The sequence below is a fragment of the Streptomyces sp. 8K308 genome (genome assembly GCF_004348315.1).
GTDB lineage: Bacteria > Actinomycetota > Actinomycetes > Streptomycetales > Streptomycetaceae > Streptomyces.
Genome location: NZ_SMKC01000007.1, coordinates 1 through 56,413 on the forward strand (window position 1 = coordinate 1; position 56,413 = coordinate 56,413).

A 56,413-nucleotide genomic window follows, 5' to 3' on the forward strand; every position below is an offset into this window, starting at 1 on the left:
GCCGGCCACGGCGTAACCGCCACCGCCACCGCCGGCGACCGCGCCACCACCACCGGCCGAACCACCGCTTGCGGCGCCACCCGCGGCGGCCGCCGAGAAGGTGTCGCCACCCGCGCCGCCCTCGGGCGCCGCCGGCGGCTCCGCACCGATGACGCGGGCGAACTCCTCGCCCAACGCCTCCAGTTCGGCTTCGGCCTGCTGCCGCAACGCCTCCCGCCGGTCCTCAGCGACCTCGTTGGTGCGGATCACGCCCATACCGACGTCGATCTGCTTGATCCGCTCTTCCTCCCAGGCGTTGACCTCGGAGAACTCGACGTCCAACTCGACGGCGCGCTCAGTCGCCTGAGCCGAACGCTCACCGGCCCGCGACAGCTGGTCCGCGATCTGCTGGGCCACGGCCCCCGCGCCCTCGGCCCAGCCGCTGACGGCGGTCATCCGGTCCGCGAGCTCGAGCAGACCGACGCCCTCCTGGGCCTCGGCCTCGCTCGCGGTGCCGGACAACGCGCCGCTCTCCGCCCCGGCCGCCCTGGCCAGAGCCATCCACGCACCCGCCGCCGCCTGCATGTGGAAGTAGCGGGCGCTCATGATGTCCCTGATGGACTTGTAGAAGGCTGCCTCAGCACCTGGCACGTGCGATCACCTGCCCGGAATGGTCAGAGTGGACCGGCGGTACTCACGTGGCCGGGTCTGGTGGCGTTCCTCCATGCGGTCGTCGAAGCTGGTGACGTCCTTGAGCTGGACCTTCCCCAACTCGACCTCGGCCGCCTCGTCGGTGTCCTCACCGATGCCGGCCGCCTGGGCGGCGCTGACGCGGATGTCATCCACGGTGCGCCCGCTCCGCTCCAACTCACGGAGCATGGCGCGGGCCGCGGTCTCGAGCGCCGCGGACGCCTTCGCCGCGTTCGGCACGTCGCCGAACATCGTGACGTCGGAGGCGATCTGCGCGAAACTGGTCCGCATCGCCGCGAGCCCGTCGCGATCCGCGGCACCTCTCTCGGCGCCGTTGAGGGCGCCGATGTTCATGATCGTCATGATGCCCCGTTTCCCCGTGGTGGGTCCGTCAGGCCCCGCCCCTGGCGGCACGCACCATCGCGGCGCCACCCTCGATGCCGATGTTCTGGACGTTGCGCACGGCCGTGTTCTGCGCGATGACACTGTCGTCGAACCCGGTGGCCTCGCGCCGGAATATCTGGTCGCGCTCCTCGAGCACGCCGCCGACCTGGCGGTCGACCTGGCCCGCCTCGATCAGGCCGAGCAGCTGGGCACGGACGTTGTCCCAGATCCCGATGTACCGCTCCTGCTGGCCGGTGGTCTGGGTCTGGATCGCGTCCAGGTTCTCACTGCGGAACTGGATCAGGCCGTCGTTCGGCATGACAACTCCTTGTGTTCTCTTGCTTGGTGGGTTGTGGTCCGGCCGACGGTCAGATCGCCGCGGAGATCCGCGGGTCGTAGACGGTCACCTGGTTCACGGCGCCCTCGGCGTCCGCGTCGGTCTCGCGACCGGTGTTCGAGGTCAGGCCCAGGTCCTGGGCGAGACCGTTCAGCGCCTCCGCGAGCGCCTGGCCGGCCCGGCCGAGCCCCTCGTAGGTCTCCATGCCGCGCGCGGTGCCGGAACCGTTGTAGGCGGCCCCGAAGTTGGCGGCGTGGCCGCCGATGCCCGCCGACACCTCGGCCATGTCGGAGAACGCATCGTTGATGATGCCCATGACGCGGTCCACCTCTTCAGGGGACAGCTTGACTTCTTCGAACATCGTTCCTCACTCTCGCACTCTGCTGGTCGGGCAGCGCGATGCCATAACGCGTGAGGCACACGCCCCCGCATGCCTCGCCCATGATCCGCCAGCGGCGGTAAGGGCACACCAAAAATCACGTATCAGTTGTGTAGCAAACAGCCGAACGCCGCACGTCGACGCCACAACTCCGGGCACCCTGCGGCGGCTTGGTCGATGTGTTGGCCGTGACACACCACCTGCGCGCATACGGTAGCGCCTACGGCTCGTAGGCTACCTCAGAGGAAGCTCAAGCCTCAGCAAAAGCTCAACTACCCTCTGTCAGTGGGTTGCACACGCACACTGCCGCGAACGGCCCTGCGACTCCCCTCCGTTGCTGGCCGACTCCGCCGCGCAGCCACGCCGTCAGGATTTCCTCCACGCTCTCACCGTTCGGGCGTCGACACGGGCAGAGGTATACCCCCCCGCGGGTCTGGCGTCCCGCCTTCAGACGGCCCCGGGGTTCGGGCCACCAGGTCGAACTACCCCGTGCCAGTCGCGACCAAGGCCAGGCCAACGATCGACTCGCCCCCGTCGGCCAACACCGCCGCCAGATCGGCCGCGACATGGCCTGGATCGCGCTCCGTACCGTGGGCGGCTCACCTCATGGTGCACTGCGGCGCTCGGACTGATACAGGTATACGTCCATCCGTCGCGCGGCGGATCGTTTCGGCGGTAAGCGGAAGCCTCTGCCATACGGGCCGTCGTGATCTCCTCTTGAAAAGGTGTGTGGGTGCGCGTCCTCATATCCCCGTCATATGGAAGTTCCGGAAGCCGGCGTCATTGGGCTGACACGGTCGAGCGCGAAATCGAGTTCGCCAGGCCTCAATATGCCACGCTGCTTACGCCAGACCAGCGGGACCTGCTGTCAATGCTGCACCCAGAGGGCAGCGCCCGCTTCTGGGGCGCCACCGAAAGTCACGACAAGAAGATGGCTGATGTGGCCAGGGGGGACATAGTTCTGTTCACTGGGCAGAACATGGTCCGGGCAGTGGGTGAGGTCGGCGCCATCTTCCGCAACAGCGCCTTTGCCGACGAGCTGTGGCCGCCGCAGCCCGGGGAGACGAGCTGGCGTACCGTGTACAGCCTGCTGGATCTTTCTCCCGTGGAATACCCATATGACCGCCTGAACGCCACACTCGGCTATCGGCCTGCTCATAACTTCCCCGGCCAGATGGTAGTGAGGGGTGACAAGGCTCGGGCGGTGCTCGAGGAGTTCATGATCACGTCGGGCACCGAATTGAGTTCTATCGAGGCATCATCCCCGTCAGACGTCGTAGCCTGGGATGCGGTCAGACTTGCCGCACTAGAGGAAAAACGCACCCATACTGCCACCTTCGAACGCACGCGCCGTCTCGTAATCGTAGAGCGCCGCGAGTCGGAGCTGGTCAGCGAATTCAAGCAGTATCTCTCCGCTCAGGGACGGAAAGCAGAACGCTTTTACTGCCCTGCGGGGATTACGGACATATACCTTGACGATCCGGTCGATGCCGAGCTGATAGAGGCCAAGAGCAAGCCCACCCACTACCACATACGTCAAGCTCTCGGGCAGTTGTTGGACTATGCGCCGCACTGCCCACATCCAGTACGAAGGCTCACCGGGCTGTTCCCGAACGTACCGGCGATCAGCGACATACAGCTACTGCACCGCTACGGAATCGACGTCATACACCGGAAGGTCCCTGGGGTCTTTCAGCGCCTCTCCGCCCCGGACGAACGGCGGAACCTGATGCGACAGGTCTGGTCGAGGTAGGACATACGCTGAGTGCCGCTGACGAGTTCAGATCCGGGACTCCGTCCCGGTCCCCTCGGTCAGCCGGGGCCACCGCGGCAGGCGTGACGCGGCGGCCCGCACAGGCGCGCGGGCCGTTCCGTGAACCATGGACGTCAACCGCCCAGCGCGCCGCCCTTCACAGCTGAGACGAACGACGACCAGCCGCACGCAGCGAACGCGAGCACCGGGCCGTGTGAGTCCTTGCTGTCCCGCACGGGGACGACGGTGGGGATGCCGTCGGCGACTTCAACGCATTGGCCGCCGTCTTGATTGCTGTAACTACTCTTGCGCCATGTCACGGCGGTCAGGTCGAGGGATCGCACGGTACTTCCTCCGGTATGCGCAGAAGGAACTTCTGCGACTCGGCCGGTGACAGCGCCAGGTCGCGCGGGGAATCGTACGTGTGAAGCATGCGTGCCACCGAGGCGGCTTCCTCGATGATGTCGCCCCGATAGCCGTTCTCGACGTAGGCCACCGTACGCCCGTCTGGGAGACGAAGGAACATCAAGTCAGCGTTGGAGAAGCCGTGCAGGCCCGCCTTGAACGGAAGGACGTGTACGGCCACATCCGCCCGCTCCCCCATCCCCACCAGGTGCTGAAGCTGCGCCCGCCACTCCCCCGCGTCCCGCAGCGGTGTCCGCAGCACCGTCTCGGACAGAATGGTTCTGAACGGCGGCGCGTCGTCGCCTTCCAGCAGGTCCCGCCGCCCCATCCGCGCCTCGACTTGCTGATCCAGTTCCTCCCCCTTGAGGCCACCAGAGGCCAGTAGCTCCCGTGCGTATCCCGGCGTTTGGAGGAGTCCGGGGAGCAGGCTCACCGCGTAGTGCCACAGGCTCGTCGCCTGCTCTTCCAACGCCATGTAGTGCCGGTACTGCTCACGAAACTGGGACTTGTCGCTGACGGCCAACTCCCACAGTGCCAGCAACAGCCCCGGCGTCCCGTAGTACACGTCGAGCGCCTGGACGACCTCCGGGCCGCCCAGCGTCTCGCCCTTCTCCATCTTGCCGAACAGCGACCAGTCCCAGCCCAGCCGTTCGCCGAGCCGGCGCAGACTGTCGCCGCGCTCGGCCCGCAGGCGGCGCAACTCTCCCGCGAAGCGTACGCGTGGTTCTCGGCTGCGACCCATGATCACTCGTCTCGTCGGCATGAGCACCTTGCGTGGAACGTGTGGAACGTGTCCTGTCCGCCCGGGAAGCCCAGCCCCGCCCTCCGACGTGCCCACCCCACCGCGGACGCATTCTCGTAATGGCTCCGTCGCGCACGGTACGTGGACCGCACCGCCGGAGCCGGGAAACCGCGTGAGTGCACCCGAAGGAGTGAGCGAATCATGACGGTACGGGATGATCACGACAGTACGTCAGACCGGTCCGTAACGGCCAAGGTCACGGAGGCGATCGAGGCCCGCGACGTTCTCGCGGACGCGCTCCGCCGGGCCGGGATCCAGCTCTCGGCGATGGACATCCGTCGCGCCTGGCCCGGCACCGCCCTCGCCGAGACCGGCGAGAAGGCCACCCGCTACGCCTTCGTCCAGCTCGGCTTCTGCTCCGCCCCGGTCGCTCTCGCCCTCGCCGCCGTGATCACGAAGGGCACGGAGCGGTGACCGACCAGAGCGACGCGCCACCCCAGGAACCGATCATCGGCGCGACCGTCCACCACACGCCGCTCGACCGGGTCGGCGTCGTCATGGGACACGTCGGTCCCTGCTATCAGCTCCGACCGCTGGGAGGCGGACGCGAGTGGGATGCCTCCCCCGACACCATCTGGCCGATAAGCCCGAAGGAAGTGCTGCACGCCCGCCTCGCGGTGGTGAACGCCCGCAGCCGGAAGCCGCTCCGTTGAGTAACGCTGACGCGGTGCGTTTCCGCCAAGAACCCCCAGCGACGGCGCCGGCGCCGGCGCCCAGTAGTCTCTTGCCCATGTCGGCACGCCTGCTCCGCCTCGACGTGGAGAACTTTCGGAGTTTGCGAGACGTCAGCATTCCGCTTGGCGACCTCACTGTGCTCGTCGGCCCGAACGGCGTCGGTAAGACGAACGTCCTGGAGGTCTTCCGCTTTCTCGCGGATATCATCCGCACCGACCTCCAGCCAGCGCTCGAGTCACGTGGAGGGTTCGACGAGGTTGCCTTCTGGGGGGGCGAGAAGCCTCCCAGCTCCCTGAAGATCGGACTGACGGCAACCTGGACCACCAACGCAACGGTCAGCGCCCCCGACAACTACGAGCTCACGATCCGACGGCGAGCACTCGACGGCGAGCGCCGGCACCAGGGCCGGTACATCGTCTTCCGCCAGGAGAAGTTCGTGTTCAAACGCACCCGTGGGCGAGGGCGGCGGATCACCGTCTCCGGTCAGCAGGCGACGGTCACAGACACGCAGGGTGAGAAGAAGACGCGACAGAGCAACATCGGCATCAACAAGCTGAGCAGTGGCCTCTCCACGCTGCCCCGGCTCGCAAGGACCGAAGGGGGCGCGGAGGTCACCAGCGTCGCGCGGCGCCTGTCGTCCCTGCGCGTCTTCGACGTGGACGTCAACGCCGCCCGGCGGCCCTCACGTTACTTCCCTACAAACAACGCTCTCGCACCCGACGCGCGTAATCTGGCTGACTTCCTCTTCGAGCTCAGGCAAGACGACGACGTATGGAGCCGCCTCCTGGCGGACGCCCGCTCCGTGCTTCCGCAACTGGAAGACGTCGAGTTCACGATGGCCGTCGGCTCTACTGACGAGATCACGGTCATGCTCCGTGAGCGCGGGCTGCGCCGCCCCACGCCACTAGCGGATGCCTCCTACGGCACGGTACGTCTGCTCGGTCTGCTCGCGTTGCTCTACGACCCGAACCCAGCCGCGCTGACGTGCGTGGAGGAGATCGACCACGGGCTCCATCCACAGGCCCTGGAACTGCTGGTCGAGCGGTTGCGGGAGGCCAGCGCCCGAAGCCAGTTCCTGGTGGCCACCCACTCGCCGGCTCTTGCGGATCGGCTCCGCCCTGATGAACTGGTCATCTGCGAACGTGACGAGTCGGGCGCGTCCCACATTCCCGCCCTCACGCGGGAACAGATCGAGGAGATCGTGGAGGAGAGCGAGGACCTGCCGCTGGGTGAGCTGTGGTTCTCCGGCGTGCTCGGGGGCGGCATTGAGCGGTAAGGCCAAGGTCGCGAAAGCGCCTGCGGGGAAGTCTGTTATCGTCATCGCCGGGGAGGACAGCAACGACTGCCGAGCTCTGGAAATCCTCATCCGGGAGCTACAGCCCAGCCTCAAGAGCAAACTCGTCCGCATCAGCGATCCTGTCAGGCTGAAGACGGCTACCGAAGGCAATCTCAGTCAGCGCATACGCACGATCGTCAACAAGGCGAAGGCGCGGGCCGCCCGTGACCGTGCCCGACTGTCGGGAATCATCCTCCATGAGGATCTGGACGCTCCCACGGGTCCGCACTACTCGGCCGTCCGCAGCCGTCTGGCCGACGCACTGGCCAAACACAGCCCCTGCGGCACAGCACTCGCCCTCGCCGCTGAGGAGACAGAGGCGTGGCTGCTCCTTTTCCCTGACGCATTTCCGCATGTGCACCCCGGCTGGAGCGTCCCGGCACAGTTACGCGGCAAGGACACCGGAACCATCAAAGGGCCGAAGGAACTACTTAAAAAGAAACTCGGCACTCCCATTTACCGTGAGAGCGAGGGTCCAGACATCATGTTGGCGGCCCAGCAGTCCGGGCTGCTCGTGAGCCCGGTCGGGACGAACCAGTCGTACCTGGACTTCGTAGCAGATCTCAATGATCTCAGGGTTGGCTGACATTCCGTCGGAGGCCCCGAAGCCGTGCATACCGAAAGACCCGTCCGTCGAGGCGAGCGTTCAGGACGTCGTAGCGCCCCTTCCCTCGCCCGTGGATCAGCCACGCCCACGCCGGTTGCCGCCGTGGTCGGTGATCAGTTCAAGTAACTGGTCGGCCGCACTCTGCCCCTTCATCAGGTCGCTGGGCAGGGTGAACGCCTTCGGATAACTGCCGCGGCCGGGTGCGGCGTTGTAGGTGGTCCCGTCGATCTCCAGGCCGACCGCGGTGCTCAGGGCGGCACGGATGGGCCAGGCCGTGATCTGCGGCAGGGGCGCGCTCGCGATGGGCCGCCGATCGTTGTCCAGCAGGGACAGCACGCCCTGGTCGATCGTGACGTAGCCGTGCTGTGCCACCGGGTGGAGTCCTCTGCCGATCTGCACCTCGTCGAAGACGAAGCCGGGTTCGGGAGCCGCCAGCACCGGCCTCGGGCTGTCTTCGGAGCCCCGTGGTGTGAGCCGCAGCGACGCGGCCACGGCGTCGGCCAGCTCAACCATCCGGTGGGCGGAGTCGCGAACCCAGACCATGCTCAGCAGGAGCATGTCTTCGGCGTATTCCTTGGGGATCACGTAGTGAGTCACTGCCTCCATCGCCACCTGGTCGCCGAATCCCGTGTCGGACATCACCACCTTGTGCAACCTACAAGCCGGGCCCGCGGGCAGTTCGACTGCTGTGATGAGGCTCTCCCGGGCATAGGACACGCCAGGAAAGTTCTTGGGCTCCCGCAGTCTGGCCAAGGTCGCTTCAACCGTGCGCTGGTAGTCAGGGGTGTACCGCTTGACGTGCACACTCGCGGGCGATGCGGGTGGGGAACTGCGCCGCACGTGCGGCACGTACACGACCACGGGCTCGATCCGTGCCTCCCGAGCCTGGACCCAGTCATCGCTCAGCTGCCGGTACGTCTCCTTCGCGTACCGCTTGTTCCGCCGGCCGCCGCGCTCCGCCACCTGCCGTGCGACGTGCTCGGCAGGGTCGGTGCGGTTCACATCCAGCCAGAGCCACTCCCCGCCGCCGGGATAGTCGAACCCAGGCACCCACTCGGTCATCTCGGCTCCCTCGCTCCTTCAGCCAACAGGTCCTGTTCCCCCTGCGCCCGGGCTCCGCCGCCCTCCTGTTCTGGAGAGATCCGGAGCGTGGCGGCCATGGCATCCGCTATGTCGACCATCTCTGGGCCGACGGCCGGGCTGGCCCAGTTCACCGAGAGCTTGAACAGGACCTCGGGGAACACGGGCGGCAGGAAGAAGTAGTCGACGTGCTCGATCACGAACCGCCGGCCGTCGTCACCCTTGTCTTCCAGCATCAGCTCGTGAAGTCGGCAGGCCGGGCCGGCGGGCAGCTCCAGGACGGTGATCTCCGGCCGGCCGTGCCGGTAGGGCTGCGGCCGACGCACCTGGTCGAGGACCGCCTCCACGGTGCGCTCCGCCGGGGCGCAGAGCGCCCCCTCGACATATGCGCTGGCCGGTACGAGGGGCGGCGCTCCCTGGGGCACCAGCGGGACGTAGAGCACCACGGGGGCGGCCTCCCGTTTCCGCATGTTCTCCCAGATCACCTTGAGTTCCGGGTAGACAGCCTCCGCGTACTGCCGTGCACGATCGCCGGGCCGCTGAGCGATCTCCCGCGCCGCGAGTTCCGCGCCATCGGGATCATTGACGGAGAGCTGTAGCCATCCGACGTCGGGGAAGTCGAACGAGCGGATCCATCTGGTCACCGTGGGGCCCCCTCACTCCCCTGATGGGTGAACTCGCCAACTTCTGCGGCCTCCTGTGGCCAGGGACTGTCCATGGTCAGCGAGAGGCCAGGGAGGTTGGTGAACGGGATGGCCTGTGGCACGTTCAGGGCTGGCGACCACGTGTCGTCCAGCGTGACCAGGGTCGATCCGGTGCCGGAGAGCACGCCGCCCTGCTCCACGAGAGCTGCCTGACCTGCGGCCACTCCGGCGGCGCCGGCGGCGGCAGACGTGGCAGCCCCCATCTCGGTCAACCCGAAGGCTTGCTGAACGTTCCTGGCCATCGACCAGTTACTCGGATCGAAGGGCGCGCGCAGGCTGGCCATCAGGTCCGGGCCGAGGTTCTGGAAGGTGTGCCGGGCCCATCCCAGAGGGCCGGGGGAAATCGAGCGCCCGAGGATGGTCACCGGCCGACCCGCCACCTCGGCGGCATCTCGGGCCGCGCGCAAGCCCCGCAGTGCCTCTCCCGGCCCAGCGCCACCCGTCAGACGACGAATCTCCGCCAGCCGATCGGCCTGGGGAAGGCCCTCGTCGACACTCCGGACCACGTTCCGAACCGCACCATAGACGCCCCGCCCCCGGGCCGCGCGGGCCGCCGCGCCGGCGGCTCGGCCGAGGCCGAAGGTCAGCAGGCCGATGGAGTCGATCAGGATGCCCCGCAGGTCGCCCTGGAGCAGGTTCACCACGAGGGAGACGGCGGTGGCGATCGTGGCGACGGCGGCCAGGGCCTGGCCAAGGACCGGCACCCAGCACAGGAGCAGCGCGGCAATACCGGCGACCATGGCGATCTGGCCGGCCAGTTCCCCGACGAAGTTCAGGGCCTGGGAGAAGGCCGCTCCCGCGCGGTCCCAGAACCCGTCGGTCAGGCCGTCGCCGCCGATGAACTCCCCGATGGCGTCGGCCGCGCGCTGCGCCGCGATGTCGCGGTCCTCGATCAGCTCGGCCATCCGGCTCCGGAGCCGGGTCAACTCCGCCTGGGCGCCGGCCAGCTCGCCGGAGAGAGACGCGAACTGGTCGTGGGTGTCGGAGTCCTCGTCCTCCGCCGCCGCCACCCTCGGGCCCAGCCGCTCGATCTCCCCCTGCGTCTGCCGGGCCTGCCGGCGCAGGTCCAGGCTCTCGTCCTGGACTTCGCGCAGTTGCGGCCAGTACTCGGCCAGCGCGTCGGCCGCGGCCTCGTAACGACCGTGGGCGCGGAACACGTCGTCCGACACCTCGGTGGCGGTCTCCCGGAAGGCGTCGCCCGCGTCCGACTGCCAGCCGTCCCGGCTGTCGGTCACCTCCCGCAGCAGGTCGCGGGCGCGTTGGATGAACTCGGCGGTCTGGCGGTACCGGTCGGCGGCCTCCCGCACCAGCTCCCAGTCGCCGGGCAGCGGGTCCTGGCCGTCCTCGGTCAGCGGAGACCAGTCACGGGGACGCTCGGGCACCGGTCAGCCCTCCCCGTCCAGCGCGTTGACCAGCTCCGTCTCGATTCCCTCGTATCCCTCGGCGGCGGCCCGCGCGTGCTGGGCCAGCTTCTGTAGGCCCTCCATCAACTTGCTGCGGTGAATCCGCCAGTTCTCCGCGAACTGCTCCAGCTCGTGGGCCAGATCGTCATGGCCGACCTGCTCGGCGTAGTCCGAGGCGAGGTCCTCGGCACTCTCGAACTCGGCCGCGACGAAGCGCAGCCGCTCGCCGAGCTCCCGGACGTCGTCCACCGAGACGACGAGATCCGACACGTTTCTCCCCCTCCACGTCAGCTGTCACTACGACAAACGAGGCGTAACCCGACAAGCAACGGCCGCCCAGAAGAGCCCCGAAGGGCTACGACCACCGCAGGGTGGCGGCGATCGCGTCGAACAACTCCACCTGGGCGTCGGCGAGCTCGGGCATCGGCGTACTGAACGTCAACACCATCCAGGCGGCGAAGTCCGGCACCGGCAGGTAGAGGTCGAGGACCGTGTTGGGGCGGTCCGCCGGCTGACCGAGGTCCCTGGTGTCCTCGGTCGTCTCCTGGCGGCGGCAGCGCACGGCCGGTCCGGACGGCAGGGTGAGCGTGGTCACCTGGGCACCGTCGCCGTACTTGTCGCGGAGGCCGTCCGCCACCATGTCCCCGGGCAGCCGCACCGGCTGCCCGGGGTCCTCCGGCTCCACCGTCACCAGCAGACTGCACGGGACGGGAAAGCCCAGCACGGCCTGGGTGGACAGATAGAGCTCGATGCCGTTGCGGTCGGCGGCGGAGTCCACCATGGCGGACAGCATTCCCTGTAGCTCCCGCCGCCGCCCGGCGTGCTCGTCGCGGCTTGGATAGGTGCGGTCCACCAGAGCACGGACGGACCGGGCGCGGTCGTCGTTCGAGCGCAGCGGAATCCGGTACCAGTCCGTCGGCGTGATCAGGTGATACCGCGACGGTAACCGGGGGTTGGCCCCCGGCTCCCTCGCGGTCCGTTGCTGTGCCTGGCGCATGCGGTTACCCCCTCCGGTTCCGCGGATGCCGCGCGACGACAGCGGTCGCCTGGCTCAGATGCGCCTCACGAACGTACCCACCGTAGCCGCGCGACCACACAGCCGGCGCTCAGCCTTCACGGAAGAGACACATGACCGGCATTCGACGCCACAGAGTCGGAGTTCAGGTCGAGGCGCCAAGTGGCCCGGAAACACAAGATGATGACGATCCGTCCGATAATTCTTCTCATACCGGAGAATGCCCCGGTGGCCGGGGGCAGCCCGGCGACGTACCCACGGACGTTCGACGGTGACGGCCCGCGCCTCGCGTGGCACGCCGCGCCGCGCCGGAAGGAGAGCGAGACCCGCGATGGCCCTGGCCCAGCAGCCGCAGCCGCCCCTGCTCCGCGATGTCATCGACATCAAGGAGTCGATATCCACCTCCGACTTCGTGCTCCGACTCTCCGAGGCGACGACCCCGGCCGGGGCGAAGCACGCGTTGCGGGACTACGTGGTCCCAGAGCGGCTGCTGGAGAACTTCGACCAGGCGCTGGGCCTCATCAAGGCCGCCGTCGACGGGCACACGTCCAAGGCGGCGTACTGCACGGTTCGTTCGGTTCCGGCAAGTCGCACTTCATGGCGGTGTTACACGCCCTGCTCAGCGGCAGCCCGGCCGCCCGGGCTCGGGCAGACCTGGACCCGGTGCTGACGAAGCACGAGTGGCTCGGCACGGACGGGAAGAAGTTCCTGCTGGTGCCCTGCCACATGCTCGGAGCCAAGGCCCGCGGGCTACCGGCAGGTCGCGGACGTCCCGGGGGGATCGCCGAGCGAATCGTGGAGTTCGTCCGAACCGACTCCGTGCCCCTGGCGACCCTGGAGGAGTCCGCGAGCGACGAGTTGCTCGACGCGTGGATCGAGTCGATCGCCCGGGCCCACGGCATCGGGGAGCGCTTGCTGCTCAGCACGGGCCTGCGGTTCTTCCCCTGACTGGAGTGCCAGCTGCCGGCGAGCGGCTGGGCCGCCGCCGCGCGCGGGCCCCCCGCCGTCGGCGGTTCAGGCGTAGGGATTGATCGCGAACTCCGGTCGCTCGCTCGGGAAGTCCTCGGGGAAGCAGCGGACGCGCAACGACCCCGTCAGCAGGCCCAGGATGACCCTGGTCGAGCTCTCCGCCACCAGGGCGAAGTCCAGCTGGCCGGCCTCGACGATCAGGGTCGGCCAGGCGTCGGGGGCGCCGACCGGGACCCAGAGGAGCACGTCGCCGTTGTCCGTGCCGCCCCACTGGACGAGGTCGTCGGTGTCGAGACCGTGCGCGGCGAGCGCCGCCCGGATCCGGGGGATCGGCTTCCCGCGCAGGATGGTCCGCGTAACCTCGGTGGCGGCGGCGATATCGAGGTGCGGGTTCTCGGCACCGACGCCGTAGATCCACAGGAACTCGTCGAAGCACCCGACGCCGTAGGCGTCGACGAGGGCCCGGTGGCTGTCCGGGACGGTCCGCTCCACCGCCGCCCCCGCCCGCCGGGGGCGGACAGGGGCGGCCGGTGGCGGGCAGAGCGCGGTGAGTTCGCGCAGGTCGTTGCTCATATGTTGGGGATTCTCTCGCGGAACGACCAGCCGAAGTCGTCGACGGCCTCGATGAGGACATGACTCGGGATGTCCGCGGTGGCGCTCGCGTACTCCGGGGTCACACTGAGGATGACCGTGTTGCCGGTGTTCTCCACGTGGGCGGCGATCATGTCCTCCACGTCCGAGATGCGCCCGTTGTTCTGCGCCTGCCCCTGGGTGACCAGGTTGCGCATGTCCCGGCCGTCGCCGCCGAACTGTCGGCCGATCAGGTGGCCGCGGCTGTGGCCGGCCGCGTCGCCGCCGAAGCCCGGCGGTGCGAAGCGGCGACCGCGCCCCGCGGCGGATCCGATGAGGCCGGCGGCCGCGTCGCGCAGCACCTGCGGCGTCACCTCCGCGTAGGCCGCGCCCCGCTGCCCGTTGGGGCCGATCTCGCTGTAGTACGGCGAGAGGCCGAGTGGGTCCATGCCGGTGTGCGGGTTGTGGACGTAGGTGGCGGGGTTGGGAGCGGGGGCGAGGCCGAGCGGGTCCGGGGAGAGGTAGCGGGCGGTCTCGGGGTCGTAGTGGCGGAAGTAGTTGTAGTGCAGGCCGGTTTCGGGGTCGAAGTACTGGCCGGGGAAGCGCAGCGGGGTGTAGGCGACGGCGTCCGCGTTCCAGGTCACCCGCCCCCACAGGGTGGTGCGGGTCCGCCAGGCGATACCCCCGGACTCGTCCACCAGTTCGGTCGGCGTTCCGACGAGGTCGGTGACGATGGCGAAGAAGCGTGAGTCGACCTCGTCCTGCGGCGCGTCGGGAGCGATGACGCGTTCCGTTTGGGCGATGGGGCGGATCCCGTCGTGCTCCCAGGTCAGCGTCACGGCGTGCGGGTGGGACGGGGTCCACGCTGTCTGTTCGCAGAGTGCGGTGCCGTCCCAGGTGAAGTCGACGCGCTCGACGACGGTGTGGCCGTCGGGGGCCAGCCGCTGCTTGGTGGTGCGGCGGCCCAGGGGGTCGTAGAGGTAGCGCCAGTGGCTGCCGTCCGGGGTGACCACCGCGGTCAGCCGGTCCTCGTCGTCCCAGGTGTAGTGCCAGGCCGCGGGCTTGTGGGAGGGCCTGGCCTGGCGGCGGGTGGTGATCCGGCCCAACTGGTCGTGTTCGTATCGGGTGTTGCCCGCTCGGGTGACGCGCGTGCCCGTGTAGTCGCGGGTGCCGGTCGCCTCCGCGTGGCCCGGGTGACCGGCCGGCCAGGAGGCGTCGGTCTGGTTTCCGGCCGCGTCGTAGGCGTAGCGCTCGGTCCAGTTGCGGCCGTCCACGGCCGTGACGCGGTTCGCCTGGTCAAGCACGTAGCGACGGCTGCCGGCGCGCTGATCGTCGATGCCGACGAGGCTGCCGTCCGTGGCGTACTCGTAGGACCGGTGCTGCACCCGGCGACCGTCGCCGGCGGTCACCGACTGAGCCGTGAGACGGCCGAGTTCGTCCAGGTCCTGGGTGAGCGTGACGCCCGCGCCGAAGCGACGCGCGACCTCCCGCCCCGACCAGTCGTGGGCGAAGTGGACGGTGCGTCCCGCCGTGTCCATCCGGGTGCGGTTGCCGGCCGCGTCGTAGGCCCACTCCGTGGTGACGCCGCCGGGGGTGACGCGGCGCACGGGACGGCCCAGCTCGTCGTGGGTGTAGTGGAGCGTCCGACCGTTGACGGTCTCGCTCAGCAGGAGCCCGTTGGCGTCCCGCCGCAGGGAGAGCGTGCTGCCCGGAGCCTTCGCCTCGGTGAGGCGGCCGTTGGCGTCGTATCCGAACGTGGTGACGTGGCCGGCGCTGTCCTTGCGCGTCATGCGCCCCATGGCGTCGTAGGCGAAGCGGACGGTACGGCCGAGGGCGTTGGTGCGGGCGGTCAGACGGCCGGCGGCGTCGTGCTCGTAGCCGACGCGCCGGTCGTCGAAGTCGGTCTCCGCGACCAGTCGGCCCGCCGCGTCGTAGGCGTAGGTCCAGGTCAGCCCCTGAGGGTTGGTGACCCGGGTGAGGCGCAGGCTGGCGTCGTGCTCGAACTCGTAGCGCGCGCCGTCCGGCCCGATGCGGGCGGCCGGCAGGTCGAAGTGGGTGTACTCGAACCGGGACACGCTGCCGGTCGGCGTCGTGTGGCTCGTGCAGTTGCCCTCGCCGTCGTAGGTCCAGCTCTCCACGGCGCCGTCCGCCGTGACTCGGCGCAGCAGTTGGCCTTCGGTCGTCCAGGTGAGGCGGGTCGTGTGTCCCTGGGGGTCGGTGAAGGCGACGATGCGGCCGAAGGCGTCGTGTTCCCACGCGCTGACCGCGCCCAGCGGATCGGTCGCCGTCACGGGCAGACCAGCGGCGTCGCACCGCACCTCGCGCCGGCCCCCGAGGGCGTCGGTCACCTCCGTGAGCCGCCCCGCACCGTCGTACGCGTACGACGTGGTGGCGCCGGTCGGCTCCGTGACGGCCACGCAGTTCCCGCGCTCGTCGTACGCGCGCCGGGTGGTGGATCCGTCGGGGAGCGTGACGGCGGACAGGCGCCCCATGTCGTCGTAGTCGAAGCGGGTCTCCGTGCCGTCCGCGTACGTGATGCCGGCGGGCAGGCCCGAGGGGCCGGTGGCGAAGCGGGTCGTGTGGCCCAGGGGATCGGTCTCGGCGACCACGTGGTGATCGGCGTCGTACTCGGTGCGGGTGGTGTTGCCTAGGGGGTCGATCTCGGCGATGACGTCGTGGCGGGCGTCGATGACGTAGCGGCTGGTGGCGCCCTGGGCGGTGGTCAGGGTGGTGACGCGGGCGTCCGGCCAGTCGGGGTGGGTGCCGTCGTAGGCGAGGGAGACGGTGACGTGGCCGGCCTCGCCGCCCTCCGCGACGCAGCGGTCGCGGTCGTCGTAGCTGTAGGCGTAGCTGCGGTCGTTCCGGTCGGTCCAGGACGTCACCCGCAGCCGCTCGTCGTAGGTGAAGCGCAGGGGCAGGCCCGAGGAGTTGATGTCCTCGGTCAGGTTGCCGTCGGTGTAGCCGAACCGTTTGACGACCACCGCCGAGCCGTCGTCGGCGGCGTTCTCCAGCGCGAGGGTGGTGACGCGGCCGGCTTCGGTGGTGAGGGTGAGGTGGTATCCGCCGGAGTGCCGGATCGCGGTGGGCGCGCCCTGGGGGTCGTAGTCGATGTCGACGCGGTTGCCGTGGCGGTCGGATATCCCCAGGAGGCGGCAGTCGCCGTCCTCGTCGGGGCGGCGGAAGTGCCGGGTGTGGCCGGTGATGGGGTTGGTGAGCGTGTACCCGCCGTCGTCGTCGGGCTGCTGGGTGAGGGGCCAGCGGGGGCCGGTCTCGGGCAGGACGGCCGCGCCCGGGGTCTTGGGGTGGGGGTAGGCGAGGATCATGCCGTCCTCGGCGAGGAACACCACGCCGTCCTCGTCGACTTCGAGGCGCTGGTCGATCGTGGAGGACCAGGACGGGCCGAACCAGCGGCCGGCGAAGTAGCCGGACTGGACCCGGCGGGTGAACGCGAACGGCAGCCTCCCGGGCAGCGTGACGTCGATCTGGGGCAGGAACATGTGACCGGTGGCCAGGTCCACCGGGTCGGTCCCACCACTCGGAATCATGTTGCGGGCGCGGGCGTAGGCCGACTGCATGCCGTCGGCGATCATCGTCCGGCCCCGGGTCGCCAGGCCACGGAGCCCGGCAGCCATCCCCCGCAGGCCGCCACGCGCCAGGACCGCCACTCCCCCGGCCAGACCGCCGAGCGTCGTCAGCCCCTTCATCCCCGGGATGCAGTCCAACGCGGCGAAGGCCACGTCCCACAGCGAAGCGCGGCCGTTGGCATAGTCGTACAGCGTGTCGGCCAACACCACCAACGCCGCCGCCAGCACCACCCAGGCCAACGGACCACCGATGATCAACACCACGATGCCCAGCACCGCGACGACCACCTTGCAGATCTCCACGATGGTGTCCCAGTTCTCCGACACCCAGTGGATCGCGTCCTCCCACCACCGCCGGTTCTGAATACCGGCATCGGACGCGGCGTCGATCCCGTCCGCACAGACCCGGGCCGCCTCCTCCCGCATCTCCCTCGCGGCCAGAGCCAATTGACGCGCGGCCGACAACGCCTCCTCGGCCGCGTCGACCCGGGACTGGGCCGAGGAGGCCGCCTCGTTGGCGGCGCTCGCGTCCCGGGTCGCCGCCCGCACCTCCGCCTCCGACGGCGGCTCGACACCCTCCCGCTCCAGACGGTCGGCTTCTTCGCCGGCCCGCGAGACCCAGTCCTGCGCGTCGGTGAGCGCGGCCTGGGCTGAGGAGAGATCGGCCTGCGCGGCGATCGCCCGATCCAACGCCCGGTCCGCCATGCCCTGCGCCGTCTCCAACTGCGGCCAGTACGACTGCAACGCCCGCGCCGCCATGTCATACGACGTCTGGAGCTTCTCCAGATTGCCGGGGACGCCGTCGAACTCCGACCGGAACGCCTCCGCCGACAGACCCGCCCAGTCCATGACCGCCCGGTCCTCGGCCATACCACGCACCCGGCCGAGCGCCTCGCCGACATCGTCCGCGAAGGTCCCCAGGTCGTCCGCCAGCGTGCGGACCTCGTCCGGATTCCCCGGCGTCGGGTCCGCATCCATGTCGACCGGAGACCAGTCAGACGGCCGCCCCATCCCCAACACCCCCGCAGGCGATCAGAACTTGCGATCGACCACGCTAAACAGTGGTGCGCGGCCCTTCCATGGCAGGTCTGTCACAAGTCAGTCAGGAGAAGCGCCTCCAGTCGGTGCGCGAAGTCACGCCAGTGGGCCCTCGCGTCCTCCGGCACATCCGGGCCCGGCTGGAGGATGCCAGCCAGGCGGGCCACCCGCCAGGTGCGGAACACAGCCGCCGGGGTGGTGAGGTCGCCGAGCAGCGCGCAGGACACCCGGAGCGCCTCGGCGATCGCCTCGGCGGGGTGGGCGGGGTCCGCGTGGGTCCGGGTGGTCGCGGCGGCTACCAGCGCGTGCAGGAAGGCGACTGTCTGAAGGTCCGCGCCCATCGTCACCATGCGGCGGATGACGGCGGCGTCGTCGGCGTCGAAGGGGTAGGGCTCGATGAAGCCCGACCACATCGCCAGGAACGGGGTGGCGTCGTGGTTCTTGTGCCAGCCGAGCTCGTCGACGATGCCCATCGTGTCGTCGCCGAAGCCGCCGACCTCCTGGATCAGGTTCAGCAACCGGCCGATCTCCGCCTGGCGGCCGGTGGCGAAGTCACCGACCGGCACGCGCGTTTCGCCGACGGCGGCGCCGAGGGCGACGATGCCGCCGAGCGGCGCGAAGATCTCGCGGGCGAGTGAGGACTCCGGTACGGGGGAGTGGAGCTGAGTCACCTGCATACTCTCCGCTGCCTGGCCAGGGCCACTGTTCATCCAGTTCATGAACGTGTCCATGGAGCCCCTGATCCCGACTGTCCCATCGTTGACGCCGGCCGGGTCGTCGGTGTTGTTGATGAACCGGTGACCGCGTCGAGGGGGCCTCCGTTCCCACCCGCGTGCGCGTGCGTGGTGCCAAGCGGCCCGCAGGGCCTCGGCTTCGTCAGCCGAGCGCGTCGGCCACCTCGTCGCGCAGCCGGGGCAGCATGTCGTGGAAGATCCCCGGGCACTGGGTGGAGTTGAAGTCCATGTGGCCGTAGAGCTCCGTCGGCGCGATGCCGTACTGCTGGCAGACGTAGGCGCAGAGCGTCACCAGGACGTCCCACTGGGCCGTGGGCGGCGTGGCGCCGTCGTGGTAGGCGCCCTCGTTGGCGATGCCGATGGCGCCGTAGTTCTGGCCCGACGTGTGGGCGCCGAGTACCAGGCCGTTGCCGGCCGTGAGGGTCCGCAGGCTCTCGTGACGGCCCTCGGTGATCCAGCCGCCGCGGCTGACCAGGAAGTGGTAGCCGGTGTCGATCCAGCGGTTGTCGTCCATGTGGAGGTCCTGGACCCAGTGGGCGTGGGCGTGGGCCTGGGCGCGGGAGAAGTCGTTCGTGTTGTCGCTGACCGTGTGGTGGACGATGATCTTGGTCGGCCGGTTGGTCAGCACGCTGATCGTGCCGCGGGCCGGGCGGGCGCCCCAGGTGGCGCAGCTGTCGATGTCTGGCTGCACGGCCGCCGAGCGGTCGGCGGCCGCGGGCGTGGCGGCGCTGGCCGTGCCGGCCATGGAGGCGGTGGCCGCTCCGGCGACGAGGCCGGCCGTGCCGGCGAGGAGGACGCGACGCCGCATGGGGTGGGTGGCACCGGACACGATGACTCCTTCGGGCGGGACGAGTGGGGGAGGAGCGGGTGTGGCGTGTGTGGTGTGGTGGAAAGGGAAGGGGGGCCGGCGGGTGGCCGGCCCCCCTTCGGTGAGGGTTACGGGGTGTTGTTCGCGAGGGCGAGCAGCCGGTCCCGCGAGCCGTTGAACTGGTTGCGGTCGACGTTGCCCGAGATGCCGCTCACCGAGCCGGTGCTGGTGTACTGCCAGACGGTGTGGACGCTGAAGCCGCCCGGCAGGGTCGGGCTGTTGGCGGTGGTCCAGTGGGCGACCCACAGGGGGCTCTGGCTGGCCATGCCGCTCCAGCTGCCGGTGCAGGTGTTCCACCAGCTGGGAGAGGTGTAGATCACGATGTCGCGGCCGGTGCGCGACTTGTATGTGTTGTAGAAGTCCTGGATCCAGCTCCGCATCTGGGAGGTGGACAGGCCGTAGCACTGGGAGCCGTAGGGGTTGGACTCGATGTCCAGGACGCCCGGCAGGGTCAGGTTGTCGGCGGACCAGGCGCCGCCGTTGGAGGCGAAGAAGTTCGCCTGGGTGGCTCCGCTTGACGAGTTCGGCAGCGCGAAGTGGTAGGCGCCGCGGATCACGCCCGCGTAGTAGGAGTTGGGGTAGTTGGTGTTGAAGTTCGGGTCCCGGTAGGTGGTGCCCTCGGTGGCCTTCATCCAGGCGAACTGGATGCCGGCGTTGCGCACCGAGGTCCAGTTGATGGAGCCCTGCCAGCGCGAGACGTCGATGCCCTGGACGCCGTCGGTGGGGGCGAGCGGGCTGATGATCTCCGAGTCATCGGCGATGGCGCCGCCCTCGTGCGCGAGTTCACCCGCGCCCATGAAGGCCTGTCCGGGCCGGAGTTCGCCGACCTCGAGGGTGGTGGGCTCGCCGGCCACGTCGTCGGCCGCGGCGGCGCTGCCGGTCGGCGCGATCAGCAGGGCGAGGGTGGCGGCGAGCACACCGCCGAGGGTCAGCCGCCCCAGACGGGGTCTGTGGGACCGGGAACTGCGGGACTTCATTACTGCTACCTCCTGGCACGTCATGAGATGTGTGGGGGCATGTGCCACAGCGTGGAGAAACGATCCGCCTGTGAACGGGGCAGGTTGGCGGAGCCGTTGAGCATTCTGTGTGGGGGTTCGTGGGGGTGTGCGCTCCCTGTGTTGGCGTGAGCGCGTCATTAGTGACGCATACAAACCCCGGACAGGTAAAGGGGGTTCGAGATCTCTCTGTGGTCCATACCGGTGGGCACCGCTCTGACCTGGGGCAACGGGCGTAGACTCCGGGAACTTTCGGACGTGGGAAGCGGGACCGTCAGTTCCCGCCGGCCAGTTCGAAGGCGAGATCGGGGGAGAAGGTGCCGGCCGTGGCGGCGCATCCGTCGGCCTCACCTGGGGGCTTGATCCATAGATACGCGTCTATGGCCGGGTCGCCCGTTTCGGTGGTCGGGGTCTGGCCGAGGCGTCGGCCGCCCGGGTCGCACCACTCGTCGCCGAGTGGACCGTTGCCGTTGCGGCTCGTGTCGATGACCGCCCCGAGTCCCGGATCGCCGAGTTCGGCCAGCACCGCCCTGGCGTAGGTCGCCTCGTGGCCGGTGGTGCGGAAGTTGGATATGTTCGTCGCTATGCCGTCGCCGTTCTCCAGGACGCCGGCGGCGGCGAGCCAGGAGGCCATGTCGGCGGGGGAGTGCCAGTTGGAGTGGCCGCCGTCGAAGTAGACCCTGGCCCGTGGGTTGGCCTCGTGGATCGTCGCGGCGGCGCGGCTCAGCGCCGCGAAGCGGGCGTCCCGCTGGGCTTCGGAGAGGCAGTCGGACAGCGCGATGGAGTCCGGTTCGAGGATGACGACCACCGGGCCGCCGCCGAGGCCGGCGGCGAAGTCCGCCATCCACGCGTCGTAGCTGTCGAGGTCGGGAGCGCCGCCAGCGGAGGCGCCGCCACAGTCCCGGTTCGGCAGCAGGTAGCTGACCAGGATGGGCACCTCGCCCGTCGCCTCGGCGGCGGAGGTGGTGTCGCGGACCTTGGCGGTGACGGACTCGGCGTCCGTGACCCAGACGCCCTGCGGCTGGCTCGCGATCCGCTCGGCGATCAGCCGTTGCCTGCCGTCGCCCTCGTTGTCGGCGATCCACTGCCGGACCTGGGCGTTCGGGTCGGCGAAGAAGTCGCCGGAGACAGGGCCCGGCCGCTCGCCGCCGCCCCCATCCGAGCCCCCGTCGGCATCGTCCCCCTGGCCGTCGGCTTCGGCGTCGTCGGCGGCGTCCGAGGAGTCGGGCGAGGGCGGCACCATGTCCTCGTCAGGGGCCGGCGCGCTCATCGACTCGTCGGGGCTCGGGGCCAGTGGGGAGGAGCGGGCCAGCGGCGACGCCCCGGGCGCGTCCGGCTCGCCGGGGCCCACGGCGCCGATGGTCACCACGATCGCCCCCGTGCCAAGAGCCAGCACCCCCGCCAGCGAGGCGCCGAGCAGGATCCGGGAGCGCGGGACGGGCGGGCGGCGGAAGTCCGGTGCCTTGGGAAGACGCACGAGCCGGGATCCTCTCACAGGGCCCACGGGCGACCGGGCCCGAATAGACGATGGTTCCCCGCCCCCGCGTACCGATCGCTGGCGCCGATCATGGCCCGCGCCCTGACCCGGCGTCAATGGGAATCGCCGACGATGGCGGGTACTCGCCCCGCTCGGGCCTGGGGCCCGATCCACGTCGGTCACGTCTGTACGCTGCGCGGCGGTTCGGCGCGCAGCGCCCCGTGCGACGGCCGGTACGAGGGCCCGCCGAGTTCATCCGCGCACCATCGAGTGGAAGGAACACACATGCCCGAACGCGAAGCGGACCTCGTACGGAAGGTCGCCCTGGCCGCCGCCGCGGTCGCCGCGGCCTCGGCCGTCACCGCCGGCACGGCCGGCGCCGCCACGGCCGCCGAGCCGACGTCGGCCGAGGTTGCCGAGGCGGCCACGGTCGCCCAGCAGGACAGCGCGCTCGGCGCCGTCCTCGGCCGGGTGGCGGCGAGGACGACACCGCCGGCACCCTGGGCATCTTCAACCGCTGACGACCACCACGACGACACGAGGGGCAGATGTGGAGGAGACACGAGCGAGGACCCGGCTGCCGGTCGTTCGGGTGAACGAACGGGCCGGCGAGTGGCCCACCCGGGACGTGACGGAGCAGGCGCTCCTCGATCCCACCTGGCGCCCTCTGCCCTTCGTTCGTGGAGTTCGCCCTCAAGTTCCACGGCCGGTGCAACCTGGCCTGCGACTACTGCTACATGTACGAGATGGCCGACCAGAGCTGGCGCGACAAGCCGGTGGCCATGTCCCGACGGACCATCGACCAGGTCGCCCTCCGGCTGGAGGAGCACCTGCGCGCCCACGCCACCGAGGTCGCCGGTGCCTCCGTCCGGATGCACGGCGGCGAGGCCCTGCTCGCCGGCGCCGACCAGTTCGCCCACGCCGCTCGCGCCTTCCGTGCCGCCACGCCGCCCGGCCTCTCGCTGAAGCTGGTCACCACCACCAACGGCATCCTCCTCGACGACGACCGGACGCTCGAGGCGCTGCACGAACACGAGATCGGCGTCACCGTCAGCCTCGACGGCGACCACGAGGCCCAGGACCGGCACCGCAGGTACGCGAACGGGCGCCGCAGCCACGACCTGGTGATGCGCGGCGTCGAGGCCCTTAACCGGCCCGCCTACCGGCACCTCCTCGAGATGGTGCTGTGCACCGTCGACCTGGAGAACGACCCGCTCACCACCTACGAGGCGCTGCGCGCCACCGGCGCGCCGGCCGTCGACTTCCTGCTGCCGCTCGGCAACTGGTCGGCCTCGCCGCCCGGTTGTACGGCCGGGGAGGGTGGCACCGCGTACGCCGACTGGCTGATTCCGATCTTCGACCGCTGGTACGGCACGGTGCCGGTACCGGCCGGCGTCCGGCTCTTCGAGAACATCATGGCCATGAGCCTTGGCGGCCGGAGCCGCAGCGAGGCCGTTGGACTGCTGCCGTTCCAACAGCTGGTGATCGAGAGCGACGGGAGCATCGAGCTCGGCGACGCGCTCAAGTCCGCCTACGAGGGTGCCCCGCACACCGGCCTCGACGTCTTCCGGAACTCGTTCGACGACGCGCGGCTGCTGCCCGGCGTCGTCGCCCGCCAGCGCGGCGTGGCCGGTTTCGCGCCGACCTGCGCCGGCTGTGCCGTCCGGGACATCTGCGGGGCGGGCGAGTACAGCACCCGCTACCGCGCCGGCGCCGGCTTCCTCAACCCCTCCGTCTACTGCGCCGACCTCGCCAAGCTCATCTGCCAGATCCGGGACCGGGTGCTGGCCGACGTCGCCCGGCTGCGGGACCACAGGGTCGTTACCGAGAGCGACCGATCGACACCGTGACATGACAACAAGCTGGCGTGGCACACCCTGAGCTGGGCAGTTGTTCCGAGCGGGCCGGCCGGAACCCCCGCCGCGCCGGCCAAGCCCGGACACGTGGCGTCACCCGGGCGGCGGACGGCAGAGTGGTCCAGGACGGCGATGTCCACCACCAGCTGGCGCCTGAGCCGGCGAGCCCTCGGCAGGCTGGCCGCCGCGGCCGCCGGCGGCCTGACGCTCGGCGCCTGCGCCGGGCGCCCCGACACCGCGTCCCCGGACGCGCCGCTGCGCATCACCGCCAACAACCACGTCTGGGCCGAGGCCATCAGGGAGCACTTCGGCGAGATCGAGGAGTGCATCGGCCGCCGGGTCGTCATGTCGATCCTCACCGTCGACCAGCTCGGCAACAGCTACAACGTCAACCTCAACGCGTCCGCCACCGACATCGACGTGATGATGCTGCGGCCGCTCCAGGACCTGCTGCTCTTCGCGCACAACGAGTGGGTCGCCGACCTCACCGACCTGGTCACCGACGACCCGGCCTACCACTGGGCCGACTTCCAGGCGGCACCACGCCAGCGCTGCACCGTCGACGACCGCGTGGTGAGCGTGCCCGTGGTCACCGAACGCCCCGCGCTCTACTACCGCAGGGACCTGGTCGCCGACCTCGGCGGGCCGCCGGCCACCCTGGACGAGCTGATGGTCATGTCGCTGGAGCTCGCCGACCGGCGCAACGACTTCTACGGCTACGTCGGCCGCGGCCAGCGCAACGGCGCCGTCAGCCAGTGGTCGAGCTTCCTCTGCTCCTTCGGCGGCGACTTCACCCGCGACGGCCGCTCCACCATCGCCGCCTACGAGTTCTACGGCGGGCTGCTGGAGCGCATCGGCCCGCCGGGCGCCACCAACATGACCCTGGAGCAGGCCATGCCCGTCTTCGCCCAGGGCAAGGCCGCCTTCTACGCCGACGCCGACGCGATCTACACCAACTTCCTCGACCCCACGATCTCCACCGTCCAGGACACCATCGGCTTCGCGCCCTTCCCGGCCGGACCCGCCGGCGCCCTCGGCTACAACATCCCCTCCTGGTCCCTGTCCATCAACGCCTTCTCGCTGCTGCGCGACGACGCGTGGGAGTTCGTCCGCTGGGCCACCAGCCCGGAGATGGTCGCCAGGATCCAGGCCGCCGGCATACCCGGCGCCCGCGAGTCCGCCTGGCCCGACGACGCCACCCTCGCCGCCTTCCCACCGGACCTCGCCGAGTCCATGCGGCTGGGCGGGGAGCTCGGCGCGGACCGACGGCCTCGGCGCGTTCGGCGCGTTCTGGCGGATCGCGCTGCCGCTGGCCGCGCCCGGCACCGCCACCGCCTCGCTGCTGGCGTTCGTCTTCAGCTGGAACAACTTCATGTTCGCGCTGATCTTCGCCGACGAGAGCACCCAGACCGTGCCGGTCACGATGTTCACCTTCATCTCCTACGCCGGCACCGACTGGAGCGGGCTGATGGCCGCCGCCACGCTGATGTCGGTGCCGGTCGTGCTGGCCGCCGTGCTCGGCCAGCGCTACCTGGTGGCCGGCCTCACCGCCGGCGCCACCAAGAGCTAGGGAGCGGCCCGGTACACCAGCAGATAGCGCCAGAACAGCAGGCGGCGGACGGTGGCGCCGGGCAGCAGCTCCGCCGTCCGCCGACGGATCTCCGGCAACGAGAGGTCCGCCGCCCGCACCGGCGCCTTCGGCGGGGCCGACCGGCCCCCGAGCCGGTCGGCGGCGCCCACCGCGAGCCGGGCCGCCGCGTTCACCGGCACGGCGGCCAGGGCCCACGCGTAGTCGGCCGGCGTCCGCTCCCGGTAGCAGCCGAGGATCGCCAGCACCCCGCCGGGCGCGAGCGTCTCGCGCAACCGGGCCACCGTCCCGAACGGCACGTGGTGGATGCTGGCCAGGCAGGAGACGAAGTCGTAGCGGCCGACCGGCAGCTCCATGGTGGTCACGTCCGCACGGACGAAACGGGGGCCCGCCGGGCCGGAACGCGCGGTGGCCTCCGCGATGACCTCGGCCGACGGGTCCACGGCGTCCACCGCGAGCCCGCGCTCCGCCAGCCGCCTGGCGAACCGCCCGGTGCCGCAGCCGACATCGAGCGCGTGGCGGGCGCCCGCCGGCACCCGCCGCAACAGCAGCCGGTGGTAGTGGTCGTTGTGATCGAACGGCATTCGCCGAGCCTAGGGCCTGTCTTTTGAATTTTCTGGATCAGCGAGCGGCGGATGGCTCCCCCAGCTGACGCTGGGAGGTGCCCTCATTCGCTGGCAAGGCGCCCCGCGCGGCGGAGGCGCATATCGACAGCAGCGCAGCTCGTACGTGGTCGTACTCGCGCGCGGTGTCCATATGCCGCTCCGCGGCGTGCGGTAACGCGGCCAGCCGGGATGCCTGGGGGTACCTCCCAGCCGCCAGGCTGGGGGCTCGTCGCGAGCCCGCGAAGATCCGGAAGACAGACCCGGGCCCTGCCCGGCCGGCACGGACCGTCATGTGCGGATGAACGCGGCGCCGGGGACGCGCGCCACGGACGAGGCCGCGTCAGGCGGCGCGCGGCGCCGGGGCCACCAGGTAGTGGCGGCCGTCGGGGCTCCGGGTCAGCCAGCCGTCGTCGACCAGGTAACGGCGCAGGGCCGCGCAGTCGTCGTGGACGCCGCGCAGCGCGTCGTTGACCTCGCGCTCGTCGTAGTCGCGGCCCGGCTCGAACAGGGTGTTGGCCAGGTGCTCGAGCAGCTGCCTGCGGCGGGCCGCCCGGCGGGGGATCGCGATCAGCCGCCCGCTCGCGAACAGCGCCTCGACCCCGTGCGATCCCGTCTGCCCGCTGCTCATCGGCTTCCCTTCCCTCGGTGGACGCGGGGGCCAAGCCTGCCAGCGGCGCCGGCCCTCCGCACCTCGTTTTCCGGCTACGCGGCGGTCAGGCCAGCGCCGGGGATCGCGGCCAGCAGCTCGCGGGTGTACGGGCTCTCCGGCGCCGCGAAGAGCCGGTCGGGGGTGCCGCTCTCCACGATCCGCCCCTCCCGCATCACGTGGACCTGGTGCGAGATCATCCGCACCACCGCCAGGTCGTGACTGATGAACAGGTAGCTGAGACCCAGCTCGCGCTGGAGCTCAGCCAGCAGTTCGAGGATCTGCGCCTGCACCAGCACGTCGAGCGCCGAGACGGCCTCGTCGAGCACCACCAGGTCGGGGGAGAGCGCCAGGGCACGGGCGATCGCCACCCGCTGTCGCTGGCCGCCGGAGAGCTCGTGCGGCAGCCGGTCGGCCATGTCGGCGGGCAGCGCCACCTGGTCGAGCAGCTCGACCACCCGCCGCTCCCGCTCCTTCGCGGTGCCGATGCGGTGCACCCGCAGCGGCTCCGCGATGGAACGCGCCACGGTGTAGCGCGGGTCGAGTGAGGCGTACGGGTTCTGGAAGACCGGCTGCACCCGGCGCCGGAAGGCGAACAGCTCCCGGCGGCCAAGCCCCGCCACGTCGGTGCCCTCGAAGAGCACCTGGCCCGAGGTCGGGCGTTCCAGACCAAGCAGCAGGTTGGCCGTGGTCGACTTGCCGGAACCCGACTCGCCGACGATCGACACCGTCTGACCGCGCGGAATGGTGAAGCCGACCCGGTCGACGGCGGTGAACCGATCCGCCGCGCCGCGGCCCGCCCCCCGGCCGCCCCGCACCGGGAACACCTTGGTCAGCTCGCGGATCTCCACCAGGTCGCGGGGCTCGGGCCCGTTGCCGGACGCCTTGACCAGCGAGGTGGAGGAGAGGCTGGGCGCCGCGTCGAGCAGCCGCCGGGTGTACTCGTGGCCCGGGGCGGCCAGGATCCGCGCCGCCTCCCCGGACTCCACGATCTCGCCCCGGTACATCACCGCGACGGTGTCCGCCCGCTCGGCGGCGAGACCGAGGTCATGCGTGATGAGCACCACGCTGGTGCCCATCTCCTCGGTGAGCGCGTCCAGTTGGTCGAGGATCCGGCGCTGCACCGTGACGTCGAGCGCCGAGGTGGGCTCGTCGGCGATCAGCAGCCTCGGCCGGCAGGCCAACCCCATGGCGATCAGGGCGCGTTGCCGCATGCCGCCGGAGAACTCGTGCGGGTACTGGTCGGCCCTGCGGGCCGGCTCCGGGATGCCGACCAGCTCCAGCAGCTCGATCACCCGCGCCCTGGCCGCTTTGCCCGTGGCACGGCCGTGCACCACCAGAGCCTCGGCTATCTGGTCCCCGATCCGCATCAGCGGGTTGAGGTTGGACATCGGGTCCTGCGGCACCAGGCCGATGCCGGCGCCGCGCACCGCGACCATCTGGCGCTCGCCGAGCTCCGCGAGATCCCGCCCCTCGAAGAGGATCCGGCCGCCCGTGACCCGCCCGCCGGGCGGCAGCAGCCGGTTGACGGCCGCCGCGGTCGTCGACTTGCCGGACCCTGACTCGCCGACCACGGCGACGGTCTGCCCGGCCGCGACGTCGAGCGAGACGCCCCTGACCGCCGGCACGTCGACGCCGCCGGTGCGGAACGAGACGGAGAGGTCGCGGATGGACAGAACGGGGGGTGGGGTATGCATGGTCACCTGTTTCGCGTGGCGCGCGTGTCGCGCGGTGGTGCGGGGTGTTTCGAGGCGGACGTCACGGCCTCGCCGGCCGCGGCGCGGGCCGCCGCCCACAGGCCGTCGGTCGGCACGGGCGGTCCGTCCGCCAGCAGACGGCAACTGGCCAGCGCCAGCGCGATGCCGCGGCCGGGCACGAAGCCGACCGCGCAGCCGGTGAATCCCGGATGGCCGAGCAGCACGAGCCGCTTGGCACGTTCGGCGCCGATGGTCAACTCGTAGCGCCTGAAGCCGAGGCTCTGGCCCGGGTCCGGCCCCGGTGTGAAGAACTCCTCGGCCACCTCGGGACGCCACAGCCGGTCGTGTTCGGCGTGGTCGGCCAGCGCGGCCGCGAACCCGACCAGGTCCTCCGGCGGCGCGAACAGGCCGGCGTGGCCCGAGACGCCGCCGAGCGCGTGGTGCGCGTTGCCGTCGTTGGGCTCGCCGACGACGGCCGACCGCCGCCAGCGGCCGAAGTCGGCCGCGCGGAACGGGACGGGGTAGGGCCGGCCGGTGTCCAGCATGGTCATCTCCGCGTCGTCGCCCCGGGCGCTGGTGGCGACCTCGCCCCCGGCGGGGCGGCCGTAACGGGTGGCAGCCAGGCCGAGTGGCTCCGTCACCAGCGCCCGCACGGCGGCGTCGAGCCGCTGCCCGGTCGCCGCCTCGACCACCTGGCCGAGCAGCATGAACCCGAGGTCGGAGTAGTGCCGTTCGCTTCTCGGCGGGTAGCGCAGCGGCAGTTCCGCGGCGTGCCGCAGCGCCGCGTCCCGATCGCCGCGCACGGCCGCGTACAGCGGCCACCACTCCCAGAGCCCGCCGCGGTGCAGCAGCAGGTCCCGGACGGTGACGGCGTCCTTGCCGCCGCCGGCGAAGCCCGGCACGAAGCGGCGCACCGGCTCGTCCAGCCCGACCAGACCGTCCGAGACGAGTCGGATCAGCGCCGTGCTGGTGCCAACGACCTTGGTCACCGACGCCAGGTCGTGATGGGTCGCCGTGGTCATCGGCGCCCCCTCCGGCGACCGTGTGCCGGCCGCGGCGGTGAGCAGGAGGCCGGGGGCGCGCAGCGCGAGCGCGACGCCGGGCGGGGGCGCGGCGCCGTGCGGTGCGGTGGCCGGCACCTCGGCGATGAGCCGCCGCGTGGCGAGCAGCAAAGCGTTCACCGTGAACTCCCTGCCAGGACCGGCCGCGACCACCCACCGCCCCGGCCAGGCAACCGGACCACACACGGCGACAAACCGCCGGGCCCACCGGCGGCGCGGCCCGCCGCCGGGGTGGCGCCTACGGCAGCTTCGGCGCGGAGCGCGGAGGTGGTGGCCGCCGTCATGAGCGTGCTCCCGCGTTCAGCGCGTGCGTCAGGCGGAGCTCCGGTTCGCCGAACTCGCCCTGGACGTGGGTTGTGCCGTCCTCGCGCCAGCCCTGGGAGCGGTAGAAGGCGCGCGCCGGCTCGTTGGCGCGGAACGCCCACAGGTGGGCCTCGGCGGCGCCGGCCGCCCGCAGCGCGGCGGTGGCGGCGTCGAGCAGGCCGGCGCCCACGCCCCGGCCCTGGGCGCGTGGGCCGACGTAGAGCGAGTTGACGAGTCCCGTGCCGCCGTCCTCGGCCAGCGAGAAGCGGGTGACGCCGAGGATCTCGCCCGAGCCCGCCGCCGAGGCGACCCGCACCTCGCCGGGCGCCGCCGCGGCCAGCGCCGCGCGCCACAGCGCGGTGGCGCGCTCCGGGGTCATCGCGGCCACCAGCGCCGGCGGCAGCACCGCCGGGTAGCTGTCGTGCCAGCAGCCGAGGAAGACCGAGACGACGCCGTCCAGGTCGGCGGCGGTGGCGGGGCGGAGCACGCGGGGCACGGGCGTCACGGCGCGCTCAGCGTCAGCGCCTTCGGCGGCGTGGCGAGCGGCGCCGGCAGCGTCAGCGGTCCGGTGCCCGGGGTGAGGCTGCCGAGCACGCGCGGCGCCCGCGCGCCGGTGCCGGCGGGGGAGGAGCCCGGCAGGCCGTGCGCGGTGCACCAGCCGATCAGGGCGAAGGCGATGGCCTCCTTGTCGTCGGCCGGCGCGCCGAACTCGTCGGAGGCCAGCACCCGCACCCCTGGCAGCGCGGCCCGCAGGCCGCCCATCAGGACCGGGTTGCGGCAGCCGCCGCCGGAGGCCACCAGGGTGTCGACCCCGGCGGCCAGCACGTCGCGGGCCACCGTGCGAACCGTCAGTTCCGTGAGGGTGGCGACCAGGTCGGCCGAGGTCGGTTCGACGCCGGCCAGGGCCGCGGCGCGCGCCGGGTAGTCGCCGTGGAAGTGCTCCTTGCCGGTGCTCTTCGGCGGCGCGAGGCGGTAGTAGGGGTCATCGAGCAGGACCGCGAGCAGCCGCTCGTCGACCGTGCCCGAGGCGGCGATCCGGCCGTCCTCGTCGTAGCCGGCCGGGTGCAGGCCCCGCGTGGCGACCACCGCGTCGATCAGCGCGTTGGCCGGGCCGATGTCGTAGGCGTACAGGTCGGAGGGGCCGCGCAGCACCGTCATGTTGGCGATGCCGCCGAGGTTGAGCGCGGCCGGGGTGCCGCCGAGCCCGGCGAGCAGCAGCCCGTCCAGGTAGGAGACGAGCGGCGCGCCGTGGCCGCCAGCCGTGATGTCACGGATCCGCACGTCGGAGAGGACCGGCACGCCCGTGCGCTCGGCGATCCAGGCGGGCTGCCCGATCTGCAGGGTGCCGAGGGCCTCGCCGCCCGACACCCAGTGGAAGACCGTCTGGCCGTGCGACACGATCAGGTCGACGGGGCCCGCCGCCGCGACGCTGGCCGCCGCGACGGCCGCGAACTCCTGCCCGATCAGGGTGTCGAGTTCGCAGATCTCGGCGAGGCTGGTGGCGGCCGGTGGCAGCGCCGCCGTGAGCCGCTTGCGCAGTTCCGCCGGGTAGGGGGTGCTCGCGGTGTGCGCGACGGTGCCGTGCAGGGTGTCGCCGGCCAGCGCGTAGTCCACCAGCGCGACGTCGATCCCGTCGTGCGAGGTGCCGGAGATCATGCCAAGGACCCTCATCGGGCGCGTCCTCCTCGGTTGCGTGGGTCGAGCGCGTCGCGCAGGCCGTCGCCCAACAGGTTGAGACCGACGACCAGCAGCACGACGGTGACACCCGGGGCGATCATCGTCCAGGGGGCGATCTCCACCAGCGTGCGCGCCTCGAAGATCATCGAGCCGAGCGAGGGGGCGGGCGGCGGCGCGCCGAGGCCGAGGAAGCTCAGGGACGCCTCGGTGAGCACCGCCCAGGAGAGCGAGAGCGTCACCTGCACGAGCACGATGGACCCGATGTTCGGCAGCACGTGCCGCAGCAGGATCGCGATCCGGCCCTGGCCGGTGCTGGTGGCGGCCCTGACGTACTCGATCTCGCGCAGCGAGAGCACCGGGCCGCGGATGACGCGGACGAAGATCGGCGCGTAGACGACGGCGATGGCGACCGCGATGGTGAACCAGTTGCGGTCGAAGACGGAGGCCAGGGCCAGGGCGAGCAGCAGCGGCGGGAAGGCGAACAGCACGTTGGTCAGGCCGCCGATCGCCGTGTCGGCGAAGCCCCGGAAGAAGCCGGAGACCAGGCCGCCCACGGTGCCCACCACCGTGGCGAGCGCCACCGCCACCACGGAGATCAGCATCGAGTTGCCCACCCCGGTGGCCACCCGCGAGAACACGTCGCGGCCGAACTGGTCGGTGCCGAAGAGGTGGTCGCCCGAGGGCGAGAGCAGTCGGTTCGGCGGGTCCTGGGCCACGGGGTCGTGCGGCAGCAGCCCGGTGAACGACAGCAGCCCGGCGACGGTGAGCAACACGACGAGCACCAGGCCGATGACGCCGCTCGGGCTGCGCAGCACCGCCCGCAGCCTGCCCGCCCGGCGCCCGGTCGGCACCGCGAGGGGCGCGGTTCGCGTGAGATCGGTCATGCGGCACGCACCCTCGGGTCGATCAGCCGGTAGGCCAGGTCGGTCAGCAGGTTGACGAGGACGAACGCGGCGGCGATCACCAACACCGTGGACTGCACGAGCGCGTAGTCCTTCTGCTGGATGCCGAGCAGCACCTGGCGCCCGATGCCGGGCACCGAGAACACCTGCTCCACCACGACGGCCCCGCCCAGCAGATAGCCGAACTGGAGACCGACCATGGTGACGATCGGCACCAGCGCGTTGCCCAGCACGTGCCGGACCTGGAGCCGCCGTGCGCCGACGCCCTTGGCGCGCGCGGTGCGGACGAAGTCGTGGGAGCGCACCTCGAGCACCGCGGTGCGGGTGGTGCGCATGATCGGCGCGGCGATGCCGAAGCCCAGCACGAGCGAGGGCAGCAGCATCTGTTGCAGGTTGAGCGCCGGATCCTCGAACAGGGGCGCGAACGCCTTGCCGTTGGGGTTGAAGCCGAGGGAGGAGGCCAGCACCGAGAGCAGGGTGGTGGCCAGCAGGAAGGCCGGGATGGACAGGCCGGCGAGGCCGACCAGCTGCCCGGCGGCGTCGCGCGGCGAGTCCGGCCTGGACGCCGAGAGCATGCCGAGCGGCACGCCGATGAGCAGCGCGAGCAGGATGGCGAGGACCGCGAGCTCGAAGGTGATGGGCAGCGACGCCAGCGTCAGGTCGAGCACGCTCTCCTGGGAGCGGGTGGAGTAACCGAGGTTGCCCGTCAGGAGGTTACCGAGCCAGGAGAAGAACTGCAGAACGAGCGGCTGGTCGATGCCGTAGTACGCCTCCAGGTCGGCCCGCTGCTCGGGCGTGAGCGCCGCGGCCTCGGTGCCGAGGGCCGCGGTGATCTGGTCGCCTGGGATGGCCCGCAGCAGGACGAAGACGAAGACGGCGACGCCCAGCAGGGTCGCCAGGGAGGCGACGGCGCGCCGGGTCAGCGGATGGTGGATCAGGGTGCGGAGCATGGTTGCGCAGACTTTCCCGCCGCGTGGGCGCGGCTCAGGGCCGCCGGGGCCCCGGGGCCGCGCCCCGCCGCGGACTAGGAGGTGAGGGCCGTCGTGCGGAGGAACCGCAGCGAGCCGTTGGGCATCGGCGTGTAGCCCTGCACCGACGAGGTCGTCGCCGTGTAGCTGTAGCTGGTGAACAGCCAGATCCAGGCGGCGTTGTCCTCCAGGTGGTCGGAGATCTGGTGGTAGATCTCGCGGCGATCCTCCGGGTCCTCGATGGCCCGGCCCTGGGCGAACAGGTCGTCGAGCTCGGGCGAGCTGTAGCCCGCCACCGGGTTCAGGTTGCCGTCGCTGGTGAAGTACCGGCCGTACATGCCGTGCGGGTCGGGGTTGCCGCCGTTCAGCGCGACCGCCGCGTCGAAGTCGCCGGCCACCCAGCGGTCGACGTAGGCGCCGGACTCGAGCACCTCGAGCTCCAGGGTGATGCCGGCCTCGGCGAGCTGGGCCTGGAGGTTCTGCGCCTCGTTGACGGAGGTCGCGTACTCGCCCTGGGAGACGATGGTGTTGATCGTGAGGTCCGACACCCCCGCGTCCTCCAGGTACTGGGCCGCCTGGTCCAGGTCACGCTCGGGGCAGGGGCGCGCCTGCGGGTCGGAGCGGTAGGCCGGGGAGGTGATCGGCCCGGTGACCTCGCCCTCGCCGAGGGCGGCCGTGTCCAGCACCTCCTGCCGGTCGATGGCGCACTGGATGGCGAGGCGCACGTTGCGGTCGGCCAGGTCGCCGCGCCGCGCGTTCAGCATCAGCGTGTGGTAGCTGAGCTGCGCCGTGGCCTCCACGGTGACGTCGCCGGTCTCGGCGGTCTGCGCGACCAGCGGGTCGTCGAAGACGGCCATCTGGACGTTGCCCGACTGGAGCGCGGAGACGATGGCCGACTCGTCGGGGATCACCCGGAACTCGACGCTGGCCAGCGCCGCCGGGTAGCCCCAGAACTCCTCGTTCCTGACCAGGGTGACGGACTGGCTTGAGACCCGGTTGTCGAAGGTGAAGGGGCCCGTGCCGTTCGGCTGGGTGTTCAGCTCCTCCTCGGTGTCGTCGGAGGAGAGGATCGCCATGTTGACCGAGGCCAGGTTGGCCGGCAGCGAGGCGTCGGGGCTGTTGAGGTTGAGCACCACCGTCGTCTCGTCCGGGGCCTCGACCGACTCCACGGCCGCCAGCGAGGCGGCGGCCACGGCCGCGGTCTCCTCGGCCATGATGCTCTCCAGCGAGAACACCACGTCCTCGGAGTCCATGGCGCTGCCGTCCTGGAAGGTGACCCCGGAACGCAGGTGGAAGGTGAGGGTGCTGCCGTCCTCCGAGGTCTCCCACTCCTCGGCGAGGCCCGGCACCACCGACATGTCGGAGTCGAGCTCCGTCAGCGTGCCGTAGATGTTCTGCAGCACGTTCACCGCCTGGAACTGGGTGGCCGTCCAGGGGAAAAGCGTGTCGGGGTCCGAGGTCACGCCGATGACGAGGTCGCCGCCCCCGGCGGGCGCGGCGCCGTCGGACGAGCCGGAGTCCGAGCATCCGGCGAGCACGAGCGAGAGCGCCGTGGCCCCGCTCAGCGTCGCCAGCGTGCCGCGGGCTATCCGCTTTCTCTGTGACATGAGCTTCCTCAAAGCTGTGGGGTGTTACTCAGCCGCGCGTGGAGTGGAGACGACGTGTGGAGTTTGACACCAAGACGCCTGCGAAGCGGGGCTGGCAGAAACTTACCTTCAAGGAATCCGTGGTGTAAATATGTTCCCTGGTGGGCACGGGAGTTGCCTCAGTCCCGCTACGGTGGGTCGGCGCACGGTTACGGGCGCCGGAACGGAAGGAACGACCGTGGGCCACGATGCCATTGAACGACCCGATTCCCGAACGGTGTTGGTGCGAATGCGCGCGGCGCTCCCGGCGCTGCGGCCCTCCGAGCGGCGCATCGCCCAGGCATTCCTCGACAGCCCGGCCGACTCGGCGCTGCTCTCCATGGCCGACCTCGCCGAGCGCTGCGGCACCTCGCCGACCTCCGTGGTCCGCTTCTACCGCCGCATCGGATACGCACACTACCGGGACCTGCGCATCGACGTCGCTCGGGAGGCCACCCGCGAGAAGCTGGCCCACGCCGAGCTGCCGGCCGTCTCCGGCGACATCGACCGCGACGACACCCTGGACCAGATCGTCTCCAAGGTGGCGCTCAACGAGACCCTGTCGATATCCGACACCATGAACGCCCTCGACCGCGGGGCGCTCGCCAGGGCCGTGCGGCTCGTCGCCGGCGCCCGCCGGGTGGACGGCTTCGGCGTCGGCGCCAGCTCCTTCGTCAGCCTCGACCTCCAGCACAAGCTGGTCCGCATCGGCCGCACCGCCCTCAACTGGCGCGACTCGCACGCCGCCAGGACGGCGGCGGCCACCCTGGACGACTCGTGCGTCGCCATCGCCATCTCGCACTCCGGAACCACCATTGACACCGTCGAGTTCGTCACCATCGCCCGCCAGGCAGGCGCGTCGACCGTCGCCATCACCAACCACGGACGCTCCCCACTGGGCGAGGTGGCCGACGTGGTGCTCACGACCGCCGCCCGGGAGACCCGGTTCCGCTCCGGGGCGCTGGGCAGCAGGATCGCCCAACTCATGGTTGTCGACTGCCTCTTCACCGGAGTGGCGCAAACCTCGTACGACGCCTCCATGGCGGCGTTGCGCAACACCTACGCCGCGGTCCACTACCGAACCGTGGACGAGACCTGAACACCGCGAGACGCAGAACGGAAAATCCATGACAGAGGTCGTCATCGTGTCCGACGCGGCCGCCGGCGGCGAGCTCGCGGCCCGCGCCATGCTCGCCGCCCTCGACGCGCGACCCGACGCCGTGCTCGGCCTTGCCACCGGCTCCACCCAGCTGCCCGTCTACCGGGCGCTCGCCGAGCTGATCGCGCGCGAGCGGCGGGACGTCAGCCGGGTGAGCGCCTTCGCCCTCGACGAGTACGTCGGCCTGCCAGGAGACCACCCGGGGAGCTACCACTCCTACGTGGCCCGCGAGGTCACCGGGCCCCTCGGCCTCGACCCGCGCCTGGTCCACGTGCCGGACGGCGACCCCGAGCGGGCGCCGTCCGTGGGCGAGGAGTACGAACTGGCCATCGAGGCCGCCGGCGGCGTCGACGTCCAACTGCTCGGCATCGGCACCGGCGGTCACCTCGGTTTCAACGAGCCCGGTTCCTCGTTCGGCTCCCGCACCCGCGTCAAGACCCTCACCGAGCGCACCCGCCGCGACAACGCCCGGTTCTTCGCGACGCCCGACGAGGTGCCGCTGCACTGTGTGACCCAGGGCATCGGCACCATCCTGCGGGCCAGGCACCTGCTGCTGCTCGCGTTCGGCACGGCCAAGGCGGCGGCCGTCGCCGCCGCCGTCGAGGGGCCGCTCACCGCGAGCCACCCCGCCTCGGCCATCCAGCTCCACCCGCACGCCACCGTCATCGTCGACGAGGCGGCGGCCGGCCGGCTCGCCAACCTCGACTACTACCGGCACGCCTGGGCGAACAAGCCGGCCTGGCAGGGCATCTGAACCGCCGGGTGGCGAGCCCCCGCGAGCCCGCACTTGACCTCAATCGCACTTGAGGTCCGAGCCTTGTCGCATCGCACCAAGACAGGGAGACGACAACGATGCGGGTGGCACAGGTGACGAGGTTCGGCGGGCCCGAGGTGATCGAGACGGCGAGCTGCCGGATCCCGTTCCGGGCCCGGGCCAGGTGGTGATCGAGGTCGCCGCCGCGGACACGATCTTCGTCGAGACGCAGATCCGCGCGGGCTGGAACGCCGACCACTGGGGCATGGTCCCGCCCTACGTGCCCGGTGGCGCGGTGGCCGGCGCCGTCGCCGCGACCGGCCCTGGCGTGGACCCGTCCCTGACCGGCCGCGCGGTCGCCGCGCACACCCGGCCGGCCGGCGGCTACGCCGAGCGGGCCCTGGTCCCGGTCGAGGCCCTCATCCCGCTCCCGAGCGGCCTCGACCCGGAGACGGCCGCCGCGCTCATGCACGACGGCCCGACCGCCCTCGGCCTGCTCGCCGGCGCGGACGTGCGGGCGGGCGAATCGGTGCTGATCCTGCCCGCCGCCGGTGGCGCGAGCAGCCTGCTGGTCCAGTTGGCGAAGGCGGCCGGCGCCCGGGGCACGGGCGCCGCTCGCGGCAGGCGCAAGCTGGACGCCGTACGCGAGCTGGGCGCCGACGCCGTCGTCGACTACTCCGAGCCCGGCTGGCTCGACGGCCTCAGCGCCGACGTGATCTTCGAGGGCGTGGGCGGCGAACTCGGCGCCAGCGCCCTGCGCGCCGCCGCGGACGGCGCGCGGGTGGCCGCGTTCGGAGCGCCGAGCGGCGACTTCGCGGCGCACGACCCGGCGGAGCTCGAGCGCCGCGGCATCCGGCTCTCCGGCATCCAACAGGTGCAGTTCACCCCGGAGCGGCTCAGGGAGATCACCGCCAGGGCCCTGGCGGAGGCGGCTGTCGGCCGCCTCCGCCCGCTGATCGCCCAGCGCCTCCCCCTGGAGCGCGCCGCCGAAGCACACGCGGCGATCGAGTCGCGCGGCGTCGTGGGCAAGACCCTGCTGGTGCCGTAGACCCAGGCTGGGTCAGGACCTAGTCGTTGGTCGCGGTGCGCCCGAGGATGGCGGCGTGTTCGAGCACGTCCTCCAGGGGGTCGTCGATCTGGCCGGTCTGGATCAGGCCGACCCGCGGCCCGATCGAGGTGGTTCCTGAGTAGTGCTCGTCCGCGCTCGCCGCGCCCGCGCCCAGCGCCGCCGCTCCGAACGTCGCCGCCGCCATCGCCGGCCACCGCGCCCAACGCCTCATGTCTCGTGCCCTTTCTCTGCTTACCGCCCTTACCTTTCGTTCATCACGGAAACGTCCCAGAAGGTTACGGCTTCAGCAGGTCGTATTACTGTGCGTCAGGTGAGCGCCCCTCGGGCAGCACCGCGACCTGGTAGGGGGCGAGCCGCAGCCGTCCGCCGTCCGCCGGCGCGCCGCCCAGCAGGTCGGGCCCGACGCCGGCCGGCAACGTCACCTCCCGGGCCAGCTCCGTGTGGTGAGCAGGAAGAGGTGGTCCGTACCGTCCTCGGCCCGGCGCCTGACCGCCTCGACGCCCTCCGGGGTGTCGAGCACCGGGACGACGCCCGCCAGCCGCGCCGCGTCCAGCAGCACCGCGCTCATCGTGGCCTCGTCGGGCGAGGTGCCCAGGTAGGTCGCGGAACCGGCGCCGAAGCGGTGCCGGGTGGCCGCGGCCCGGCCCCGGTACTCGCCCTCGGTGTACTCGGCCAGCGCCTCCGCGCCGTCCAGCACGATCACGTCCTGCCACTCGCCGGCGACGCCCGGCCGGCCGGCGTGGCTGAGCCCGCGCGTCTCCTCCGGCTGCAGCGGGCTGAACTCCTCGACCAGCAGCCGCAGCAGCTCCCGGAAGGCCCCTGGGTGGCCGCCCGCCCTGACCCGGTCATGCTCGTCGACGATGCCGCTGAAGTACGACATCACTGGCCGCGTCCCGCACGAACTCGTCAGGTTCCGGGCGCCCGGGTCGTCCACCAGGTAGAGGCTTGGCACCACCAGGCGGTAGCGGCCCAGGTCGGCGCGCGGCGAGACGAAGTCGACCGGGATGTTGGCGTGCCACAGCGGCCGGTGGTGCGCCAGCACCCGGGCCTTGAAGTCCAGGTCGACCGACGGGTGCCCGGGCAGCTCGACGGCCCACCAGCTCTCCCAGTCCCACACCACGGCCGTCTCGGCCGCCACCCGCCCGCCGGCCACCCCGGCGAGCCGCGGCAACTCGTCGCCCAGCTCGCGCACCCGGGAACAGCCGGCGTGGTGCGGAGGTCCTCACGAGTCCACCCCCCCCGCTGGGGGGCCCGCATCTGGCCGTAGCTGACGCCGAACGCGACGACGGCCAGGCTGCCCGCGATGGCCGCCCGGGAAGAGCGCGAGGAACGGGGCGAGGAAGGTCCAGCCGAAGGTCCAGCCGTGGCCGGTCTGCCGGCCGAGCCGGCCGGCCCGCACGTGGCGGCCCGACCCGGGCGGGACGGGGGGCGCGGCCCTGTCGTTCGGGATGGGTGGCGGTGCTCATGCGGTCACGCTCAACCCCTTCTGCTCCAGGGCGGCCACGGTGTCGCGCTGGGTGCTGTGCAGTGCGTCGCGCAGCGGTCGGCCGTCGCTGAGCGCGGCGGCCGCCGCGTCGATGAAGTCGTCGCGGACCTGGTCCATGGTCGGGCCCCAGGTCGTGACGCGGGTGTGGGCCGTCGCCTCGCGGAAGACGCCGTCGATCGGGCGCCCGCCGACCGCCTCCTGGGGGCGGGAGACCGCCGGGCGCGCCTGCCCCGCCAGGGAGGCGGGGAAGGGCGCGGCGTGCTCGGGGTCGACCAGCAGGTCGGCCGCGTCCGGATCGGTGTTGAGCCAGGCGGCGAACTTGACGGCGGTCGCGGCGTGTCGGCTGCCAGTGACGACGGCCGTCGACGAGTCGCCCCAGAAGCCGGAGGACGGCCGGTCGGCCTCGACGCTCGGCAGCGGGGCGACCCGCCAGGTTCCGTCGGGCGTGATGGGCGGGTACGAGGCGAGGGTGCCGACGCCCCAGGCGGGGCCGAGCCAGGCGGCCAGCGTGCCGTCCTGCAGCGCGCTGTGCCAGGCGGGGTTCCAGAGCTGGCTGGTCGTCACCAGGTCCTTCGGCGAGCAGTTCGGTCCAGAAGTTGGCGGTCTCGACGGACGGCGCGTCGTCGATGTCGACGTGCCAGCTCTCGCGCTCGGTGGAGAACCAGCGGGCGCCGCGGGCCGCGGCGAGCGAGGCGCACCAGAAGGCGTCGCCGGCCGGGTAGGCGGTCAGATAGCGGTCGCGGTCGGCGGCGCTCAGCGCGGCGGCGGTGTCGCGGAACTCGTCCCAGGTGTGGGGGGACGGTCAGGCCATGCGCGTCGAAGACGTCTTGGCGGTAGTACATGGCCATCGGTCCGATGTCCTGGGGGATGGCCCAGCCCCGGTCGTCGATAAGCACCTGCTGCCAGGCGGACGGCATGAACTCGGGTTCCAGCGCGGTCGCCTGGGCGGTGATGTCCTCCAGGTAGCCGGCGACGGCCAGCGTGGTCAGGTTGTTGTAGTCGACCTGGACCAGGTCGGGTGCGCCGGTGCCGGCCACGAGCGCCGAGGAGAGGCGTTGGAAGATCCTCACCTGGCCGGCGGGCGTGGAGAGTTCGACGTGGACGTCGGGGTGGGTGCTGTTCCACAGGTCCACGGCCTGGCCGATGTCGGCCCAGGCCCGAACTGGAGCGTGACGGGCCCGGATCCGGACCGCTCCGAGCCCGACCGGGAGCAGGCGGTGGTGGCCGCCGTGCCGGCCGAGGCCAGCGCGAGGAGCAGGCCGAGGGCGCGTCGTCGGGATGGGTGGGGGAAGTGCGTGGGGAAGCGGCTGCTGGGCACGGCGTCCTCCGGTCAGCGGACCGACCTGAGCCTGCGGCACCGAAACGTTCCGGGGGTCGAAAATTTTCCGGAAAAGGTTTTCTGGGTGTGTTGCGCTGCTCGGCGTCGCCATGGCCTCGGGCTTCGTCAACCCTTGGCGCGCGATTCGTTTCCGAGGCGGGCCGTCAACAGGCTTGTTTGAGTGGTGGTTTCCGGAATTCGATGTGAACAGTTTCCTGGTCAGCGGCCGGGTCGGGCCGCGCCCGGGCGGCGGGCGGCGTAGCCGGCGGCGCCGACCGCGAGCACCAGCGCGCCGGCCAGCACCGAGGCGAGCGGCAGCGCGAGGGCCAGGGCCAGGCAGCCCACCAGGCCGACGGCCGGAACCAGCCGGCGCCGTCGGCCCTCGGCCGTGGGGAGCGTCCAGGCGCTGGCGTTGGCGATGGCGTAGTAGACCAGCACCGCGAACGAGGAGAAGCCGATCGCGCCCCGCAGGTCCACCGTCGCCGCGACCGCCGCGGCCACCGCGCCGACCGCGAGCTCGGCCCGGTGCGGCACCCCGAATCGCGGATGCACCGCGGCCAGCGGGTGCGGCAGGTGCCGGTCGCGGGCCATCGCCAGCGTGGTGCGGGAGACGCCGAGGATCAGCGCGAGCAACGAGCCCAGGGCGGCCACCACGGCGCCGACGCGCACCACGGGCGCCAACTCCGGCACCCCGGCGGCCCGCACCGTGTCCGCCAGCGGCGCGGCGGCGCCGGCCAGGCCACCCGCCCCGAGCACCGCGAGGGCGGCCAGCGCCACCGCCGCGTACACCACGAGCACGATGCCCAGGGCGAGCGAGACGGCCCGGGGGATGGTGCGCGCCGGATCGCGCACCTCCTCGCCCAGGGTGGCGATCCGCGCGTACCCGGCGAAGGCGAAGAACAGCAGCCCGGCCGCCCGCAGCAGGCCGTCGGCCCCCGCGTCCGTCCAGCCGTGCGCCAGGTCGATCCGGGCGGCGCTCGCCCGGTCGGAGGTGAGGGCGGCGACCACCACGGCGGCCAGCACCGCGAGCACCACGGCCACGATGAGCCGGGTGAGCCAGGCCGACTTCCGCACCCCGCCGTAGTTCACCGCGGTGAGCGCCACCACGGCCGCGACCGCCACCGCGTGCGCCTGCTCGGGCCACGCGTAGGCCCCGACCGTGAGCGCCATCGCCGCGCAGGACGCGGTCTTGCCCACCACGAAGCCCCAGCCGGCCAGATAGCCCCAGAAGTCGCCGAGCCGCTCCCTGCCGTAGACGTAGGTGCCGCCCGAGGCCGGATAGCGCGCGGCCAGCCGGGCCGAGGAGGTGGCGTTGCAGTAGGCGACCAGCGCGGCCAGGGCCAGCGCGAGCGGCAGCGCGGCGCCCGCGGCCCCGGCGGCCGGGGCCAGCGCCGTGAACACGCCGGCCCCGACCATCGAGCCGAGCCCGATCACCACCGCGTCGAGGAGGCCGAGCCGCCGCCGCAGCCGCGGGCCGGAGCCGCCGGGTCCGTTCATGGTGGTGGCCTCTCGCGGGTCTGCCTGCCGTGTCCGGGCCATGATGCAGGACCGGCCGGCGGCGGCTACCCGGGGGTCGACCCCACCCGGCCGCGCACCTCGCCGAGCCGGATCCGGCCGCCGTCGGGCCCGGGGGCCGTGCCGCTGATCGCGACCTCGTCGCCGTCGAGCAGGAAGGCACGCTCACTGCCGTCGGGCAGGACCAGCGGCTCGGCGCCGTTCCAGGTGAGCTCGATCAGCGAGCCGCGCTGCTCCCTGCGGGGGCCGCTGACGGTGCCCGAGGCGAACAGGTCGCCGGTGCGCAGCGGCGCGCCGTTGACGGTGAGGTGGGCCAGCTGCTGGGCCGCCGTCCAGTACATGCCGGCGAACGGCGGTCGGGAGATCGGGTGGCCGTTGAGCGTCACGGTCAGCTCCAGGTCGAGACCCCACGGCTCCGCCCCGGCGTCGTCGAGGTAGGGCAGCGGCCGGGGGACGCGCGGCGGGGGCGCGACCCGGGCGTGGCGCAGCGCCGCGAGCGGCACGACCCAGGGCGAGACCGAGGTGGCGAAGGACTTGCCGAGGAAGGGGCCGAGCGGCACGTACTCGAAGGCCTGGACGTCCCTGGCCGACCAGTCGTTGACGAGACAGACGCCGAAGACGTGCCGGTCGGCCTCCGTCAGCGGCACCGGCCGGCCGGGCGTCGAGGGCGCGCCGACGACGAAGCCCACCTCGGCCTCGAAGTCCAGCCGGGTGCTGGGGCCGAACACGATCTCCCCGTTCGAGGCACGGCGTTGGCCGCTGGGTCGGACGACGGGCGTGCCGGAGACCACCACGGTGCCCGCACGGCCGTGGTAACCGACGGGCAGGTGCTTCCAGTTGGGGGTGAGGGGCGCGTCGTCCGGGCGGAACATCCGGCCCAGGTTGGTGGCGTGCTCCTCGCTGGCGTAGAAGTCGGTGTAGTCGGCGACGGTGAACGGCAGCCGGGGCGCGGTGAACTCGGCCGGCACCAGCAGGGGTTCGATGGCCGGCCGGTGCCGCTCGTCGGTCAGCCACTCGGTGATCCGGGCGCGGACCCTGGCCCAGGCCGCCGGTCCGGCGGCCAGCAGCCCGTCCAGGGTGCCGGCGGCGAACAGCGCGGCGTCCGCAGGCAGCAGGGCCCGCGCCGCCGCCGTCAGGTCGAGCACCAGGTCGCCGATCGCCACCCCGACGCGGGGGTCGGGCGACCCGGGCGCGGTGAAGCTGCCGTAGGGCAGCGTGCCGGGGCCGAACGGGTGCGCGGGGTCCACGTCGAGCCAGGGCCGGCCGGTGCTCGGGGACGCGGACCCCCTCCGCCCGCTCAGAAGTTGCCCCGCTTGGCCTGCTCGCGCTCGATGGCCTCGAAGAGCGCCTTGAAGTTGCCGATGCCGAAGCCCAGCGAGCCGTGCCGCTCGATGAACTCGAAGAACACCGTGGGCCGGTCGCCAAGCGGCTTGGTGAAGATCTGCAGCAGGTAGCCGTCCTCGTCCCGGTCGACCAGGATGCCGCGCGAGCGCAGCTCCTCGATGGGCACCCGCACCTCCCCGATGCGGGCCCGCAGTTCAGGGTCCGAGTAGTACGAGTCGGGCGTGGCGAGGAAGTCGATGCCCCTTTCCCGCAGGGTGTCCACGGTGGCGACGATGTCCGAGGTGGCCAGCGCGAGGTGCTGCACGCCCGGGCTGGTGTAGAAGTCCAGGTACTCGTCGATCTGCGAGCGCTTCCGGCCGATCGCCGGCTCGTTGAGCGGGAACTTGACCCGGTGGTTACCGCTCGCCACCACCTTGCTCATCAGCGCCGAGTACTCGGTGGCGATGTCCTCGCCGACGAACTCGGCCATGTTGGTGAAGCCCATGACGCGGCGGTAGAAGCCCACCCACTCGTCCATCCGGCCGAGCTCCACGTTGCCCACCACGTGGTCGAGCGCCTGGAAGATCCGCCGGGGCCCGCCGGCCGCGCGGGCGCGCGCCGAGGCGCGGCCGACGTAGCCGGGGAGGTAGGGGCCGGAGTACCGGGAGCGGTCGACCAGGCTGTGCCGGGTCTCGCCGTAGGCGGCGATGGCCGCCACGCGGACGGTGCCGTGCTCGTCGGTGAGGTCGTGCGGCTCCTCGATGACCCTGGCGCCCTGCGCCCTGGCGTGGGCCACGCAGCGGTCGACGTCCGGCACCTCGAGCGCGACGTCGACGACCCCGTCGCCGTGCGCGCGGTGGTGGTCGAGCAGCGGGCTGGCCGGGTCCACGCCGCCCTTGAGCACGAAGCGGACCGCGCCGGAGCGCAGCACGTAGGCGTGGTGGTCGCGGTTGCCGGTCTCGGGCCCCGAATAGGCCACGAGCTCCATGCCGAAGACCAGCTCGTAGAAGAGGGCGGCCTGGGTGGCGTTGCCCACGGACCAGACCACCGCGTCCCATCCGGTGAGGGGGAACGGGTCGCGCGCCGCGTCGTACTCCACCAGGCCGACCAGCTGCCGCAGCTGGTCGGCGTCAAGCTTGGCCAGCCGCTCCTGGCTGGTGAGGGTCATATCGATGCTCACGGTCGGGCCTCCTCCACCAGAGGGATCGCTGTACAGAATGACACCGCGCCACGCTTCGACCGGGCAAGAGCCGCGCGGATCGCTGGTAAGGCTGATCAGGATGCCGATCGATCGGCGCGATTCGCTGTACAGAATGCTCAGTGCGTCTGGTATCGCTCGGTGCATTTCTACAGTGCCGTAGATTCCGGTCCGGCCCGTTCCCGAGTCCGAGGAGTTGATCGACGTGGGTGTGTCGCTGTCCAAGGGCGGCAACGTCTCGCTGACCAAGCAGGCCCCGAACCTTTCCGCGGTGACCGTCGGGCTCGGCTGGCGGGCCCGGGCCCGCCCACCCGTGGCGAACGGCGCGGACTTCGACCTGGACGCCAGCGCCCTGCTGGTGAACGCGCGGGGCCGGGTCCCGAGCGACCGGCACTTCGTCTTCTTCAACAACCTCAAGAGCCCCGACGGCTCCGTCACCCACATGGGAGACGAGCTCGTCGGCGGAAGCGGCGGCGCCGGCGGCGACCAGGAGGAGATCGTGGTGGACCTCGCGGCGCTCCCGTCCGAGGTCGAGCGGGTGGTCTTCGCCGTCTCCATCTACGACGCCGACGCCAGGCGACAGAGCTTCGGGCAGGTCACCGGCGCCTTCATCCGCGTCGTCGACCAGGCCGGAGGCGGCGAGCTGGCCCGCTACGACCTGACCGAGGACGCGTCGAACGAGACGGCCATGGTCTTCGGCGAGCTCTACCGGCGCGCCGCCGAGTGGCGGTTCCGCGCCGTCGGGCAGGGCTACGCCTCCGGCCTGCGCGGCATCGCCGCCGACCACGGGGTCAACGTCTGAACCGGCGTCTGGCCAAGGGACCCTGGTTGGGACCAACGCCGTGCGCTGGCTAGGCTGTTGCCCTCTTCCCCGATCGTGCCCGTGCCCCGTGAACGGAGGAATCGGTGCCATCTCCCCGCTTTTCCAGCACGTTCGCGAGCAAACCCGCGCGCCCCAGCCGGGGGCTCCTGCCCGGTCGTCGAGTCTGGACCACCCTGGGTGGCACGGCCGCAGCGGTAGCCGTCATCGCCGGCGCGACCGCCATCGCCACCGAGCTCGACTCAGGCGAGCAGGAGCAGGTCGCCGCCCCCGCGCCGGAGAACGAGCAGCCGGCCGAGCCGCTGGTCGACGAGCCGGTCGAGGAGGCCGAAGCGGCCGAGGACGAGCCCGCGGAAGAGGAGGAACCGGCGGAGGAGACCGAGGAGCAGCCGCCGCCCCCGCCGGCCGACGAGCCCCCGGCCGAGGAAGCCGAGGAGGAACCGGCCGAACCGCCGGCCGACGAGGCGGACGAGGAGCCCGCCGAGCCGCCGGCCCAGCAGGACGAGCCGGAGCAGCAGAACCAGCCGGCCCGGGTCACCGGACCCACCGGACTCATCCGCGGCCTCGCCGACAAGTGCGCCGAGAGCAACACGTACGAGCCGGGCAACGGTACCGAGCTCCACCTCTGGGACTGCAACGGCACCCCCCGCCAGCAGTGGACCGTCGCCTCCGACGGCACCCTGCGCGTCCAGGGCTACTGCCTCAGCCTCGCCGGTGGCGCCACCGCCGACGGCACCCGCGTGGTGCTCGCCGACTGCGACCCCACCCAGGCCATCCAGCGGTGGCGCATCGAACGGGCCGCCCGCGACATCGTCAACGTCGTCGCCGACCGCTGCCTGGACGTCGCCAACGCCAACACCTCCAACGGCACCCCGCTCCAGATCGCCAACTGCTCGGGCAATCCCGCGCAGAAGTGGACCGCCCCGTAGGGCGCGGACGGGCATGGCAGGCCGATTCGGTCCGTCGTCGCGGTGACGCGTGAAGGAAGGCGCACGTCATGGTGCGGGTGTTCGAGGCCGCGGGCGGTTGGCCGTCCGTGCGGGAACGACTGGCGCCGCGCGTCGCGGGCCAGGACCTGGCCTCGCTCGACGAGGCGGTCGAGTTCGCCGTGCGCTGGCACGCGGACCAGACCCGGCCGGCGGGCGAGCCCTACGTCGAGCATCTGCTCGAGGCCGTGTGCGTGTTGGTCGAGGCGGTCGGCACGACCGACGTCGACGTGTTGCGCGCGGCCGTTCTCCACGACGTGGTCGAGGACACGGAGTGCTCCCTCGAGGACGTGCGGCAGCGCTTCGGTGACCGCGTCGCGGTCCTGGTCGACTGGGTGACCAAGCCCGCGCCGTCGGACGGCCTCAGCCGCGAGGAGGCGCGGGCGGCGTATCTCGCGCGCCTACGCACCGCCCCGCCCGATGCCCTGTTGGTGAAGCTGGCGGACCGGCTGAGCAACGTGCAGCGTCTCGATGCGCATCCCCGGCCGGAGAAACGCCGTTCGTACTACCTGGAGACCGTGAGCTCCATCGTCCCGCTCGCGCGGTCCCATCCCTGGTTCCGCCAGTGGTACGCGGCCTGGCGCGACGCTTTCCGCCATCTCGCCGACGACAGCCCGGGCGCGCGCCCTCGGTGAGCGGCCCCTAGGCCATGCCGTGCGCGGCCCGCGAGCGGCGGGCCGCCGAGTCGAGGACCACGGCGAGCGCCAGCACCAGGCCGGTCACGATGAAGCGGAACGACGAGTCCAGGTCGAGCAGCGTCAGACCGTTGGAGATCGACTGGATCACCAGGATCCCGAGCAGCGCCGAGAACGCGCCGCCCCGGCCGCCGAACAGGCTGGTGCCGCCGATCACCGCGGCCGCGATGGCGTTGAGGTTCACGTCGCCCGCCCCGCTCGCCTGGTTGGCCGCCGCCAGCCGGGACGCGGCGAGCAGCCCGCCCAGCGCCGCCAGCGACGAGCACAGCACGAACGCCGTGGTGTAGGTGCGGCGGACGTTGATCCCGGCTCGCCGCGCCGCCTCCGCGTTGCCGCCGACCGCGAACAGCGAGCGACCCCAACTCGTCCTGGTCAGCGCGTAGTGCGCCGCCAGCACCAGACCAACGAAGCAGACGAACATCCAGCCCACGCCCCGGGCCTCGTTCAGGTACCAGGCGGCGAAGCCGAGGCCGGCCAACACCGCGACGCTGCGCACCACGAGCAGCGGCGTCGACCGCGCCGAGAGCCCGGCCCGCCGCCGCGCCCGGGCCAGCGCGCGGCCCGTGACGAACAGCCAGACCGCCGCGACCACCACCAGCACATAGGAGAACCAGGCCGGCACGAACGTCAGTTGCGCGAAGCGCACCAGGCCCGAGTCGTACGGCAGGTTGATCGCCCCGGTGTCGCCCAGCAGGTACAACTGCACCCCGAGGAAGCTGAGCAACCCCGCCAACGTGGCCACGAAGCTCGGCACCCCGAGCCGGGTCACCATCATCGCGTAGACCCAGCCGATCGCCGCCCCGGTGCCGACCGCCGTCGCCATGGCCAGCGGCATCGGCCAACCCGCGTCGACGAAGGTCACGGCCGTCAGCGCCGCCGAAAGGCCGCTGACCGAGCCGACCGACAGGTCGATCTGCCCCACCAGCAGCACGCACACCACGCCCAGCGCGATCACGCCCACCGGCACGCTCTCCATCAGCAGGTTCACCAGGTTGGCGCTGGAGAGGAAGGCCGAGTTGAGCGACTGGAACACCGTCCAGATCACCACGAGACCGAGCACGATGGGCAGCGCGCCCAGATCGCCGCCGCGTATCCGCTCGACGATGACCGCGAGCGCGGCCCTGGGCCCCTCGCCCCGCCGCAGCCGCTCGTCGAGCAGGTCGAGCGGCGCCGCGTCCCGGGCGGCCTTCAGGTCACTCATCGCCCTCGTCCTTTCGTTCGCTTCTCCGATCGCGCGGCGAAGGCTGGGCTCGTGGGGCATGGCGCGGGTGGTCAGCCGCGCGCTCGTCGCTCACGTCGCCCTTCCCACGCCGCGCCCGGCGCGTCACCACGTTGTCCGACGCGCCGATGATCGCCGCGACGATGTCCTCGTCGGAGGCCTCGGCGACCCCGAAGAACCCGTTGTTGCGGCCGAGCCGCAGCACCGCCACCCGGTCGGCGACCGCCCGCACGTCCGCCAGGTTGTGGCTGATCATCACCACCCCGAGGCCGCGGTCGCGCAGCCGCTCGATGAGGTTGAGCACCTCGGTGGTCTGCGCCACGCCGAGCGCCGCCGTCGGCTCGTCGAGCACGATGATCCGCGGATCGCCGAGCAGCGAGCGGGCGATCGCCACGGTCTGCCGCTGCCCGCCGGACAGCGCCGCCACCGGAACCCGCACCGAGGGGATGCGCGCCGACAACTGGCGCAACAGCTCCCACGACCTGAGTTCCATGGTGACCTCGTCGAGCCGCCGGCGCCGCAACTCCCGCCCCAGGAACAGGTTCTCGACGACGTCCAGGTTCTCGCAGAGCGCCAGGTCCTGGAAGACGGTGGCCACGCCGAGCGCGTGCGCGTCGGCCGGGCCGGCGATCGTCACCTCCGTGTCGCCGAAGGCGATCCGCCCCGAGTCCGCGCGGTGCACCCCGGCCAGCACCTTGACCAGCGTCGACTTGCCGGCGCCGTTGTCCCCGACCACGGCCACCACCTCGCCTGGCGCCACGTCCAGGTCCACGTCGGTGAGCGCGGCGACCGCGCCGAAGTTCTTGCTGATCCCGCGGAGCGACAGGGCCGCGGGCGCCACGTTGGCTGCCATCGCCGACCCCGCTCAGCCCAGGCCGGCCGCGGCGCAGGCGTCCGCGTACTCGGCCGTGCACACCTCGGACACCTCGATCTGCTCCGACTCGGCCAGCACCTCCGCCAGGTTGTCCAGCGTCACCACCGTCGGCTCGAAGAGCCGCGCCGGCGTGTCGAACAGGGTGGTCTCGCCCTCCGGCTCCTCGCCCGAGGCGAACTGGTGGGCCACCTCGGCCGCCGCCTCCGCGACGATCGCGATCGGCTTGGAGATCGTGTTGAACTGGTCGCCCGCCACGATCCGTTGAGCCGCCGCCACCTCGAAGTCGTTGCCGGTGACCGGCGGCACCTCGACCCCGGCCGCCCGGAACGCGGCGATCGCGCCGCCGCCCGTGCCGTCGTTGGCCGCCACCACGCCGGCGATCTCCTCGCCGAACCTGGTGATCTGCCCGCTCACCCACTCCTGGGCGTCCGACGGCTGCCAGTCGGGCGTGTCGTACTCGGCGAGCAGTTCGAAGCCGCTGTCGTCGATCGCGTTGTGGATGCCCTGCTTGATCAGGCCCGCGGCGGCGTCCGTGGGCGAGCCGTTGACCTGGAGCAGCCCGCCCTCGGCGCCGGTCTCCCGCAGGTGGTCGACGAGGGACTGGCCGATCTGCTCGCCGATCGCCTCGTTGTCGAAGGAGATGTAGTAGTCGGGCGGCGTCTCCAGGATCGGCCGGTCGTAGGCGATCACCGGCACCCCCTGGGAGCGCGCCGCGTTCACGATGCTGGCCGCCGCCGTCGAGTCCACCGGGTCGATCACGATCACGTCCACGCCCTGCGCGAGCGCCGAGTTGGCCTGCTGCTGCTGGCGGGAGGCGTCCGCGTTGGCGTTGTTGTAGATCACCTCGCAGTCGGCGCACAGCTCGGCCATCCGGGCCTCGAACAGCGGACTGTCGTAGAGCTCGTAGCGGGTGGAGGCGATGTCCGGCATCAGAAAGGCGATCTGGGCCCCGCCGCCGTCGCCGTTCTCGCCGCCGCCTCCCTCGGTCGTACAGGCGGTCGCGGCGGTCAGGGCCAGCAGGACGGTGGCGGTGAGGGAAACGAGTCTGCGCACGACGGTCCTTTCCGAGCGGGTGGTGGGGGAGTAGGGGGCCGGGTCAGTGCCCGACCAGGGGACGGTTGAGCGACAGCAGCGCGGCCGGTGGGCCGGGCTCCGCCGGCAGCCGGACCTCGGTGACCGCAACGTTCTCGAAGCGGGGGAAGACCCGGCGGTACATGGCCAGTTCGAGGCCGAGCAACGCGCACAGCGCGAGCCGCAGCACCGTGCTGTGCGCGACCACGAGCACCGTGCCGTCCGGGTGCCGCGCCACGATCTCGCGCAGCGCGGCCGTGGCCCGGCGGGCGGCCGACTCCGGCGGCTCCGCGCCGGGGAACGGGTGCGCCACCGGATCGGCGACGAACGCGCGCACCAGCTCCGGATCGGCCTCGGCCCTGGTACGGCCCTCCAGGGCACCGAAGTCGACCTCGCGCAGTCCGGACATCACCCGCACCGGCAGCCCCAGCGCGTCGGCGGCCGGCCGCGCGGTGCGCAGCGCGCGGCGCAGCGGCGAACTGACCACGGCGGTCACGCCCTCGGCCGACACCGCGTTGGCCAGCGCCGCCACCTGCCGCCACCCCGCCTCGCTCAGATCCGGATCGCTGCGCGCGCCGGCATACCGGTTGTCCCGGTGCCAGACGGTCTCCGCGTGCCGCATCAACAACAACCGCGCGCTCACCGGATCACCGCCTGTCGCTCGCCGCGCGGCCGGCCGCCGTCCGGCGCGGAGCGCCGTGTGAGCGGCGCCGTCGGGCACCGGGCCGGGCTGCGGCCGTCCGTGCGGGCGGCGGGCCGCTGCGTCGGCAACGGCCGTTGGGCGCTGGCGGCTTCGCCGCGTGCCGCTGGGCGCGGAGCCCGTGGGTTCGATGGGGCGAGGCCGGATGCGACGTCAGGCGGCAGAGGCCGAGGCCCGGCGGTGCCGGCCCGGCGCGTGCGGGCCGTGCCCTGTCGCTCGCGGCCAGCCCGTGCCGGCCAGGCACCGCGGCACGCCGCCGCGCACGCGGCCGTCGGCCGCCCGTCCGCACGCCGCGCGAGGCGGCGGGCGCTCATCGGGCCGCTCCCGTTCGGCCGGTGCCGGCCGGGTGGAGCGGCGGTTCGCCGTTGAGCCAGCGCAGCGCCTCCGCCGCGACCATGCGCGCCGCGCGTTCGGCCACGGCGCGGCTCGCGCCCGCCAGGTGCGGGGTCAGCACCAGGCCCGGCGCGCCCCGCAGCGGGTGGTCCGGCGGCAGCGGCTCCACGTCGTACACGTCGAGGCCGGCGGCGAACAGGTGCCCTTCGCGCAGCGCCGACGCCAGTGCCCCGTAGTCGAGCAGCCCGCCGCGCGCGCAGTTGACCAGCACGGAGCCGCGCGGCATCGCGGCCAGTTCGGCGGCGCCGATCAGCCCGGCCGTCTCCGGCGTGAGCCTGGCGTGCAGCGAGACCACCGTGGACGAGGCGAGCAACTCGGGTAGCCCGACCACCCGCACCCCGGCCGGCAGCGTCGCCTCGTCGGCGTAGGGATCGGCCACCAGGACCCGCGCCCCGAGTGCCACCAGCACCGCGGCCACCCGGCCACCGACCGCGCCCGCGCCGACCAACCCCACGGTCCGGCCGGCGAGTTCCAGGCCGGCCGCGTCGTAGGCGTAGCCGCCGCCGTCCCACCGGCCGGCCAGCATGGACTGGTGCGCCGGCGGAATCCGCCGCATCGCCGCCAGCATCAGCGCCAGCGTGTGCTCGGCCGTCGACGCCGCGTTGCGGCCCGGCGCGAAGGTGACCGTGACGCCGTGCTCGGCCGCGGCGGCCAGGTTGGCGTTGACCGGGCCGCCCCGGCAGACCGCGAACAGCTCCAGGTCGGGGCAGGCGGCCAGCACCCGCCGGGTCAGCGGCGCCATCTGGGTCAGGCACACCCGGACCCCGGCCAGCGCCTCGATCAGCTGGTCCTCGGACCCCGACGCCTCCCGCACCTCGGCCACCGGCCCGAACGGCACGTGCGGCCATGGCAGTTCCAGCTCCCGCACCTGCCACGCCGCCGGGTCGCCGGCCTCGTGCAACGCCTCGACCAGCAACCGGTTGAGCACGAAGTGGTCCCCGGCGACCAGCACGGGGATGGGTTCCGACACGTCGCTGCCTCCCTGACTCGTCTGAACAGCCTGACTCGTCCTGTGGGTTACCCGCCGCCGGCGGCGAACCGCGCATCGAGCCAGCCGCGCCGCACGAACTCCGCGACCAGCGCGTGGTATCCGGGGGTGAGCGCGGCCGTCCGCGCCGGGTCAGGTTCGAGGGTGTGCCGCACCCGCACCAGCCGCCGGGCCGCGCCCGGCACGTCGCCGCCCAGCGCGCCTGCCGCGAGCACCGCCATGCCGAGCGCCGGCTCGGGGTTGGCCGGCAGCCGCACCTGGACACCCAACACGTCGCACCGCAGCTGGTTCCACCACGCGTTCCGGGTGGCGCCGCCGGTGAACGCCACCGGGCCGCCCACGTCCGCGCCCGCGCCGGCCAACACCTCGAACGCCAGCCGCTCGAGGTGCGCGACCCCGAGGCAGACCGCGGCGAAGGCCGTGGCCTGGTCGTCGCCTGAGACCGCGAGCGGATTACCGTCGAGGAAGCCGCGCGCCTCGGGTGCCACGAAGGGGAACCGCTCGCCCGGGCCCACCAGCGGATAGCACGTCGGCACCGCGCGCACCCGCGCCGCCCGAGCCGTCAACGCCTCCAGGTCGGCGTCGGGGAAGAGCGCCCGCACCGCCCCGGCGCCGGTGCTCGACGCGCCGCCCGGCAGCCACAGGTCGCCGTGCGGCGCCCGGTGCGAGTACACCGCGCCGGTCGGGTCGCGCGGCAGCGCGGCGCTGACCCCCTTGAGCGTCAGGGTCGTGCCGAGCACCGAGTTCCACTCACCGACGCCCAGTGCGCCGGCGGCGAGCTGCGCGGCGCAACCGTCCGTCATGCCGGCCACCACCGGGGTACCGGCCGGCACCCCGGTGCGGGCCGCCGCCACCTGGCACACCTCGCCGAGCACCGTGCCCGGGCGCACCACCTCGGGCAGCACCGCCGGGTCGACGTCGAGACCGGCGAGCACCTCGGCCGGCCACCGCTCCTCGACCAGGTCGTAGCCGGTCTTCAGCGCGTGGCTCGAGTCGCTGGCCACCGGGTGGCCGACCAGCGCGGCGGCCACCACGTCCGGCTGGTGCGCGAGCCGCGCGCCGGTCAGCAGCCCCCGGTCCCGCCACCACAGCAGCTTGGGCAACGCCCAGGACGGCTGCATCCGGTACCCGAGCCGCGCCCACAGCTTCGCGCCCGCCTCCTGGGCCTCGGCGGCCAGCGTGCCGGCCCGCGCGTCGTCGTACATCAGCCCCGGCGTGGACGGCACGCCGTCCCGGCCGGTCAGCAGCACGGTGCCCGAGGTGGCGCAGACCGCGACGGCGCCCACCGGCCGGCCGTCGAGGCCCGCCGCGAGCTCGGCCAGCGCGTCGGCGGCCAACGCCCACCAGGCCGCCGGCTCCTGCTCGTGGCGCGGCCCGTCGCGGTGGCCGCGCAACGGGCGGGCCGCGCCGGCCACGGTGTGCCCCGCGTCGTCGACGGCCAGCGCCCGGACGCTCTGTGTGCCGAGGTCGACCCCGATCCACACCGGCTCAGACATCGGCCCGCCACCCTTTCCAGCGGGAGGCGACCAGCGCTCTGGTGGCCAGGAACTCGGCGTGCTCACGGTCGTGGAACTCGCGCGCGCCGGGCGCGGGCACCAGCCGCCGGTCGCGCCTGACCAGCGCGGCCGCGGCGGCGCCGAGGTCCTGGTGGTCGCCGAGCGCGGTGAGCGCGAACAGCAGCGCGCCCTTGGCGCCCACCTGGCTGTCCTCGGTGGTGACCGCCGGCACGCCGGTCACGTCTGCTATCAGCTGGCACCACAGTTCGCTGGCCGCGCCGCCGCCGCACAGCGCCAGCTCGACCGGCCGGTGCGGTGCCGCGTCCAGGCAGTCCCTGATGACGTGCGCGAGCCCCTCGAGCACCGCCCGGGCCAGGTGCTCGCGGCGGTGTGCGAACAGCAGCCCGGTGACCAGGCCGCTGGCCGCCGGATCGAGGAACGGCGCCCGCTCCCCGGCCGGCGACAGGTAGGGCAGCAGCCGCAGCCCGTCGGCGCCGGGCGCGGACCCGGCGGCCAGCGCGGACAGTTCGCCGTGGTCGCGCAGGCCGAGCAGTTCGACCGTCCAGTCGAGCACGCCGGTGCCGGCCAGCGTGGGGAACGCCCGCAGCACCGGGCGCCACGGCCCGAAAGCGAGGGTGAGCCCGGACGGTTCGCCGGCCGTGTCGGGGGCGTCGACCAGCACCTCGGTGCAGAGCGTGGTGCCCAGCACGCAGGTGGCCTGCCCGGCGACGGTCGTGCCGGTGCCGAGCGCGGTGGCCACCACGTCGTAGGGCGCGAGCACCACCGGGGTGCCGGCCGGCAGGCCGAGCTCCGCCGCCGCCTCGTGGGTCAGCTCGCCGACCTGGTCGGCGCCGGAGAGCAACGGCGGCAGCAGGCGGCGGTGTTCGACCAGCCCGTACGCGGCGAGCAGGTCGTCCGAGTAGTGACGGGAACCGATGTCGAGCCAGGGCGCCGACGCCTCGGACACCTCGATGCCAAGCACCCCGGTCAGCCGCAGGAACAGCCAGCCGCCGCAGGTGAGGACCGCGTGCGCGGCGCGCAGCGCGTCCGGCTCCTCCACGGCCAGCCGCCGCAGGATGGCGTTGGGCAGCCCGGCGTTGGTCAGCGAGCCGTTCTTCCGGTAGGCGCGAGCCAGCACCCCGGCCGCCCGCCACTCCCGGACCACGTCGGCCGCGCGGGCGTCGTTCCACAGCACCGCGGGCCGCACCGGCCGGCCCCGTCGGTCGACGAGCCAGGCGCCGTCGCCCTGCGCGGTGAGCGCCACGAGACGCACCGGACCCGGCGCGGCGGCGACGGCCTCGTGCACGGCGGCGGCGACCGCCCCCCACACCGCGGCCATGTCCTGCTCGGCGCGGTCCCGCCGTGGATGGTCGACCACCGTCTCCCGGCGGCACACCACCACCTCGCGCCCCGCGGCGTCGAACACCACGGCCTTGATGACCGTCGTGCCGGCGTCCACGCACACCGCGAAAGGGCCGTCGAACCGACCATCGAGACGACCGTCGGAGTGACCGTCGAAAGGAGCATCGTCCAGCGCCATTGCCGCACCACCTCTTTCCGGCCGTGCCAGAAGTGAGGCGTATTACACGCGCGGCCCGCGGGAGTTCGCAACTCTTAACATCGATCTTGCCGACGGCGCTGGACGGTTCGGAGAAATCCCCAGCTCAGCGGCCGAGAACCCGCCCGCCGGCGGAGGTTTGGAAGGTGAACTTCACACACGCCGCGACCCGGTCGCCGAGCCGTCAGCCGACGTCCACCACGTCGATCACGCCGCCCCTGGCGCGCAGCTCGCGCACCGTCGCCTCGGGGGTGCCGGCGTCCACCACCACCCGGTCCAACTCGGCCACCGCGGCCAGCCGGTAGGGCGCCCTGCGGTCGAACTTGCTGTGGTCGATCAGCGCCACGCTGCGGGCCGCCGAGGCGATCAATGCCCGCCTGGTGACCATGGTGTTCCGCGACTGGATCCGGCAGATCCCCTGGGCCACCGCGGTCGTGGAGAGGAACAGCACGTCGGGGCAGTGCCCGGCGGCCTCCCGCGCCGTGGCCTGGCCGAGGAACGAGTCGTACGCGGCGTCGTACCGCCCGCCGAGCCCCACCAACTCGATGCCGGGCCGCGCCGCCAGCGCCCGCAACACCGGCAGGAAGTGCGTCACCACGGTCAACGGCGCCCGCTCCGGCAGCAGCCTGGCCAGCATCAGCGACGTCGTGCTGTCGTCGAGCGCGACCACCTGACCCGGCCGCACCTCGCTCGCCAGCACCTCCCGCGCGATCGCCTCCTTGGCCTCGACCTGCGCCCGCATCCGGTGGTCGAGGTCGCCGTGGAAGGTGGTGGTCGGCGCGCAGGTCGCGCCGCCGCGCACCTTGTGCAGGAAGCCGCGCCGCTCCAGCTCGTCCAGATCCCGGTGCACGGTCATGATGCTCACGCCGTACCGCCTGGCCAGTTCGGCCACCCGCACGAACCCGGCCTCCGACACCTGACGGCGCATGGCCACCCGCCGCAACTCCGGATTGCGCCCGGCCCCTTCGCCGGCGATGGATTCGGTCGCCACGCCCACAGCTTGGCACGCGGACGCTCCCTCGACCATGGGCGTGACACGGCGGGGCCGCGCGAGCCGGGGCACCAGAGGGGGATCAGCC

The 56,413-nt window shown here is 72.2% G+C and carries 55 protein-coding genes and 3 pseudogenes (1 of these 58 cut by a window edge); 15 read left to right on the top strand and 43 right to left on the bottom strand.

From position 1 onward, the window contains the following. The 4 genes from E1265_RS02280 to E1265_RS02295 all read right to left on the bottom strand — a co-directional run. The coding region (locus tag E1265_RS02280) for a hypothetical protein (protein WP_207930922.1) at nt 1-630 on the bottom strand (630 nt) is incomplete at its 3' end. Between the two features lie 6 nt (nt 631-636). After that, on the bottom strand, nt 637-1,032 hold the full coding sequence (locus E1265_RS02285; protein WP_132928500.1) for a hypothetical protein: 396 nt from the start codon (nt 1,030-1,032) through the stop codon (nt 637-639). A 28-nt stretch (nt 1,033-1,060) separates the two neighbouring features. Continuing rightward, nucleotides 1,061-1,372, bottom strand: a complete 312-nt coding sequence (locus E1265_RS02290) for a hypothetical protein (RefSeq protein ID WP_132928501.1) — start codon at nt 1,370-1,372, stop codon at nt 1,061-1,063. Between the two features lie 49 nt (nt 1,373-1,421). Continuing rightward, nucleotides 1,422-1,751 carry a hypothetical protein gene (locus tag E1265_RS02295; protein ID WP_132928502.1) on the bottom strand — a complete coding sequence of 110 codons (330 nt, stop codon included), beginning with the start codon at nt 1,749-1,751 and terminating at the stop codon, nt 1,422-1,424. 751 nt (nt 1,752-2,502) lie between these two features. Here E1265_RS02295 and E1265_RS02300 point away from each other — a divergent pair. Next, nucleotides 2,503-3,522: a hypothetical protein gene (locus tag E1265_RS02300; protein WP_132928503.1), complete on the top strand. Its 1,020-nt coding sequence runs from the start codon at nt 2,503-2,505 to the stop codon at nt 3,520-3,522. Between the two features lie 134 nt (nt 3,523-3,656). Here E1265_RS02300 and E1265_RS02305 read toward each other — a convergent pair whose 3' ends face one another. After that, nucleotides 3,657-3,866, bottom strand: a complete 210-nt coding sequence (locus E1265_RS02305; protein ID WP_132928504.1) for a DUF397 domain-containing protein — start codon at nt 3,864-3,866, stop codon at nt 3,657-3,659. Further along, on the bottom strand, nt 3,848-4,690 hold the full coding sequence (locus E1265_RS02310) for a helix-turn-helix transcriptional regulator (protein ID WP_132928505.1): 843 nt from the start codon (nt 4,688-4,690) through the stop codon (nt 3,848-3,850). Before E1265_RS02310 ends, E1265_RS02305 begins: the two co-directional genes overlap by 19 nt. Nucleotides 4,691-4,870: 180 nt before the next feature. Between E1265_RS02310 and E1265_RS02315 the strand changes: the two genes are divergently transcribed. From E1265_RS02315 to E1265_RS02330, 4 genes are all read left to right on the top strand, one after another. Continuing rightward, nucleotides 4,871-5,143: a hypothetical protein gene (locus E1265_RS02315; RefSeq protein ID WP_132928506.1), complete on the top strand. Its 273-nt coding sequence runs from the start codon at nt 4,871-4,873 to the stop codon at nt 5,141-5,143. Beyond that, the gene (locus E1265_RS02320) at nt 5,140-5,382 is read left to right on the top strand and encodes a hypothetical protein (protein WP_243740477.1); all 243 of its coding nucleotides are present in this window, start codon (nt 5,140-5,142) and stop codon (nt 5,380-5,382) included. The genes E1265_RS02315 and E1265_RS02320 overlap by 4 nt, the downstream gene beginning before the upstream one ends. A gap of 77 nt (nt 5,383-5,459) precedes the next feature. Further along, on the top strand, nt 5,460-6,680 hold the full coding sequence (locus tag E1265_RS02325) for an AAA family ATPase (protein WP_132928507.1): 1,221 nt from the start codon (nt 5,460-5,462) through the stop codon (nt 6,678-6,680). Beyond that, nucleotides 6,670-7,326 carry a hypothetical protein gene (locus tag E1265_RS02330; RefSeq protein ID WP_243740478.1) on the top strand — a complete coding sequence of 219 codons (657 nt, stop codon included), beginning with the start codon at nt 6,670-6,672 and terminating at the stop codon, nt 7,324-7,326. The genes E1265_RS02325 and E1265_RS02330 overlap by 11 nt, the downstream gene beginning before the upstream one ends. Before the next feature lie 96 nt (nt 7,327-7,422). Here the strand turns inward: E1265_RS02330 and E1265_RS02335 are convergent, their stop codons facing one another. The 5 genes from E1265_RS02335 to E1265_RS02355 form a co-directional block, all read right to left on the bottom strand. After that, complete coding sequence (locus tag E1265_RS02335; protein ID WP_132928508.1) at nt 7,423-8,409, bottom strand: hypothetical protein; 987 nt, start codon at nt 8,407-8,409, stop codon at nt 7,423-7,425. Next, the gene (locus E1265_RS02340; RefSeq protein WP_132928509.1) at nt 8,406-9,071 is read right to left on the bottom strand and encodes a hypothetical protein; all 666 of its coding nucleotides are present in this window, start codon (nt 9,069-9,071) and stop codon (nt 8,406-8,408) included. Before E1265_RS02340 ends, E1265_RS02335 begins: the two co-directional genes overlap by 4 nt. Further along, nucleotides 9,068-10,513 carry a hypothetical protein gene (locus E1265_RS02345; protein ID WP_132928510.1) on the bottom strand — a complete coding sequence of 482 codons (1,446 nt, stop codon included), beginning with the start codon at nt 10,511-10,513 and terminating at the stop codon, nt 9,068-9,070. Before E1265_RS02345 ends, E1265_RS02340 begins: the two co-directional genes overlap by 4 nt. 3 nt (nt 10,514-10,516) lie before the next feature. Next, nucleotides 10,517-10,804: a type VII secretion target gene (locus E1265_RS02350; RefSeq protein WP_165953621.1), complete on the bottom strand. Its 288-nt coding sequence runs from the start codon at nt 10,802-10,804 to the stop codon at nt 10,517-10,519. Between the two features lie 85 nt (nt 10,805-10,889). Next, on the bottom strand, nt 10,890-11,387 hold the full coding sequence (locus E1265_RS02355) for a hypothetical protein (RefSeq protein WP_132928512.1): 498 nt from the start codon (nt 11,385-11,387) through the stop codon (nt 10,890-10,892). A 493-nt stretch (nt 11,388-11,880) separates the two neighbouring features. Here E1265_RS02355 and E1265_RS02360 point away from each other — a divergent pair. Continuing rightward, a pseudogene (locus E1265_RS02360) lies at nt 11,881-12,293 on the top strand (DUF6079 family protein); the annotation flags it as partial. Between the two features lie 270 nt (nt 12,294-12,563). Here E1265_RS02360 and E1265_RS02365 read toward each other — a convergent pair. From E1265_RS02365 to E1265_RS02390, 6 genes are all read right to left on the bottom strand, one after another. Then, a complete protein-coding gene (locus E1265_RS02365) occupies nt 12,564-13,091 on the bottom strand; it encodes a hypothetical protein (protein WP_132928513.1) in 528 nt (175 codons plus the stop codon). Then, nucleotides 13,088-17,650, bottom strand: a complete 4,563-nt coding sequence (locus E1265_RS02370) for a DUF6531 domain-containing protein (RefSeq protein ID WP_132928514.1) — start codon at nt 17,648-17,650, stop codon at nt 13,088-13,090. The genes E1265_RS02365 and E1265_RS02370 overlap by 4 nt, the downstream gene beginning before the upstream one ends. Nucleotides 17,651-17,763: 113 nt before the next feature. After that, on the bottom strand, nt 17,764-18,381 hold the full coding sequence (locus E1265_RS02375) for a hypothetical protein (protein ID WP_132928515.1): 618 nt from the start codon (nt 18,379-18,381) through the stop codon (nt 17,764-17,766). 205 nt (nt 18,382-18,586) lie between these two features. Then, complete coding sequence (locus E1265_RS02380; RefSeq protein ID WP_132928551.1) at nt 18,587-19,252, bottom strand: peptidoglycan recognition family protein; 666 nt, start codon at nt 19,250-19,252, stop codon at nt 18,587-18,589. A 128-nt stretch (nt 19,253-19,380) separates the two neighbouring features. Next, the gene (locus E1265_RS02385; RefSeq protein WP_132928516.1) at nt 19,381-20,289 is read right to left on the bottom strand and encodes a lysozyme; all 909 of its coding nucleotides are present in this window, start codon (nt 20,287-20,289) and stop codon (nt 19,381-19,383) included. 292 nt (nt 20,290-20,581) lie between these two features. Next, entirely contained in the window at nt 20,582-21,784 is a 1,203-nt protein-coding gene (locus tag E1265_RS02390) for a glycoside hydrolase family 6 protein (RefSeq protein WP_243740479.1), read from the bottom strand. Nucleotides 21,785-22,464: 680 nt separating this feature from the next. On the opposite strand from E1265_RS02390, the gene E1265_RS02395 reads away from it, so the two are divergent. From E1265_RS02395 to E1265_RS02405, 3 genes and pseudogenes are all read left to right on the top strand, one after another. After that, a complete protein-coding gene (locus tag E1265_RS02395; RefSeq protein ID WP_207930923.1) occupies nt 22,465-23,634 on the top strand; it encodes an FxsB family cyclophane-forming radical SAM/SPASM peptide maturase in 1,170 nt (389 codons plus the stop codon). A 138-nt stretch (nt 23,635-23,772) separates the two neighbouring features. Further along, nucleotides 23,773-24,882, top strand: a pseudogene (locus E1265_RS02400) (extracellular solute-binding protein); the annotation flags it as partial. 10 nt (nt 24,883-24,892) lie between these two features. Beyond that, nucleotides 24,893-25,210, top strand: a pseudogene (locus tag E1265_RS02405) (ABC transporter permease subunit); the annotation flags it as partial. Here the strand turns inward: E1265_RS02405 and E1265_RS02410 are convergent. The 9 genes from E1265_RS02410 to E1265_RS02450 all read right to left on the bottom strand — a co-directional run bounded on the left by E1265_RS02410 (nt 25,207) and on the right by E1265_RS02450 (nt 34,694). Further along, nucleotides 25,207-25,812, bottom strand: coding sequence for a class I SAM-dependent methyltransferase (locus tag E1265_RS02410; protein ID WP_132928553.1), 606 nt, complete (start codon nt 25,810-25,812; stop codon nt 25,207-25,209). The pseudogene E1265_RS02405 and the gene E1265_RS02410 overlap by 4 nt on opposite strands. 361 nt (nt 25,813-26,173) lie before the next feature. After that, nucleotides 26,174-26,461 (bottom strand): DUF2087 domain-containing protein, encoded by a 288-nt coding sequence (locus E1265_RS02415; RefSeq protein ID WP_132928517.1) that lies wholly within the window; start codon nt 26,459-26,461, stop codon nt 26,174-26,176. Between the two features lie 74 nt (nt 26,462-26,535). Further along, entirely contained in the window at nt 26,536-28,176 is a 1,641-nt protein-coding gene (locus E1265_RS02420; protein WP_132928518.1) for an ABC transporter ATP-binding protein, read from the bottom strand. A 2-nt stretch (nt 28,177-28,178) separates the two neighbouring features. Then, the gene (locus tag E1265_RS02425; RefSeq protein WP_165953622.1) at nt 28,179-29,357 is read right to left on the bottom strand and encodes a serine hydrolase domain-containing protein; all 1,179 of its coding nucleotides are present in this window, start codon (nt 29,355-29,357) and stop codon (nt 28,179-28,181) included. A gap of 160 nt (nt 29,358-29,517) precedes the next feature. Beyond that, complete coding sequence (locus E1265_RS02430; RefSeq protein ID WP_132928520.1) at nt 29,518-30,036, bottom strand: GNAT family N-acetyltransferase; 519 nt, start codon at nt 30,034-30,036, stop codon at nt 29,518-29,520. Between the two features lie 5 nt (nt 30,037-30,041). Further along, nucleotides 30,042-31,211 (bottom strand): anhydro-N-acetylmuramic acid kinase, encoded by a 1,170-nt coding sequence (locus E1265_RS02435; RefSeq protein WP_132928521.1) that lies wholly within the window; start codon nt 31,209-31,211, stop codon nt 30,042-30,044. Continuing rightward, a complete protein-coding gene (locus E1265_RS02440) occupies nt 31,208-32,101 on the bottom strand; it encodes an ABC transporter permease (protein ID WP_132928522.1) in 894 nt (297 codons plus the stop codon). Before E1265_RS02440 ends, E1265_RS02435 begins: the two co-directional genes overlap by 4 nt. Next, entirely contained in the window at nt 32,098-33,069 is a 972-nt protein-coding gene (locus E1265_RS02445; RefSeq protein ID WP_132928523.1) for an ABC transporter permease, read from the bottom strand. The genes E1265_RS02440 and E1265_RS02445 overlap by 4 nt, the downstream gene beginning before the upstream one ends. A gap of 74 nt (nt 33,070-33,143) precedes the next feature. Next, nucleotides 33,144-34,694, bottom strand: a complete 1,551-nt coding sequence (locus E1265_RS02450; RefSeq protein ID WP_132928524.1) for an ABC transporter substrate-binding protein — start codon at nt 34,692-34,694, stop codon at nt 33,144-33,146. A gap of 268 nt (nt 34,695-34,962) precedes the next feature. Between E1265_RS02450 and E1265_RS02455 the strand changes: the two genes are divergently transcribed. From E1265_RS02455 to E1265_RS02465, 3 genes are all read left to right on the top strand, one after another. Beyond that, complete coding sequence (locus tag E1265_RS02455; protein WP_243740480.1) at nt 34,963-35,811, top strand: MurR/RpiR family transcriptional regulator; 849 nt, start codon at nt 34,963-34,965, stop codon at nt 35,809-35,811. A 28-nt stretch (nt 35,812-35,839) separates the two neighbouring features. After that, nucleotides 35,840-36,625, top strand: a complete 786-nt coding sequence (locus E1265_RS02460) for a glucosamine-6-phosphate deaminase (protein WP_132928526.1) — start codon at nt 35,840-35,842, stop codon at nt 36,623-36,625. 187 nt (nt 36,626-36,812) lie between these two features. Then, the gene (locus tag E1265_RS02465; RefSeq protein ID WP_243740481.1) at nt 36,813-37,673 is read left to right on the top strand and encodes a zinc-binding dehydrogenase; all 861 of its coding nucleotides are present in this window, start codon (nt 36,813-36,815) and stop codon (nt 37,671-37,673) included. Nucleotides 37,674-37,692: 19 nt separating this feature from the next. On the opposite strand, the gene E1265_RS02470 is transcribed toward E1265_RS02465, so the two are convergent. The 8 genes from E1265_RS02470 to hppD all read right to left on the bottom strand — a co-directional run bounded on the left by E1265_RS02470 (nt 37,693) and on the right by hppD (nt 44,516). After that, nucleotides 37,693-37,878: a hypothetical protein gene (locus E1265_RS02470; protein WP_132928527.1), complete on the bottom strand. Its 186-nt coding sequence runs from the start codon at nt 37,876-37,878 to the stop codon at nt 37,693-37,695. 112 nt (nt 37,879-37,990) lie between these two features. Then, nucleotides 37,991-38,116 carry a hypothetical protein gene (locus E1265_RS40175; RefSeq protein ID WP_279571389.1) on the bottom strand — a complete coding sequence of 42 codons (126 nt, stop codon included), beginning with the start codon at nt 38,114-38,116 and terminating at the stop codon, nt 37,991-37,993. Further along, nucleotides 38,113-38,886 carry a beta-galactosidase trimerization domain-containing protein gene (locus tag E1265_RS02475; protein WP_132928528.1) on the bottom strand — a complete coding sequence of 258 codons (774 nt, stop codon included), beginning with the start codon at nt 38,884-38,886 and terminating at the stop codon, nt 38,113-38,115. Before E1265_RS02475 ends, E1265_RS40175 begins: the two co-directional genes overlap by 4 nt. A gap of 270 nt (nt 38,887-39,156) precedes the next feature. Continuing rightward, nucleotides 39,157-39,744, bottom strand: a complete 588-nt coding sequence (locus E1265_RS02480) for an extracellular solute-binding protein (RefSeq protein WP_165953623.1) — start codon at nt 39,742-39,744, stop codon at nt 39,157-39,159. Continuing rightward, nucleotides 39,741-40,313 (bottom strand): extracellular solute-binding protein, encoded by a 573-nt coding sequence (locus E1265_RS02485; RefSeq protein ID WP_165953624.1) that lies wholly within the window; start codon nt 40,311-40,313, stop codon nt 39,741-39,743. The genes E1265_RS02480 and E1265_RS02485 overlap by 4 nt, the downstream gene beginning before the upstream one ends. Before the next feature lie 404 nt (nt 40,314-40,717). After that, complete coding sequence (locus E1265_RS02490) at nt 40,718-41,995, bottom strand: APC family permease (RefSeq protein WP_132928531.1); 1,278 nt, start codon at nt 41,993-41,995, stop codon at nt 40,718-40,720. A 65-nt stretch (nt 41,996-42,060) separates the two neighbouring features. After that, nucleotides 42,061-43,260, bottom strand: a complete 1,200-nt coding sequence (fahA, locus tag E1265_RS02495; RefSeq protein WP_207930924.1) for a fumarylacetoacetase — start codon at nt 43,258-43,260, stop codon at nt 42,061-42,063. A 50-nt stretch (nt 43,261-43,310) separates the two neighbouring features. Then, nucleotides 43,311-44,516 carry a 4-hydroxyphenylpyruvate dioxygenase gene (gene hppD, locus E1265_RS02500; protein WP_132928533.1) on the bottom strand — a complete coding sequence of 402 codons (1,206 nt, stop codon included), beginning with the start codon at nt 44,514-44,516 and terminating at the stop codon, nt 43,311-43,313. 223 nt (nt 44,517-44,739) lie between these two features. Here hppD and E1265_RS02505 point away from each other — a divergent pair, with 223 nt between their 5' ends. The 3 genes from E1265_RS02505 (at nt 44,740) to E1265_RS02515 (ending at nt 46,975) form a co-directional block, all read left to right on the top strand. Beyond that, complete coding sequence (locus E1265_RS02505) at nt 44,740-45,336, top strand: TerD family protein (RefSeq protein WP_132928534.1); 597 nt, start codon at nt 44,740-44,742, stop codon at nt 45,334-45,336. Nucleotides 45,337-45,440: 104 nt separating this feature from the next. Further along, the gene (locus E1265_RS38535; RefSeq protein ID WP_243740482.1) at nt 45,441-46,283 is read left to right on the top strand and encodes an RICIN domain-containing protein; all 843 of its coding nucleotides are present in this window, start codon (nt 45,441-45,443) and stop codon (nt 46,281-46,283) included. Nucleotides 46,284-46,351: 68 nt separating this feature from the next. Continuing rightward, complete coding sequence (locus E1265_RS02515; RefSeq protein ID WP_132928535.1) at nt 46,352-46,975, top strand: HD domain-containing protein; 624 nt, start codon at nt 46,352-46,354, stop codon at nt 46,973-46,975. A 7-nt stretch (nt 46,976-46,982) separates the two neighbouring features. Here E1265_RS02515 and E1265_RS02520 read toward each other — a convergent pair whose 3' ends face one another. The 9 genes from E1265_RS02520 to E1265_RS02560 form a co-directional block, all read right to left on the bottom strand. Further along, nucleotides 46,983-48,236, bottom strand: coding sequence for a sugar ABC transporter permease (locus E1265_RS02520; protein WP_132928536.1), 1,254 nt, complete (start codon nt 48,234-48,236; stop codon nt 46,983-46,985). Further along, complete coding sequence (locus E1265_RS02525; RefSeq protein ID WP_132928537.1) at nt 48,229-49,107, bottom strand: ATP-binding cassette domain-containing protein; 879 nt, start codon at nt 49,105-49,107, stop codon at nt 48,229-48,231. The genes E1265_RS02520 and E1265_RS02525 overlap by 8 nt, the downstream gene beginning before the upstream one ends. 12 nt (nt 49,108-49,119) lie before the next feature. Further along, nucleotides 49,120-50,181, bottom strand: coding sequence for a sugar ABC transporter substrate-binding protein (locus E1265_RS02530; RefSeq protein ID WP_132928538.1), 1,062 nt, complete (start codon nt 50,179-50,181; stop codon nt 49,120-49,122). Between the two features lie 43 nt (nt 50,182-50,224). Further along, nucleotides 50,225-50,842 (bottom strand): histidine phosphatase family protein, encoded by a 618-nt coding sequence (locus tag E1265_RS02535; protein ID WP_243740483.1) that lies wholly within the window; start codon nt 50,840-50,842, stop codon nt 50,225-50,227. Nucleotides 50,843-51,209: 367 nt separating this feature from the next. Continuing rightward, nucleotides 51,210-52,262, bottom strand: a complete 1,053-nt coding sequence (locus tag E1265_RS02540; RefSeq protein ID WP_132928539.1) for a 2-hydroxyacid dehydrogenase — start codon at nt 52,260-52,262, stop codon at nt 51,210-51,212. A gap of 47 nt (nt 52,263-52,309) precedes the next feature. Further along, nucleotides 52,310-53,776: an FGGY family carbohydrate kinase gene (locus E1265_RS02545; RefSeq protein WP_243740484.1), complete on the bottom strand. Its 1,467-nt coding sequence runs from the start codon at nt 53,774-53,776 to the stop codon at nt 52,310-52,312. Further along, nucleotides 53,769-55,316, bottom strand: coding sequence for an FGGY-family carbohydrate kinase (locus tag E1265_RS02550; RefSeq protein WP_132928540.1), 1,548 nt, complete (start codon nt 55,314-55,316; stop codon nt 53,769-53,771). The genes E1265_RS02545 and E1265_RS02550 overlap by 8 nt, the downstream gene beginning before the upstream one ends. Nucleotides 55,317-55,518: 202 nt before the next feature. Further along, nucleotides 55,519-56,325, bottom strand: coding sequence for a DeoR/GlpR family DNA-binding transcription regulator (locus tag E1265_RS02555; protein ID WP_207930925.1), 807 nt, complete (start codon nt 56,323-56,325; stop codon nt 55,519-55,521). Nucleotides 56,326-56,407: 82 nt separating this feature from the next. Continuing rightward, on the bottom strand, nt 56,408-56,413 hold the 3' end of the coding sequence (locus E1265_RS02560) for a ribokinase (protein WP_132928542.1). Its footprint extends 864 nt past the window's final position; the window shows 6 of its 870 coding nt (coding positions 865-870); its start codon lies beyond the right edge, outside the window — the gene reads right to left on this strand; the stop codon is at nt 56,408-56,410.

Bases quoted from the DNA above. Each gene is read 5' to 3' on its own strand.
- E1265_RS02285 (WP_132928500.1), bottom strand. From the start codon at position 1,032: ATGACGATCATGAACATCGGCGCCCTCAACGGCGCCGAGAGAGGTGCC.
- E1265_RS02290 (WP_132928501.1), bottom strand. From the start codon at position 1,372: ATGCCGAACGACGGCCTGATCCAGTTCCGCAGTGAGAACCTGGACGCG.
- E1265_RS02295 (WP_132928502.1), bottom strand. From the start codon at position 1,751: ATGTTCGAAGAAGTCAAGCTGTCCCCTGAAGAGGTGGACCGCGTCATG.
- E1265_RS02310 (WP_132928505.1), bottom strand. From the start codon at position 4,690: ATGCCGACGAGACGAGTGATCATGGGTCGCAGCCGAGAACCACGCGTA.
- E1265_RS02315 (WP_132928506.1), top strand. From the start codon at position 4,871: ATGACGGTACGGGATGATCACGACAGTACGTCAGACCGGTCCGTAACG.
- E1265_RS02325 (WP_132928507.1), top strand. From the start codon at position 5,460: ATGTCGGCACGCCTGCTCCGCCTCGACGTGGAGAACTTTCGGAGTTTG.
- E1265_RS02335 (WP_132928508.1), bottom strand. From the start codon at position 8,409: ATGACCGAGTGGGTGCCTGGGTTCGACTATCCCGGCGGCGGGGAGTGG.
- E1265_RS02365 (WP_132928513.1), bottom strand. From the start codon at position 13,091: ATGAGCAACGACCTGCGCGAACTCACCGCGCTCTGCCCGCCACCGGCC.
- E1265_RS02370 (WP_132928514.1), bottom strand. From the start codon at position 17,650: ATGGATGCGGACCCGACGCCGGGGAATCCGGACGAGGTCCGCACGCTG.
- E1265_RS02380 (WP_132928551.1), bottom strand. From the start codon at position 19,252: ATGCGGCGTCGCGTCCTCCTCGCCGGCACGGCCGGCCTCGTCGCCGGA.
- E1265_RS02385 (WP_132928516.1), bottom strand. From the start codon at position 20,289: ATGAAGTCCCGCAGTTCCCGGTCCCACAGACCCCGTCTGGGGCGGCTG.
- E1265_RS02410 (WP_132928553.1), bottom strand. From the start codon at position 25,812: ATGCCGTTCGATCACAACGACCACTACCACCGGCTGCTGTTGCGGCGG.
- E1265_RS02415 (WP_132928517.1), bottom strand. From the start codon at position 26,461: ATGAGCAGCGGGCAGACGGGATCGCACGGGGTCGAGGCGCTGTTCGCG.
- E1265_RS02420 (WP_132928518.1), bottom strand. From the start codon at position 28,176: ATGCATACCCCACCCCCCGTTCTGTCCATCCGCGACCTCTCCGTCTCG.
- E1265_RS02435 (WP_132928521.1), bottom strand. From the start codon at position 31,211: ATGAGGGTCCTTGGCATGATCTCCGGCACCTCGCACGACGGGATCGAC.
- E1265_RS02440 (WP_132928522.1), bottom strand. From the start codon at position 32,101: ATGACCGATCTCACGCGAACCGCGCCCCTCGCGGTGCCGACCGGGCGC.
- E1265_RS02445 (WP_132928523.1), bottom strand. From the start codon at position 33,069: ATGCTCCGCACCCTGATCCACCATCCGCTGACCCGGCGCGCCGTCGCC.
- E1265_RS02450 (WP_132928524.1), bottom strand. From the start codon at position 34,694: ATGTCACAGAGAAAGCGGATAGCCCGCGGCACGCTGGCGACGCTGAGC.
- E1265_RS02455 (WP_243740480.1), top strand. From the start codon at position 34,963: ATGCGCGCGGCGCTCCCGGCGCTGCGGCCCTCCGAGCGGCGCATCGCC.
- E1265_RS02460 (WP_132928526.1), top strand. From the start codon at position 35,840: ATGACAGAGGTCGTCATCGTGTCCGACGCGGCCGCCGGCGGCGAGCTC.
- E1265_RS02470 (WP_132928527.1), bottom strand. From the start codon at position 37,878: ATGGCGGCGGCGACGTTCGGAGCGGCGGCGCTGGGCGCGGGCGCGGCG.
- E1265_RS02490 (WP_132928531.1), bottom strand. From the start codon at position 41,995: ATGAACGGACCCGGCGGCTCCGGCCCGCGGCTGCGGCGGCGGCTCGGC.
- E1265_RS02515 (WP_132928535.1), top strand. From the start codon at position 46,352: ATGGTGCGGGTGTTCGAGGCCGCGGGCGGTTGGCCGTCCGTGCGGGAA.
- E1265_RS02520 (WP_132928536.1), bottom strand. From the start codon at position 48,236: ATGAGTGACCTGAAGGCCGCCCGGGACGCGGCGCCGCTCGACCTGCTC.
- E1265_RS02525 (WP_132928537.1), bottom strand. From the start codon at position 49,107: ATGGCAGCCAACGTGGCGCCCGCGGCCCTGTCGCTCCGCGGGATCAGC.
- E1265_RS02545 (WP_243740484.1), bottom strand. From the start codon at position 53,776: ATGTCTGAGCCGGTGTGGATCGGGGTCGACCTCGGCACACAGAGCGTC.
- E1265_RS02550 (WP_132928540.1), bottom strand. From the start codon at position 55,316: ATGGCGCTGGACGATGCTCCTTTCGACGGTCACTCCGACGGTCGTCTC.